Genomic DNA, 56,464 nt, shown 5'->3' with positions numbered 1-56,464 from the left:
CCAGCACCGAGACCAATGCTGACGGCGAGATCAAACGCTCGGAAAACCTGGAGCTCAATGTCGCCGCCGTCGTCACCGAGGTGCTGCCTAACGGCAATCTGATGATCAGGGGCTCGCAGGAGGTCCGCGTCAATTACGAGCTTCGGGTGCTGACCATCGCCGGCATGGTTCGTCCGTCCGACATCGGCGCGGAAAACACCATCCCCTACGAGCGCATCGCCGAGGCGCGCATTTCCTATGGCGGCCGTGGCCGTGTGAGCGAGGTCCAGCAGCCGGCCTATGGCCAGCAGATCCTCGACCAGGTTCTTCCCTTCTAGGACCGGGAGAGCGCTGCCGTGGCAAATGTCGAGCAAGTCCAGCCGAAAAAGGGACCTTCCCTGGCGATCCAGCTCGCCATGCTGTTGGCCATGACCGGCGCGGCCGTCGGCATGGGTTGGCTCTCCGGCGGCTATCTCAAGCAGGGCGAAACGCCGGCACCGGTGCCGGCGGCGCCGGAAAACGCCGGCGCCGCGGAAAAACCCGCCGAAGGCGGCAAGGCGGGCGCCGGGCCGACGCTGGTTCAGCTGGCGCCGATCACCACCAATCTCGCCTCGCCGTCGGAAGTCTGGATCCGGCTGGAGGCATCGCTGCTCTACGATGCTCCGCAGTCGCAGGAAGTGACCGAGCAGATCCACCAGGACCTGCTCGCCTATGTGCGCACGCTCAAGCTGCATCAGATCGAAGGCGCCAGCGGCTACCAGCATCTCAAGGCCGATCTCGAGGAGCGCGCGGCGCTGCGCAGCGGCGGCCACGCCAAACAGGTTCTCGTCAGGACGATGCTGCTCGAATGAGAAAGCTCCTCATAGCCACGGCGGTCATCGTCGTCACCACGTCCGTCGCCGCGGCCCAGCAGCTCGATCTCGGCGGCATCGGCAAGGCCGACGGCACGACCGTCGGCTATCTGATCCAGATGTTCGGCCTGCTCACCGTGCTTTCGGTGGCCCCGGGCCTTTTGATCATGGTGACGAGCTTCACCCGCTTCGTCATAGCTTTCTCGATCCTGCGCGCCGGCATCGGCCTGCAATCGACGCCGGCCAACCTGATCCTGATCTCGCTGTCGCTGTTCATGACCTTCTATGTCATGGCGCCGACCTTCGATCAGGCCTGGAACACCGGCGTCAAACCGCTGATGGACAACCAGATCACGCAGGGCGAGGCGTTCGAGAAGATTTCCGGCCCGTTCCGCGACTTCATGCTGCACAATGTGCGCGACAAGGATTTCGACCTCTTCGCCGACCTCGCCCGGGAGCGCGGCCAGACCGTCTCGCGCGAGACCGTCGACCTGCGTATCCTGGTGCCGGCCTTCATGATCTCGGAGATCCGCCGCGGCTTCGAGATCGGCTTCCTCATCGTCCTGCCCTTCCTCGTCATCGACCTGATCGTCGCCACCGTCACCATGGCCATGGGCATGATGATGCTGCCGCCGACGGTGGTATCGCTGCCGTTCAAGATCCTGTTCTTCGTGCTGATAGACGGCTGGAACCTTCTGGTCGGCAGCCTAGTGCGATCCTTCACCTGATCGCCCGCCGGACCGCGCGAGCGTTCCGCGCCAAGCCTCGACGGCTTGAGCAAACTGCGCGCAAATCTTCCAACATTATTTTCGATTAACCGTCCGATTTAGGTCTTTGGTAGCAACTTGCCGCCATAGTCGCCTGCAGATGGCGGGTGACCCAATCGAGCGGTCATTGGCATGATGCCGCACCGTCATACCGGACATACCGGTATGTCAAAAAAATCCGTGTAAAAATAAGGTACGAGTACCATGGCCAGTATTATGACCAATGCCTCGGCGCTGACCGCGCTGCAGAGCTTGAACGCCACCCAGAAGAACCTCGACACCACCCAGGCCCGCATCTCGACGGGTTATCGCGTCTCGCAGGCTTCCGACAACGCCGCTTACTGGTCGATCGCCACCACGATGCGCTCCGACAACCAGGCCATGTCCACCGTCTCGGACGCGCTCGGCCTCGGCGCCTCGAAGGTCGACACCGCCTACACCGGCATGGACAGCGCGATCACGACCATCAACCAGATCCAGCAGAAGCTGACCGCTTCGTTCGGTCAGACGGATGCTTCGAAGGAAAAGACCCAGGTCGAAATTGCCGCTCTTCAGAATCAGTTGAAGGCCTATGCCGACGGCGCCACCTTCTCGGGCACCAACATGCTGTCGGTCAACAGCGGCGCCACCGCCACGACCGCAGCCGACGTCAAGATCGTTTCGGCTTTCAACCGCAGCTCCACCGGCGCGGTTTCGATCTCCACGATCGACGTCAACGTGGAAAGCATCAAGCTGTATGAAGCCGGCACCGCGGCAACCGTGTCGAAGGGTATCCTCGACGCCAACCGTCTCGGCACCGATGGCAGCGTCGTGACCGCGGCCTCGGCCCCGACGCTCGGCGCTGCTGCGGCGGCCACCGACACCTACACGGTCGCCAGCCTGAAGATCTTCTCCGGCACCACCGCAGCCAGCGACACTCAGATCCAGGCGATGATGAACGTCGTCGATGCCGCGCTCAAGTCCATGACGAACGCGGCCACCAAGCTCGGCGCGGCCAAGAGCTCGATCAACCTGCAGAAGACCTTCACCTCGAGCCTGATGGACTCCATCGATCGCGGCGTCGGCCAGCTCGTCGATGCCGACATGAACAAGGAATCGACCCGCCTCCAGGCGCTGCAGGTTCAGCAGCAGCTCGGCGTCCAGGCGCTGTCGATCGCCAACGGCTCGTCGCAGTCGATCCTGTCGCTCTTCCGCGGCTGATCGCTTTATACTGACCGGACCAAAGCGTCGGGCCGCGCCAAAAGCGCGGCCCGATTTGCGTTTGCTCAAGGCTCGCGCAACCCTCGTTCCCTAACCTCTCGGAAGCCTACTTTTAACATGCCATTAACCATATCGCGGTAGGTATGGTTAACCAATCACTTAGGTTGTCGAATCGGCCCGACCGGCACGATTCGCAACCGATGGACAGGCCCAACCCGGCCTGTATGGCATGCCGGCTTTTGAGAAGGAGCGAGTTTCTTGGCGAGCATCATGACGAACGCTGCGGCGTTGACTGCACTTCAAAGCCTCAACGCCACCAACAAATCGCTCGAGCAGACGCAGGCCCGGATTTCGACCGGCTATCGGGTTTCCGAGGCCGCCGACAATGCCGCCTACTGGTCGATCGCCACCACCATGCGCTCCGACAATCAAGCACTCTCCACGGTGCAGGACGCGCTCGGCCTCGGCGCCTCGAAAGTCGATACAGCCTATACCGGCATGAACAACGTCCTTTCGACGATCGGCCAACTCAAGACCAAGCTTCTGTCGGCCGTCGGCCAGTCGGATGCAAACAAGGCCAAGACGCAGACCGAAATCACCACGCTTCAAGCGCAGATGAAATCCTTCGCCGATGCCGCCACCTTCTCCGGCTCGAATTACCTTTCGGTGACGTCAACCCAGGTCGCCGCCGCCAATGACGGCGTCCAGCCCGACGCCCAGATCGTCTCCTCGTTCAACCGCTCCTCGTCCGGCGCCATCTCGCTCGGCACCATCGACATCAATGTCGAGAGCACCAAGCTGTTCGATTCCGGCCTCGCAACGGCCGTCAAGAACCAGGGCATTCTCGATCGCAAGACTTCGATCTACTCCACCGCAGCGGACCAGTCGGCATATGATGCCGCCTACGCGGCCTCGATCGCCGGCGGCGCCACCGACATCGCCGCCAACACCGCGGGCCAAGGAGCTGTGACGGGCACGCCCGTCAAGATCGACAACGTTTCCGCCTTCAATCTCGACATCACGGCGGCGGGCGTGACCGACGACATCATCACGCAGATGGTCACCAAGATCGACAACGTCATGAGTCAGCTTACCGACGCCGCCACCGTGCTCGGCGCCGCCAAGAGCTCGATCGACCTGCAGAAGACGTTCACGCAGAGCCTGATGGACTCCATCGACCGCGGCGTCGGCCAGCTCGTCGATGCCGACATGAACAAGGAATCGACCCGCCTTCAGGCCCTGCAGGTGCAGCAGCAACTCGGCATCCAGTCGCTGTCGATCGCCAACAGCTCCTCGCAGTCGATCCTGTCGCTGTTCAAGAACGGCTAAACGACAGAAACATTCCGACCAGCGAAAGGCCGCGCCTCGGGCGCGGCCTTTTTCGTTTTTCGATAAGAGGCCGGGTCGACGCTTTGCTGGACCTTCGGCGGCACGCCTATCATCCTCGCACAAGCTTCGCGGTCTAGTCTTCCGGCGGACAGTCATGCTGGGAGCGGTTGAATCGTGCCGGAACAGATCCAGAGCATCATCGCGAATTTGAAGAGCTTCGGCGTGAGGCGTCTGGCGCTCATGGGCGGCATCGCGGCCCTGGTCATGGCAATCATCGGCATCGCGTCGGTCTATCTCAACCGTCCTGCCTATGAGACGCTCTATGTCGGCCTCGAGCGTTCCGACGTCAACCAGATCGGACTGGTGCTGGCCGACGCTGGCATCGGCTTCGATGTCGGCTCCGACGGCACATCCGTGATGGTGCCGGCCGGCACCACCGCGCAGGCGCGCATGCTGCTTGCCGAGAAAGGCCTGCCGACCAGCGCCAATGCCGGCTACGAGCTGTTCGACAATGTCGGCTCGCTCGGCCTCACCTCCTTCATGCAGCAGATCACCCGCGTGCGCGCGCTGGAAGGCGAGATCGCGCGCACCATCCAGTCGATTTCCGGCGTCAAGGCGGCTCGAGTCCACATAGTCATGTCCGAGCGCGCCAATTTCCGCCGCGACGAGCAGCAGCCCTCCGCCTCGGTGGTCATCCGCTATGCCGGGAGCGATGCCGAGAAGAGCGCCATGTCGATCCGCCACCTCGTCGCCGCTGCCGTTCCCGGCCTGTCGGCCGACAAGGTCACCGTGCTCGATTCCAACGGCAACCTTTTGGCGGCCGGCGACGACCCGTCCAACACGAGCGCCGCGCGCACGCTGGGCGTCGAGCAGACGGTCGAGGCGCAGATCGGCGACAACATCCGTCGCGCGCTCACCCCTTATCTCGGCCCGGACAATTTCCGCGCCAGCGTCAAGGCCGACGTCAACACCGACACGCGCCAGACCGAGGAGACGATCTTCGATCCGAACTCGCGCGTCGAGCGTTCGGTGCAGTCGGTGAAAACCAACGAGGCCAGCAACCAGAAGCAGGCTTCGACCCCGACCAGCGTCGAGCAGAACCTGCCCGAGACGCAGACCACCAGCACCGAGGGCCCGCAATCCACCTCGCAGAACGACCGCAAGGAAGAGATCACGAATTACGAGATCAATTCCAAGAAGATCGCCACCGTCTCCAACGGCTACACGGTCAACAAGATGTCGATCGCGGTCGTGGTCAACCAGGATCGCCTGAAGACCATCCTCGGCAAGGACGCCACGCCGGAACAGATCGCCAAGCGCGTCGCCGACATCCAGAAGATGGTCGCCTCGGCGACCGGCTTCGACGACAAGCGCGGCGACATCATCGATGTCTCGGCGGTCGAATTCATCAATGGCCTCGACGGCGAGCCGATCGATCAGCCTGGCGTCCTCGCCTCGATCGGCACCTACACCGGCACGCTGATCAATGCCGGTGCCTTCATCGTCGTCGTCTTCCTGGTGGCGTTCTTCGGCCTCAAGCCGATGGCCGCCGCGCTGACGGCGTCGGCGAGGCCCGCGGCAATTGCCGGCCCGAGCTTCGACGACGTGCAGCGTTCCTTGCCGACGCCCGATGCGCCGGTCGCCGCGATCACCGCCGAGACCCCGGCCGGCGCCCTGCCCGGCGCGCGCGCCGGTGCAACCCCGCTCGATGACCTGCGCCAGAAAATCCGGCCGGCGCCGCAGGACCGGCTTGCCCGCATGGTCGACCTCAACGAGGAGCGCACCGCGCAGATTCTGCGCAAATGGGCAGCCGTCCCGGAAGCCGTGGGTTAGGCCATGGTCTCGGCAGCCCTCTTCGATCTCCTGCCCGACTTTGGCTCGCGCACGCCGCGCGCCAATCAGGCGCCGACCGCGCGCGACGCCGAGCATCTGCCGGCCGCGCCCGAGCCGCAGGCCGACATCGGCGCGCTGATCGCCGAGGCCGTGGCCGACGCGGAGGCAGCGCTCGCGGCGCGCCTCGCGCTCGCCCATCAGGCAGCGCTCGACGCCGAGCGCCAGGCCAGCGACCAGGCCGCGCAAACATTCCTTGAAAGCTTCGGCGGCGATCTCGGCACCGCTGTCGCCACGCGCATCGAGGCCATGGAGCAGCGCGTTGCCGAGCTTGCCGGCGCAACCGTCGCCCGTATCGTCGGCGGCCTTCTCAGCGACGACCTGCAGGAGCGTTCGCTCGCCGCCCTTTCCCGCGCCATCAGTGCGGCGGTCGCCGACGGCGAGGCCGTGCGCATCGCTGTCCGCGGACCGCTGTCACTGTTCGAGCCGCTGCAGGCGGCGCTCGGATCCCGCGCCGCCAATCTCGACTTCAGCGAGGCGCCGGGCTTCGACCTGACCGTCACCATCGACGAGACCGTGTTCGAGACGCGTATCGCCGAGTGGTCGGCGTCCTTGTCGGAGGTCCTGTCATGAGCGCCGTCGATCATGCCGACACCCGGCACGAGATCATCATCGTCAAGCGCAATCACGACGGTCATGACGAGGGTCACCATGGTGGCGTGTGGAAGATCGCCTTCGCCGACTTCATGACGGCGATGATGTGCTTCTTCCTCGTCATGTGGCTGATCAACGCCGCCAACGAGCAGACCAAGGCAGCCGTCGCCAGCTATTTCAATCCGGTCGAGCTGATCGATCGCAACTCCAGCCGCAAGGGCCTGGAAGATTTGGGCGACGGCCCGAGCAAGGTCGGATTGACCGCGGACAACCCGCAGCAGGGCGCGACCAAGGCGGGCGATGACGGCAAGGGCGGCGCCGGTTCCTCCGAACGCCGCCAGACCAAGGACGGGGCGCAGGATGCCCAGCTCTCCGACGAAAAGCTGTTCGCCGATCCCTACGCGGTGCTGGCGGAGATCGCCGCCGACACAGGCGTGATGCAGAACGTCAGCGCCAAGGGCGAAGGCGGTGCCCAGGCGGCCGGTCCGGCAACCGGCGCATCCGGCGGCGAATCCTATCGCGATCCGTTCGCGCCGGATTTCTGGTCGCAGCAAGTGGCGGCGCCTGGCGCCGAGGCCACCGCCGAACGCGCCAGGATCGAAGGCGACCCGATCAAGCCCGGCGAGAAGGTCGCCACGATCGCGGTGCCGAAGGTGAAGGTCGTTCCGGCCGTTCCGGCCGCTCCTGCGCTGGCGGCCGCGCCGCTGGAGCCGCTGGCAACCCCGCGAAAGACCGACGCCAAGAGCGGGCCAAAGGCCGCGCAAGCCGGGGCCGAGACGCTGTCGGGCGAAGCAGACAAGACCGAGAAAGCCCAAGGCGGGAAAGCTGAAGTCGACAAGCGCGAGGCTGCAACGGTCGACACCAAGGCCGAAACCGCGAAGGCGGAAAAGACTGAACCCGAGCAAGCCGCCGACAAAGGCGACAAGGCGCCGAGCAAAGCCGCTCTTCAGGAAGCGGCGGATATCAAGAAGGAACTCGCCAAGGCATTCCTGCCGGGTGAAAAGCTCGCCGACGGCGTCTCGGTCGAGGCCACCGACAAGGGCGTCGTCATTTCGATCACCGACCAGCTCGATTTCGGCATGTTCGAGATCGGCTCGGCCATGCCGCGCCGCGAGCTGGTGCTGGCGATGGAAAAGATCGGCCGCATCGTCAACGAGAAGAAGGGCACCATCACCATCAGCGGCCACACGGACGCGCGGCCGTTTCGCAGCGACACTTACGACAACTGGCGGCTGTCCACCGCGCGCGCCCATTCGGCCTACTACATGCTGGTGCGCGGGGGCGTCGACGAAAGCCGCATCACCGAGGTCGCGGGCTTCGCCGACCGGCAGCCAAAGATCGCCTCCGATCCGATGGCTGCCGCGAACCGGCGCATCGAAATCCTGATGGCGGCCGGCGGATGAGAGCCAGGACCGTCATCGGCCATGCGATGGAGCGCTTCGCCCGTTCAGAGAAACGGCGAGCCGCTCCACCTCCTTGCCTTGGCGCAATTCCAAACGGAAGACCGCCTCACGCTTTTCCTGGGATGGCGCTGGCGCTGGCGCTGTTCGTCGCCGGGCCGTCATCGGCGGCCTTCGCTCAGGACGCCCTGCAACCCTATCAGCTGGTGCGTTCGCTGCAGCTGATCCAGGATCGCATTGCCGGCGGCGATCATGCTGCGCTGCCGATGCAGGCAAAACTCCTCGAAATGATCGACGCCCGGATGCGCAATGCCGATGCCGAGGATTTCAAGGAGCCGAAGAACTTCCGCGCTTTGCTCGTCTACGGCATGAGCGGCGGCAACCCGGTGACGGTCGCGGCGGCGGCTTCGCGCGCGGCAACCGACGCGCAAAGCCTGGCCATCGCCAAAGGCGTCGTCGCCTATCTGAGCGGCCGGCCGGCCGAGGCGATCGAAATGCTGAAGCCGATCGATCCGATGGGCGTACCCGCCGACCTCGGCGCCTTCCTGGCGCTGGTCAAGGGCTCGCTGCTTGCGACGGATGACCCTGCGGCAGCGCTGAACCTGCTCGACGAGGCGCGCCTGCTCAGCCCCGGCACGCTGGTCGAGGAGGCAGCGCTTCGCCGCTCCGTGGGTATCGCGGCCGCGCGGGGCGATGCCGCCCGTTTCGCGCTGGCTTCGACCCAGTACGTCGCGTCCTACCTCTATTCGCCTTACGCCAGCCAGTTCGCCGATGCCTTTGTTTCCGGCGTCATCACGCTGCACATGGCGATCAGCCAGGACAAGATCGCCGACATCACCTCGATGATGGATCCCGAGCGCGAGACAGTGATCTACCTTCGCATCGCGCGCCGTGCCGCGATCGACGGGATGACGGAGCTCTCGGCTTTCGCCTCGGCGAAGGCCGAGCTGGGCCGCAACGGCAACGGCAACCGGGACGACCCGCGCACTCAGCTCTATTCGAGCCTTTCCACCATGACATCGGCCAGTGTCGATGAAGTGCGCGCCAAGCTCGGCAAGATCGATCGCGGCAAGCTTTCGCAAAGCGACCGCGACCTGCTCGACGCCGCGCAGGCCGTGGCGGGCGAAGTGATGGCGCCGGTCAAAGCGCCCGCAAGTGCCGAAGCCGCACCGACAATCGTTGCAAGAGGCGACGGAGGGAAATCCGCGACCGAGGCCTCAGCCGACCCGGCCAATGCGGACTTGCCTCCCGTGGAAGGAGCGATGCCCGACCAGCCACCGGTCGCGGTGAGCGATCCGTCGGTCGCGCCGAGCGACCAGGCGAAAGACGCGCCGCCCGCCGCTTCGCCGCCCCCTGTCCCGCGGCCGGCGCAAGCATCGGCTGAAATCCCGGCGGCCGCTCCGGCTCCGACCGGCGCCGCGCCGGTGGTACAGGCATCCGCGCCGGCGACGCCCATTGCACAAGACCCGATCGATGCGGCGGTCACCAGCACGCGGCATCAGCTCGACCAGATCGACCAACTCCTCGGAGCAGCCCCAAAATGACCAGCGTCAACCAGACCTTGCCGGGCTTTGCTTCGACACAGTCCCAGCCCCGGCAGCACACTGCCGGCGGCAAGGATGGGGATCAGAATTTCGGCAAGATGGTGCATGGGACCGAGAGCCCACAGGACAAGCACGCGACCGGACCGGTGATGCCGGACGCGCATCCGGCAAGGCGCTTGCCGACCAATGTCGGCAAGCAGGAGCCGGACCAGGACCCGCAGGGGAAAACCGGTGCGCAGAAGGCGACGGGAAAGTCCGCGAAGACCAACGGGCAATCCTTATCCGCGAAGCAGACCACGGATAAGGATACCGCGGCGCAATCCGACGATTCCACACCGCTGCAGGACCGCTTGCCGTTGCTGATAGCGCTAGGCGACATGAAGCATTTCGCGCAATCGTCGGGCGCGGGCGGCGCTGACGGTGAAGAAGCCGCCGGCGACCACGGATCGCTGGAACTGCGGCTGCGCGCCGGCAAGCGCGCGGCGGTCGGCAGTTCCGCCGAGCCGCTGTCGCGATCCACCCGTTCGACGACAGCGGACGATTCCGGGCCCGATTTTGGGCAGAAGCCGGTGAAGGCGCAAATGGCTCTCGATATGCCGGGCCGGCGTGATGCCGATGCCTTGCCGGTGCAAGGGGATGAGCCGGCGGCCGACACCCCGTTGCCGCCGCAAGGCTGGCAGCCGGCTTCCGCATCCAAGGCTTCGCTGCAATCGCAGTCGGCCGCGCAGCAGGCTCCGGGCAAGCCGTCTGCTTCCGCCGGACGCATGGAGGTCGTCAGCCAGCAGAGCTTCCCGGCGCCGGCGCAAAACCCGATCGGCCAGACGGCATCGGCGCTGGTTGAAGGGCTTGCCTCCGACAATGGCGTCCAGCAAGCCTTTGCAAGCGCCTCGACGGGCTCCCAGACGACCAATTCTGTTGCCGTTCCGACACACGTGCTGAAGATCGAGCTGCACCCTTCGGAGCTCGGATCGGTTGTCGCCAGCCTGCGGCTCTCGGGCGAGCGACTTTCGATTGAGATGAAGCCCGAGACACACGAGGCATACCGCCGTCTCACCGCCGACAGCGACGCCGTCGTCAAGTCGATGCGCAGCCTCGGCTTCGACGTCGACAAGGTCACCATCCTGCAACCCTCGATAGCGGCGCATGCGGCCAGCCGCGCCGACGCGACCAGCGCCATGCCGATGTCGACAGGCCGCGACCAGCCTTCGTTCCAGCCTGGGAACTCGGGCGGCAACGGCGCGGGCGGCGGCCGGCAACCGGGAAGGAACAATGGCGATGGCGCACAGGAATTCGGTCGAGCCGCTTCGCCTCTTCGCGAGCGTGCTGACGACGATATGTATATCTAGTTTCGCTGCCGGCGCGGCCAGCGCCGCAGCCAATCCCTGCGAGCCGGAGATCCTGCGCGCCGCCGATCGCTACGGGGTGCCCGCCGGAATCCTGTACGCCGTCGGCCTGACCGAGACCGGAAAGAAGGGCAGCCTTCAGCCTAATGCCTTGAATATAGAAGGAAAAGCTGTGTTTCCTCGCAGTCGCGGCGAAGCGCTCGCCGCATTCGAGAACGCGCGTCGCGAGGGCAAGACGCTGATCGATCTCGGCTGCATGCAGATCAACCATCGCTATCACGGCGCGCAGTTCCGCAGCGTCGAGGACATGCTCGATCCGCATCGCAATGTCGACTACGCGGCGCGCTTCCTGGTCAGCCTGCATGCCCGGCACATGACCTGGTCGATGGCCGTCGCCCGCTATCATGCCGGCTCCGACAACGACCCGGCGCAGAAGGTTTATGTCTGCCGCGTCATCGCCAACATGGTCGCCACCGGCTTCGGCAAATGGACGCCGAATGCCAGCACTTTTTGCAACCAATAGTTGTTTGGCTTGAGGTCCGGTCGACCTTCGCCAGCCTATCCGCCGGCCCCGATATTCGTCGGTCAGCAGCTGGCGCGAATACACCAGCGCAACCGCTTTTATTACGGCTCCCAAAAAAACTCCCAAGAAAATAGCTACAAGAAATGATGGTTTTTCAGGATTCATCGAGCCGGGTACCCCTTTCCGCACGGGGCAAATGAAATGATTCGGAGGGCGGGCCGATGATCGTGATCGTTGACGAGCGAGAGCTCGTGACAGAGGGCTACTCTTCACTTTTCGACCGCGAGGGGGTGGCCACTGCCGGCTTTGCGCCAGGCGAATTCGGCGAGTGGGTGAGTTCCGCCGCCGATACCGATCTCAGATCCGTCAGGGCCTTTCTCATCGGCGACTGCCGCGAAGGCGCGATATCGCCGCGCCAGATCCGCGACCGCACCGGCGCGCCGGTGATCGCGCTCAGCGAACATCACTCTCTCGAGCACACGCTGCGGCTGTTCGAAAGCGGCGTCGACGATGTCGTCCGCAAGCCGGTGCATATCCGTGAGATTCTCGCCCGCATCACCGCCATCCGCCGCCGCGGCTCCGAAGAGGCCGCCTATACCGAGGTCGGGTCGATGCGGATCTTCATGGACGGCCGCGATCCGGAGATCAACGGCGAGCCGCTGCCGCTGCCGCGCCGCGAGCGGCGCATCCTGGAATATCTGGCCGGCAACCGCGGCCGGCGTGTGACCAAGACCCAGGTCTTCAACGCCATCTACGGCATCTTCGACGAGGAGGTCGAGGAGAACGTGGTGGAGAGTCACATCTCGAAGCTGCGCAAGAAGCTGCGCGAGAAGCTCGGTCACGATCCGATCGATTCCAAGAGGTTCCTCGGCTACCGGCTGGTGTTTTGATGGCCGCCCTGGAGCATGAATCCGAAAAGTGGGAACCGGTTTTCGGACAAAGGTCATGCTCCAACAAAGAGTCAGAGCGTGATGGCGATTCAACGACGCGCCATCGCGGTCTAGGCCCATCGCGCGCCAGCCTCGCGCAAGACACGAGGCATAATTTTATGGCCTCCTACCCGGGCAATGCGGAGATGTATCGATGAGCCTCTACGGAATGATGCGGACCGGCGTTTCCGGTATGAACGCGCAGGCCAACCGCCTCTCCGCGGTGGCCGACAACATCGCCAACTCCGACACCACCGGCTACAAGCGCTCTTCGGCCGAGTTCTCGTCACTGATCATGCCCGGCACCGGCGGCGCCTATAATTCCGGCGGCGTGACCACCACGATCCGCTCGGCCGTCGGCACGCAAGGCGTCATGACCTACACCACCTCGGTGTCCGATCTTGCCGTCAACGGCGACGGCTTCTTCGTCGTCCAGGATGCCGGCGGCACGCCCTACCTCACCCGCGCCGGTTCCTTCGTCCCGGATGCGCAGGGCCGGCTGGTCAATGCCGCGGGCTACCAGCTCATGGCCTACGACTACGCCAATGGCGATCCGGCAGCGACCGCCAACGGCTTCGAGGGCCTCGTGCCGGTGCAGATCTCCGATCAGCAAATGACGGCGACGCCGAGCACCGAGGGCCTGTTCTCTGGCAACCTGCCCGCGGGCGCGACGCCGCCCTCCGGCCCGCTGCCGTCCAGCAACAGCGCGACCGCCGAATACACGTCGAAAACCTCGCTGGTCGCCTATGACAATCTCGGCAACAAGAAGCTGCTCGACGTCTATTTCACCAACACCGGCACCGGAACATGGGAAGTCTCGGTCTTCGATCAGTCGAAGGCGACCCCCGGCACCTCCTTCCCCTATGCCGGCGGCGCGCTGGGGTCGGCCAACCTCACCTTCGACACCACGACAGGCAAGCTCACCGGCGCGACCACGGGCGTCTCCTTCACCGTTCCGGGCGGCCAGACCCTCAACCTCGATCTCTCCAAGCTGACCCAGCTCGGCACCGGCTTCACCGTCGCCGACGCCAAGGTCAACGGCAATGCCCCGAGCTCCATCCAGAAGGTCCAGATCGGCCAGGACGGCGTCATCTACGCTCAGTTCGCGGACGGCTCGACCAAGGCGCTTTACAAGATACCGCTTGCCGACGTTCAGAGCCCCGACAACCTCACCGCGATGCCCGGCAACGTCTATGTGCAGAGCACCGACTCCGGCGCCGTCCACATCGGCTTTGCCAATGAGGGCAAGCTCGGCTCCATCGTCTCCGGGGCACTTGAAAACTCCAACGTCGATATCGCCGAGGAACTGACCAACATGATTGCGGCGCAGCGCAGCTACACCGCCAATTCCAAGGTCTTCCAGACCGGCTCGGACCTGATGGACGTCCTCGTCAACCTGAAGAGATAAACGACGGGCGCCGCCCGTGAAAGATCAGCATGTCGCTTTCCTCCGCACTAAGCATTGCCCAATCGGCGCTCCTGGCCACGTCCAAGCAGACCAGTGTCGTATCGCGCAATGTGGCCGACGCGTCGAACCCTGACTATACCCGCCGCATCGCCGTGGTGACCAGCACGGCGCCGGGCGCCCGGGCGGTGGAAATCCAACGCGCCGCGAACGAGCTCCTGTTCCGCCAGAACCTTTCGGCGCTGTCGGCATGGAGCGGCCAGAGCGCGCTCTACAACGGCATGGATCAGCTCGAACTGTCGGTCAACGGGGTCGACAACGCGTCGTCCCCCTCGACGGCCATCGCCAAGCTGCAGCAGCAGCTGCAGCTCTACGCCACGACGCCATCGAACCAGACCCTCGGCACCAGCGTCGTCGATGCCGCCAAGCAGGTGGTGAATTCCCTCAACAGCGGCACCAAGGCGATCCAGGACTTCCGTACCCAGGCCGACAGCCAGATCGCCACCGCCGTCGACGACCTCAACTCCCTGCTCGGCCAGTTCCAGGATGCCAACAAGGCCGTCATCTCCGGCACGCGATCTGGCACCGACGTGTCCGACGCACTCGATCAGCGCGACGCCCTCCTGAAAAAGATATCGGAATATGTCCCGGTATCGACCTTCACGCGCGGCGACAACGACATGGTCATCACCACCAAGGACGGCACGACGCTGTTCGAGACCGTGCCGCGCTCGGTGACCTTCGCGCCGTCGGCCGGCTATTCGGCCGGCACGCCCGGCAACACAATCTACATCGACAACGTGCCAGTCTCGGCCGGCACCGGCGACAACGCCACCGCCGACGGCAAGCTTGCGGGCCTGCTGAAGCTGCGCGACGGCGTCGCCTCGACCATGCAGAGCCAGCTCGACGAGATCGCGCGCGGCCTTGTCACCGCATTTGCCGAAACCGCGCCACCGCAGCCCGATGCGGCCGGCCTGTTCACATGGTCCGGCGCGCCGGCAATCCCGGCCGCCGGCACCCTGGTCGACGGCCTCGCCGGATCGATCGGCGTCAACGCCGCCTTCGATCCGAGCGCCGGCGGCAATCCCGCGCTGTTGCGCGACGGCGGCGCCAACGGCGTGGCCTATGTCGTCAACACCGGCGGCGCATCCTATTCGGACCTTCTGATCAGCTACGGCAACAAGCTCGATCAGCCGATGGCCTTCGATGCCTCGGCCGGCATCGCCGTCAGCTCCGGCGTCTCCGACTACGCGGCCAATGCCATCGGCTGGTTCGAAGGCGTGCGCCAGCAGGCCTCGACCAATGCCGACAGCAAGCAGGCGCTGGCAGCGCGAACGGCCGAGGCGCTGTCCAACGATACCGGGGTCAATGTCGACCAGGAGATGTCCCTGCTTCTCGATCTCGAGCACACCTATCAAGCCTCGGCGCATATGATGAAGACCGTGAGCGACATGCTGGACGCCCTGATGAACGCGGTAGGATAATTCATGAAAGCGACAGCCGTTTCCTCAGCCGCCATCTCCAACGCCCTGCGTTACCAGCAAGCGAAAATGCAGGCCGACCTTGTGAAGGCGACGACGGAATCCACGACCGGCAAGGTCGCGGATGTCGGTCTGGCGCTGGGCGGGCGCACGACCCAGGCCGTCACCTTCCAGCGCGACCTCGACCGGCTGAACGGCATCGTCGATTCCAACGCGCTCGTCACCGCGCGCCTGACATCGACCCAGGATTCGCTCGGCCAGATCGCCGGTGCCGCGCAGAGCTTCCTGTCGGCGCTGACCAGCGGCGTGTCGGGCGACTCCTCGACCAGCATCCTGCGAACCGCCGGCGCCTCGGCGCTGCAACAGATGACGGGTATCCTCAACACCAGCGTCAACGGCGAATATCTGTTTGCCGGCACCAACACCGACGTCAAGCCGATCGACGACTTCAACGCCACGGGCTCGCCGGCCAAAGCCGCCTTCGATGCCGCCTTTTCAAGCTATTTCGGCTTTGCCCAGACCGACCCGGCGGCGGCCAACATCACCGGCGCGCAGATGGACGACTTCATCACCACCAAGGTCGAGCCGCAATTCCTGGGCGCCGGCTGGCAGGCCAACTGGTCGAGCGCCACCGATGAGCGGATCACCAGCCGCATCTCGCTCAACGAAACCACCCAGACCTCGGTCAGCGCCAACGAACAGGGTATCCGCAAGCTCGCCATGGCGTCCGCCATGGTCAGCAGCCTGCTTACCGGCAGTATCAGCGAGGCCGCCCAGAACGCGGTCGTCAGCCGCGCGCAGGCGCTGGTCGGCGAAGCCATCGGCGGCGTTACCCAGGTGCGGGCCGAAACGGGCCTTGCCCAGCAGCGCGTATCCGACGCCAGCGACCGCATGAAAACCCAGGTCGACCTGTTCGAGAAGCATATCGTCGATCTCGAAGGCGTCGATCCCGCGGAAGCCGCTACCCGGGTCGCCGACCTGACACAGCATATCGAGACCTCCTTCGCCTTGACCGCGCGTCTGCAGCAGCTCAGCCTGCTGAACTATCTGACTTGAACACGTAAACCGGAACGCCAGAGCGCCGACGATGTATCAATTCTCCTACGCCGACATCCAGACCGACTCCGTCGCCGACGCCAAGGACCGGGAGCGGCAACTGCTCACCCGTTCGATCGACATGCTGGCCGCGGCGGCAGCCGTTGGCACCGAGTCGATGGAAGCCGTCGAGGCGCTGCATTTCACCAACCGCATCTGGACCACTTTCGTCGAGGATCTCGGCTCCAGCGACAACGCCCTGCCCAAGGAGTTGCGCGCCAACCTGATCTCGATCGGCCTATGGCTGCTGCGCGAGACGGAAGACATCCGCCAGGGCCGCACCAACAATTTCGAAGGACTGATCGAGGTCTCCCAGATCATCCGAGACGGCATCCAATGACCAACACGCTGAAGATCTCGCTAAAGCCCAACGAGAAGATCTATATCAACGGCGCGGTCATCCGCGTCGACCGCAAGGTCACCATCGAGCTGATGAACGACGTGCAGTTCCTGCTCGAAAGCCACGTCATCCAGGCCGATCAGGCCTCGACGCCGCTCAGGCAGCTTTATTTCATCGTGCAGATCATGCTGATCAACCCGCTCGGCGCCCCCGAGGCGCGCGAGATGTTCCGCCGCTCGCTGCCGATGCTGATCGCAAGCTTCGACAACCAGGACATCTGCAAGGGCCTGAAGCAGATCGACCGGATGGTCGGCGAGGATGAAATCTACGAGGCGCTGAAAGCGATCCGCGCGCTCTATCCGCTCGAGCGCAGGGTGCTCGAAGACAATGACGACATTCCCCAAACGCCGCGCGCACTGGCTGTAGGAGCATAAGATGGCCGTGGACATGACGACAACGATCCCGGTTGGCGCCAACCAGGCCAGCCAGCAGACTTCGAAGACGGCGGTCGACTACCAGTCGTTCCTGAAACTCTTGATCGCCGAGATGAAGAACCAGGATCCGACCAAGCCGATGGATTCCACGCAGTATGTCGCGCAGCTCGCCACCTTCTCCCAGGTCGAGCAGTCGGTGCAGACCAACACCAAGCTCGACCAGATCATGCAGTCCTCGGCATTGTCGCAGGCCGACGCGCTGATCGGCCGCTCGATCACCTCGGCCGACGGCAAGACAACCGGAACGGTGGCTTCGGTGACGCTCTCCAGCAGCGGCCTGATCGCCGTGCTGCAGGATGGCACCCAGGTTCCCGTCGGCGCGGGCATGTCGATCAAGCCGGCCGCATAAGCAGGTCTCCCGAAAGTGGGTCCGGTTTCGGGGCAAAGACATGCTTAAGTCAAAACCTAAAACAGGTCGCGTGAAACCTTCTTCACGCGACCAGCTTTAGCCGGTTCGCATAAGGGTCAGCCATGAACGAGGCCGATGCCCTCGATATCGTCCAGTACGCCGTGTGGACGGTTCTTACCGCTTCCGCTCCCGTGGTGCTGGTGGCGATGGTCGTCGGCATCGGCATCGCGCTCATCCAGGCGCTGACCCAGATTCAGGAAATCACGCTGACCTTCGTGCCGAAGATCGTCGCCATCATGCTCGTGGTGGCGCTGACCGGCCCCTTCATCGGCGGCCAGATCTCGGCCTTCACCAACGTCATCTTCGAGCGCATCGAGCACGGCTTCTGACGCTAGGCAGCGGGGGTCGGGTGGCCTGATCGACATGGCAAGGGGTCAGGAAACGTCGCGCCTGCGTCTCGTCGGCATGGAAATGCTGCTCAGGCTTTACATGAATGGCGAGACAACAGGCGCGTTGACCGAGGCCCTGCATGCCGAGGAGAGAGGCGCGAAATAACCCAAAGTTGGTCCAGACGGCCGAGATGCTTGGCTTAAAGCTTCGCCGACGCATTTTCGCCTTTGCCATCCTGTTGTTGGGTCGCACTCTTTGGCGAGTCGCCCGCCTCCGCGGGCGCGGCGAGCCTCTATAGCGGACGAAGGCGCAACCATGATCGACGACGAGCCGGAAAGCGAACGCGTCTCCGCGCTGGCGCCGTTCCGGCACGGCATCTTTCGCGCCGTCTGGTCGGCCAGCCTGGTGTCGAATTTCGGCGGCCTGATCCAGGGCGTCGGCGCCGCCTGGATGATGACCACGATCGCCACCTCGCCCTACCAGGTGGCGCTGGTCCAGGCCTCGACCACCTTGCCGATCATGCTGTTCGCGCTCGTTGCCGGCGCCATCGCGGACAGCTTCAACCGCCGCAAGGTGATGCTGGTGGCGCAGACCTTCATGCTGGTCGTCTCGGCGCTGCTGACCTTGTTCACCTGGCAAGGCTGGATGACGCCGTGGACGCTGCTTGCCTTCACCTTCCTGATCGACAGCGGCACGGCGTTGAACAGCCCGTCATGGCAGGCATCGGTCGGCGACATGGTGCCGCGCGCCAAGGTGCCGGCGGCGGTCGCGCTCAATTCGCTGGGCTTCAACATCACCCGCAGCGTCGGCCCGGCCATAGGCGGCGTCATCGTCGCTGCCGCGGGTGCGGCGGCCGCCTTCGCCGCCAACGCCGTCAGCTATGTCGGTCTGATCATCGTGCTCGCCCGCTGGAAGCCGGCACTGCCCGAGCAAACCCTGCCGCGCGAGTCGCTTGGCGCGGCAATGGGCGCCGGTCTGCGCTATGTCGCCATGTCGCCCAACATCGCCAAGGTGCTGGTCCGCGGCTCGGCCTTCGGCTTCAGCGCCGGCGCGGTGCTGGCGCTCCTTCCCCTGGTGGCGCGCGACGTCGTCAAGGGCGACGCGCTGACCTACGGCATCATGCTCGGCGCCTTCGGCATCGGCGCGGTCGGCGGCGCGCTGATCAGCGTGCGGCTCAGGCAGCTGCTGTCCAGCGAGACGATGGTGCGCATGGCCTTTAGCGGCTTCGCGCTATGCGCCTTCAACGCCGCCGTCAGCCACAATGCCTGGCAGACATCGGCGGGCCTGCTCATCGGCGGCGCCTGCTGGGTGATCGCGCTCTCGCATTTCAACGTCACGGTGCAGATGTCGACGCCGCGCTGGGTGGTCGGCCGCGTGCTGTCGATCTACCAGACGGCGACCTTCGGCGGCATCGCGCTGGGCAGCTGGATCTGGGGCGTCGTCGCCGACGCGCATGGCGCGGAGACCGCGCTGACCGCTGCGGCGGTCGCGATGCTCGCCGGCGGCGCCATCGGCTTCGTCCTGCCGCTGCCGCGGCAGACGGTGCTCAACCTCGATCCGCTCAACCGCTTCAAGGAGCCGATGCTGGCGCTCGATCTCAAGCCGCGCAGCGGCCCGATCGCCATCATGATCGAGTACATCATCCGCGAGGAGGACGTACCGGAATTCCTGGCGACCATGGCCGAGCGCGGCCGCATCCGCCGCCGTGACGGCGCCCGCAACTGGACTTTGGCCCGCGACCTCGAAAATCCGGCGGTGTGGATCGAGCACTACCACACGCCGACCTGGGTCGAGTATATCCGCCACAACCGACGCGCCACCCACGCCGACGCCGTGGTCGGCGAACGCATCCGCGCGCTGCACAGCGGCGACAACCCGCCGCGCGTGCGCCGCATGATCGAGCGTCCGACCACAGCGGGCACGACGCTTGTCTCGCCGAAGGGGCCGATCGATCACTGACGGCACGTCGTCCGAAGCGTGCTTCAGGCAAACGACATGCGCCGAAGGATCAAGGATCAGCCGACTAGCCCTCGCCGGAAAGATCCCGCCGCGCCTTGTCGAGCTCTTCGGCATAGCGGCGCATCAGATGGCTTTCGGTGAGCAGGCCGAGCACGATGCGCTCGTCGAAATCCTCGACCACCGCCAGTTCTTCGGCCCCGGTGCGCTGGAAGGTCTCGGCGGCGGTCTGGACATTCATCGACGGCACCAGCACCGCGTCCTTGAACTGGGCGAGCGTGCTCACCGGCGTTTCGCCATCGGAGCGATCGCTGTGCAGTTCCGGCACCAGCAGCATGCCGACATATTGGTCGGCCTGCTCGACGGCGATGACGCGCTGTCCGGAGCCGAGCGGCACCTCCTTGCGGAATTCGGAGAGCGTGGTCGAGGCAGGGATGGTGCGGACGTCCTTGCGCATCATCGAGCCAACGGTGAGGCTGCGCATCCAGCCGACGTCATGCGCGCTGCGGATCGTCTCGCCGCGCAGGTGGAAACGCCAGGTCGAGAAGGAGTAGCCGAAGGTCTCGCGCACCAGGATCGCCGACATGATCGAGGCCGCCAGCACCACGCCGGTGAGCGTCAGGTCGCGGGTGGATTCCAGCGCCAGGAATGTCATGGTCAGCGGACCGCCGACGACGCCCACCGCAAGCGAGGTCATGCCGACGACGGCGGCGACCGCCGGGTCGATGCCAGCCGACGGCGCGGTCAGCGCCATGACGCCGGCAAAGACCTTGCCGAGCAAGGCCCCCAGGAACAGCGAAGCGAAGAACAGGCCGCCGCGGAAGCCCGAGCCGAGCGAGATGGCGGAGGCCGCCAGCTTCATCACGAAGACGCTCGCCACCACGGGAAGGGCATAATTCATGGCGAATTCGCGGTGCAGCGCGCCATGGCCGCTGGAGAGTACCTGCGGCGTGACCAGCCCGAGCAAGCCGACTAAGATGCCGCCGATGAACGGCCTGACCGACACGTCGATCGACAATCGCACAAAGAGCCGCTCGACGATGCTCACCAGATGCATGATCGCGATCGAGGCAGCCCCGCCGAGCAACCCCAGCAGCAGGAACGGCACATACTCGCCGGCGGTCAGATTCGGCAGACCTGAGAGTTCCAGCGGGAACGGCACGCCGCCGAACATTTCCGCCGTCAGCGAAGCGGCTATCGCCGCCGCCATCACCGGCGCCACATTGGCGACGGAGTAGATGCCGATGACCAGCTCGAAACCGTAGAAGGCGCCGGTCAGCGGCGCGTCGAAGGCGGCGGCGATCGCGCCGGCCGCGCCGCAGCCGACCAGCATGCGGACATCGTTGCGGCGCAGCCGGAAAGCGCGGGCAAGTCGGGAAGCTACGCCGGAGCCGATCTGCGTATAGCCGGCTTCCAACCCGACCGAGGCGCCGAAGCCGCTTGAGATCATCGTCTGCGCTACGATGATGAAAGTGTCGGTGAGCGACATGCGCCCGCCATAGAGGGCGTTGGCTTCGATCGGGTCGACAGGTGTGCGGAACTTGCGCTTTCTGAGCCAGATGACGGAAAGGCCGAGCAGCAGGCCGCCGATCGCCGGAAACATCGCCTGCACCGGATCGGCGAGCGAGAACATCGCCGAAAGCCTGCCGCCCGGCTGCACGTCGAACAGCAGGTAATGCATGCCTTGCACCAAGGCGCTCATGCCGGTGACCAGCGCGCCGGCGATGATGCCGACCATGCCGGCCATCAGCACGATCACGATGCCGCGCGCCTCGAGCACGGGGATCGAGCTGATCAGCACCGCGCGAAGCCGGCGGGCGTAAACTTGTGGGTCGTTTCTGGCAGGCAACGAAGCGGCTCGCCGGTGTGCGATAAGATAAACAACTGCCGTGCCTGATACGCGCGGCGGCTTTGCGTGGCAATCGCAATGCCGACCGCATGTGGCGCCATTTTGGCGTTGCGCCAATTAGCGTTACGAAAGACTTGTCGCCGCGACCAAGGAGATAGACTTAGTCAGGTACCGGAATGTTCAGCGCGCGGTGCCGAGCAGTCTCGGGAAGCTAAGGTCACGACGGCAACTCCTTCATTCGGCCAGGCGAAAGCCAGCGCGCCAGCCGAGCTCGCCGACGGCCTTGTCGGTCGCGATATGGCGGTTCGGCTCCGCGACATTGAAGGCGCCCTGCGCTCCCCGCTCGACGGCAAGCAGCGCGGCGTAAGCGGCGGCGTCGACATGGACGGCCGGCTCCGCGGCGCTGTCCGCACCGGTACCCGGTCCATAGAGATGGCCGTAGCGCAGCACGATGCCGGTGATCGGCGAGGCGCCGAGCACATGCTTCTCCAGCGCAATGACGCCGCCGACGCTCACGGCGCGGCCGCCTACCGCATCGCTGTCCAGCGGATCTGTCTCGGCATGCGGCTCTGCGCCCGGTGCATAGACCCAGGCGATGCTTTGCGCGATCAGCCGGTTGGCACCGGCCGCCTTCGCCGCCTCGACGAGATTGCGGGTTCCCTCGTCGCGAATGCGAGCGTTGCGTACAGTTGCTTCAGCCATCTTGGAGGGATCGAGCCCGGCCGGCAGGTCTGTGAGCTGGTGGATGACGATCTCAGGCTTCGCCGCCACGACCGCGGCGCGCAGAGCGTTTGCATCAAACACATCGACCACCACCGGATCGGCGCCAAGCGCCCGAAGGTTTTCGGCTTTTGCCTCCTGACGCGTCGTCGCCGTCACCTGATGACCTGCCGCCACCAATTGCGGCACCAGCCGGCGACCGATAGCGCCCGAGGCGCCCGCAAGAAAAATGCGATGGCCCATCGTCTCTCGCTCCTTGCTGCTATAATATCAGAGTACGAACAACATATAAGAGCACTGACATCATGCGCAAGGGGAACCCATCCATTCCGTCCGCCGGTGAAGGCAAGCGCGGCGAGCAAGGCTATCTGGGCTATCTGCTGCGCCAGGCGGCCGGCGCCTATCGTCTGAAGGTGGAAAGGGCTCTTGATGAATTCGGCGTGACGCAGGCGCAGTTCGCGGCCCTCACCATGATCTCGGCCTATCCCGACCTGTCCAATGCCGATCTGGCCCGGCTCGCGGTGCTGACGCCGCAGACGGTGAGCGTGATCGTCGGCAATCTGGAAAAGGCCGGCTCGCTTGTCCGCCGGCCGCATGCCGTCCACGGCCGCATCCAGCATCTCGACCTCTCGGACAGCGGCCGCGCCTTGCTGAAGAAATGCCGCGAGCGGGTTTATAAATTGGAGGGCGAGCTGACCGCCGGCCTCTCCGCCGAGGAGGAACGCGCCGTCCGGCGCTGGCTGGTCGCCGTCGCGACCGCTGAGGCGGCACAGCTGTAGATACCTCGGACGATCAGGTCGGCGCGCCGCCGTCCGTCTGGAAAAGCGTGAGCTTGCGGTCGCCGATGCCAAGCTCGGCCCAGCTCGCGCGCCATTCGGCGATATGCGCCGATTTGAAATGCGCCTCGAGCGCGGCGCGGTCGATCCAGGCCTCCGAGACATGGATGAGCCCGGCATCCAGCACATCCTGCGAGTAGGAATAGTCGAGGCAGCCCGGCTCGGCGCGGCTCGCCAGGATCATGCGTTGCATCGCCGGCTTTGCCTGGTCGAGCCTGTCGGACGGCAAGCGGACCGTGCCGATGATCAGGAGCATGCGATTTCCCCTCCGATAACTGGCTAAAAGCGCCGTAGCCGCTCTCCCACTTTCGCGCAAGCTTGGAGGGTTACGGTCAATGGCCTGCCCTGTGCGTGGCGGCCCTGGATTTGAGGACGACATGGCGATCAGCGAAACACTACCGTCCGGCCTGGCGGTCAAGAACGGCCGCGACATCTTCTTCGCGCTCGGCATCGTCTTCATCCTGGCGGTGCTGTTCCTGCCGATCCCGGCCTTCCTCATCGATATCGGCCTCGCCTTCTCGATCGCGCTTTCGGTGCTGATCCTGATGGTGGCGCTGTGGATCCAGCGGCCGCTCGACTTCTCGTCCTTCCCGACCGTGCTGCTCATCGCCACCATGCTCAGGCTATCGCTCAACATCGCGACCACGCGCATGATCCTGTCGCACGGCAATGAAGGCACGCATGCCGCCGGCTATGTCATCTCGGGCTTCTCGAAGCTGGTGATGTCGAGCGACTTCGTCATCGGCCTCATCGTCTTCATGATCCTGATCGTGGTGAACTTCATCGTCATCACCAAGGGCGCGACCCGTATCGCCGAGGTCGGCGCACGTTTCACGCTCGACGCCATTCCCGGCAAGCAGATGTCGATCGACGCCGACCTTTCCGCCGGCATGATCGATGAGAAGACCGCGCAGCTGCGCCGCCGCGAGCTGGAGGAGGAGAGCTCCTTCTTCGGCTCGATGGACGGCGCCTCGAAATTCGTGCGCGGCGACGCCATCGCCGGCCTGATCATCACCGCCATCAATATCGTTGGCGGCATCGCCATCGGCTATCTACGCCACGGCATGGGCCTTGGCCAGGCGGCCGACGTCTTCATCAAGCTGTCGGTCGGCGACGGCCTCGTCACCCAGATCCCGGCGCTCATCGTCTCGCTCGCCGCGGGCATGCTCGTCTCCAAGGGCGGCACGCGCGGCTCTACCAACCAGGCAGTGTTCGGCCAGCTCGGCGCGCATCCGCGCGCGCTCTACGTCGCGGCCTCGCTGCTGGTCATCCTCGGCCTGATGCCCGGCCTGCCCCTGTTCCCCTTCTTCGCGCTTGCCGGCGGCATGGCCGGCCTCGGCTACATCATCCCGCTGCGCCTGAGCCGCGAGCGCGCCGCCGCCGAAGCCCTGAAGACGCAGGAAAAGGCGAACAAGGTCGAGGAGGAGAAGAACTCGGTCAAGGCCTCGCTGGTCACCGCCGAGATCGAGCTTCTGATCGGCAAGCAGCTTTCGACCAGGCTGATGGTGGCGCACCAGGAACTGGTGTTCCGCATGTCGAAGATGCGCAAGAAATTCGCCCAGCAATATGGCTTCGTGGTGCCGGAGGTGCGCGTCGCCGACGACTTCGCCATCCCGCCGAAGAGCTATCAGATCAAGGTGCACGGCACGGTGGTCGCCGAATACCAGATGCGCGTCGGCGAGATCATGGTGCTGCTCGGCACGCGCGGCGTGCCGGAAATCCCCGGCGAGGAAATCCGCGAGCCGGCCTTCGGCATGCGCGCCTATTCGGTGCTCGAAACCTTCGCCGAGGATCTGAGACGCGAGAACTTCACCTTCGCCGACAATATGTCGGTGCTGCTCACGCATCTCTCCGAGGTTATCCGCAACAACCTGCCGCAGCTTCTGTCCTACAAGGACATGAAGGCGCTCTTGGAGCGGCTCGACCCGGAATACCGCAAGCTCGCCGACGAGATATGCACCTCGCACATCTCCTATCCAGGGCTGCAGGCGGTGCTGAAGCTGCTGCTCGCCGAGCGCGTCTCGATCCGCAACCTGCATTTGATCATCGAGGCGATCGCCGAGATCGCGCCGCATGTGCGCCGCACCGAGCAGATCGTCGAGCACGTGCGCATCCGCATGGCGCAGCAGATCTGCGGCGACCTCTCCGAAGGCGGCACGCTCAAGGTGCTGCGCCTCGGCAACCGCTGGGACCTCGCCTTCCACCAGAGCCTCAAGCGCGATGCCAAGGGCGAGGTGCGCGAGTTCGACATCGATCCGCGCCAGCTCGAGGAATTCGGCCAGGACGCCACCAAGGCGATCCGCAAGCATCTCGAGGCCGGCGAGCGTTTTGTCCTCGTCACCGCGCCCGACGCCCGTCCCTATGTGCGCATGATCATCGAGCGGCTGTTCACGACGCTTCCCGTTCTCAGCCATGTCGAGATCGCCAAGGGCGTCGAGATCAAGGTGCTCGGAACAATCTCGTGAACGCGCTCTCGCAAGGCGTCGTCATCGCCGCCTTCCTCGCCTTCTGCCGTATCGGCGCCTGCTTCATGCTGATGCCCGGCCTGTCCAGCGCCCGCGTGCCGCTGCAGATCCGGCTGTTCGTTTCGCTCGCCGCCACCGGCGGCTTGCTCGCTTTCCTGTGGGACCGCATCTACCCGTTCGTCGATCCCCGCCCGCAGGTCCTGGCGCCGATGATCGTCTCCGAGCTCCTGGTCGGCGGCCTGATCGGCGCCATGACCAGGCTCTACATGGAGGCGCTGCGCTTTATGGGTTCGGCCATCGCCATGCTGATCGGCTATGGCGGCTCGGGCGGACCGGCGATCGAGGAGCCGGAACCGCAGGCGGCGCTTGCCGCCATCATCTCGTTCTCGGCGCTGCTTCTGCTCTTCGTCTTCGACTTCGACCACGAGATCGTCAAGGCGCTCGTCGCCTCCTACACGGTCGCTCCGGTCAACGTCTTCTTCAATCCGCAGGCGGCACTGGTCGACGTCACCGACACGGTGTCGGATGCCTTCTTCCTGGTCATCCGCCTCGGCAGCCCGTTTGTCGCCTATGCCATCCTGGTCAATCTGACGATCGGCTTCGTCAACAAGCTGACACCGCAGATCCCGGTCTATTTCATCTCGCTGCCCTTCGTCATCGCCGGCGGAATGATCATCTTCTATTTCGCCGTCGGCACCTTGCTGTCGCTGTTCGTTGACGGCTTCGTCGATCTCACGCTGGCGAGATAGGCTCTATGACCGCGCGAAAGGACCGCCTGAAGAAACTGGTCAAGGTGCAGGAACAGTTGAAGGCGCTGCACGAGACCCGCCACGCCGGCTTTCTCGCCGCCGCCGTCAGGGCGGAAGCGGAGGCGAAGGAGCTGATCGAGCATTTCGACACCGACAGGTCGCTGGCCGGCCTCTTTCCCGCGCTTTACCACCGGCGCATCACCGACGCGCTCGGCCGACAGCAACAGAACCTCGATAGTGCCCGCCAGGAAGCGGCGCTGATCGCCACCGCGACGGCGCGCACCAACATGGTCGAGCGTGCCTACAAGGAGGTGCGCCGTCGCGACGAGCGCGAGCGATCCGACCGCGAGCGCCTCGATCTGATCATGCAGAAGCGGGCCTCCGACGGCTGATGATCGCAAGCCTGCCACAAGCTTCTTCAGTCATTGTGCAACTAACAAAACCGGCAAAGGGCGGACTTTCTTGGCCATTTCTCCACCCAGCGACATCGTCATGGACGTCGCCCGCGCAGCGGAGCCGGCCGATGTCGAGGCCGCGCGGGCAGCGCTCGCGAGAAGGGCGAATGGCGCCTCGGCACCGTTCGCGCTCGATCCCCCCGCGACGGTCGATGCCGGCTCCATTCTCTCGCGTGCGACGGCGGACAAGGCGGAAGCAGCTAATCCGGCGAAGAAGTTCCAACGCTTCGAGGCGATGGTGCTGACGACCTTCATCCAGAACATGATGCCCAAGGACACCGAGGGCGTTTACGGCAAGGGACTGGCCGGCGACATGTGGAAGTCGCAGCTCGCCGAAAAGGTGGCCGATGTCATGGCCGCGCATGGCGGCATCGGCATCGCCAGATCCATGCTTGCCGACCATTATCTTGACGGCAAGCACAAGGTGCCGGTCGGCCCCGTCGCCGGCGGAGCGCAGAAAACCGAGATCGACCAGCAGACCCGGCTTTCGACCTCGATGATCGAGGAGCTTGAGCGCAAAGCGGCACGGTCGATGACCGGCGACGAGACGATCATAAAAACAGATATCAAGATCTAGGGACCTACATGGCCGACCAAACGGAGCTTTCCAACCTTCCCGCACGCACCAGCGCAATGGAGGCGCCCGCCGCCGCGCGACCCGGCAACCTCGCCGCCATCATCGGCCGCATCGAGGAAGTCGTGGACGAGGAAACCGCCGGCATCCGCAGCGGAACGGCCTATGATCTCAAGGCCTCGAACGCGCGCAAGAGCCGGTATCTCTACGAGCTGAACCGCGCCATGAAGGGCGCCAACGAGATCGAATTCCTCGAGCAGCATCGCGAAGGCCTGCTGCGGCTGCGCCAGAAGCTGGCCAGGAACGAGGCGGCGATCCTTGCCCATCTCAACGCGGTCAACGAAGTCGCCACGCTTTTGAGGAATGCCATCCAGCGCGCCGATACCGACGGCACCTATTCGGCCGGTGAGTTCGGAATGGCGCGAGCCTGATTGAGATGGTCGAGGCGCAAGGACAGACCCGGTGATAAAATTCATCGCCGCCGCGCTGTGGATCTGCGCCGTGACGCTCGGCGCGGTCTTCTATTCCTTCCAGGCGGCGGGCCAGCGCGGCGCGGCCGAGCCGCCGAAGCCGATGCTGGGCGGCCTCGACTATGTCAAGACCGACATGATCTCGGTGCCGCTGCTGCGCGACGGGACGATCGAGGGCTATTTCCTCACCAAGCTCGTCTACACGGTGGAGCCGGACCAGATAAAGAAGCTGTCGATCCCGGCGCAGGCGCTGATGACCGACCAGGTCTATTCCTATCTCTATTCCAACCCGCAGATCGATTTCACCAAGAAGGAATCGATCGATCTCGACGCTTTCCGCAAGTCGATCCGCGACACCATCAACACCCGCGTCGGCGTCGAGCTGGTGCACGAGGTGCTGATCGACCAGGTCAACTTCCTGTCCAAGGACGATATCCGCGACAACGCGCTTCGGCGCCGCAAGAATGCCGGCGACACCGCGGCGGCGATGACCAAGCCTTTCCAGGCGGCGCCGGAGCATTGACTGCCTGGCCGCGTCCGGCGGCGACAGACATGGCCCAGTTCCCTTAAGCGATATGACGCATGGTGACCGCGTTGACGTAAACGTCAACTCGAAGCTATATGCGCCTATGGTCGCGCTGGAGCGCGGCGCGTCTACCTCGCCCAGCGGCCAAGCGCCGGTGCGCGTCAACGCAACCAACGAGGAGAACCGCCATGGGCGTTCAGGAGATTGCCGACAAGATCAAGTGGCGCGTGGCAAGCGCCGGCTTCGAGCATTCGGTCAAGTTCGACACCGGCAGCGACGGCGTCATCGTCATCGACGGTGCGACCGTCTCGACCACCGATGCGCCGGCCGACTGCACCGTCAAGCTGTCGCTCGACGATCTGGATTCGCTGATTGCCGGCGACCTCAATCCGACCATGGCCTTCATGTCCGGCAAGCTGAAGGTCGAGGGCGACATGACCGTCGCCATGGCGCTTAGCCAGTTGCTCGGCTGACCCTTCGCAAAAACAGCAACGCCGCCCGATGGGCGGCGTTGCTGTTTTTGTCGAACCTAAAGCAACTCCAGGAAAAGTGCGTAGCGGTTAGGCTCGGCGCCTTCGCCGTAGCCTTCCGTCCGGAATTGCGTGAAAACAAAGGCTTCAGGCGACGAAGCCCAGCGCCTGTCCCTTGATCTTGCGGCCGGCGGCCCTGATCGTGCCTTTGGCGCCATCCAGCGCGCCGTCCTGCAGTTCCAGCGCCAGAAGCCGGTGCCGCTCATAGGGGCCGGGCATGGCAAGCGCTCCCGTGCGGTCGGCTGAGAAGCCGAACCGCCCGTAATAGGGCGCATCGCCGACGAGCAGGATCGCGCCGTGGCCGAGCCGCGCGGCTTCGGCGAGTGCATGCCGCATCAGCGCCGAGCCGATGCCGCCGCTCTTCAAGCCCGGCTCGACCGCGAGCGGGCCGAGCAGCAGCGCAGCCGGACCGCCCTCGCCCAGCCTCACATCCCACAGCCGCACCGTGCCGACGACCGCGCCCGACGCATCGCGGGCGACAAAGGCCAGGCCTTCCGAGGGCCGGCGGCCGCGCCGCAGCTTCTCGGACGACTTCTTCTTGCGCTTCGGCCCCATGGCGCGGTCGAGCAGCGCTTCGCGCGCCGCGGCGTCGCCCGCGCCTTCGCCAAGGATGACGAAGGCAGGCGCCTGGGCGGCCCCCTCGTCCGGCGCGCCGCGCGAGCCAGCCTGTGCCCGCAGGGCCAGGGAGGGCGCAAACGCATTTTCAGGCGAAGTGGAAACCGGTTCGCCGTAAGAAAATGCGCCAAGAAGCGCTGCCGTCGAGCCGTTCTCCCCCGCGGAGAAAAGCTCAGCCGACGGTCCGGACGAGGGGGCAATTTCAGTGGCCGCGAAGGCCGATTTGGTCAGGTATTCCATGTCCGCGATCCTTCACGAGCGGAGATCTGTCCCACAAGCGAGCCCGGGCGGGCGACAGGCGCCCGCGCCGGTTTGATCTGAGCGGTTTCTTGCGAACTGCTCAGATCACGTAGGATCGGAGAGGTTCGAAGCCGTTGAAGGCGACCGCCGAGTAGGTGGTCGTGTAGGCCCCGGTGCCTTCGATCAGCACCTCGTCGCCGATGGTCAGCGACAAGGGCAGCGGATAAGGCGTCTTCTCGTACATCACGTCGGCCGAATCGCAGGTCGGGCCGGCGAGCACGCAGGGCGCGGTCTCCGAGCCGTCATGACGCGTGACCAGCGGATAGCGGATCGCCTCGTCCATTGTCTCGGCGAGACCGCCGAACTTGCCGATGTCGAGGAACACCCAGCGCACATTGTCGTTGTCGGCCTTCTTCGAGATCAGCACGACTTCCGACTTGATCACGCCGGCATTGCCGACCATGCCGCGTCCCGGCTCGATGATCGTCTCGGGCAGCGCGTTGCCGAAATGCTTGCGCAGGGCCGAGAAGATCGCCTGGCCGTAGGCCTGGGCCGCCGGCACGTCCTTCAGGTAACGGGTCGGGAAACCGCCGCCCATGTTGACCATCTTCAAGACGATGCCTTCCTCGGCGAGCGTCGCGAACACCTTCCTGGCGTCGCCCAGCGCGCGATCCCAGGCCGACAGGTCGGTCTGCTGCGAGCCGACATGGAACGACACGCCATAGGCATCGAGGCCGAGGCCCTTGGCATGGCGCAGCACGTCGACGGCCATCGCCGGCACGCAGCCGAACTTGCGCGACAGCGGCCATTCCGCGCCTTCGCCGTCGGTCAGCACGCGGCAGAACACGCGCGAGCCGGGAGCGACACGTGCGATCTTCTCGACCTCTTCGACGCAGTCCACCGCGTAGAGGCGGATGCCGAGCTGGTAGGCGCGTGCGATGTCACGCTCCTTCTTGATGGTGTTGCCGAAGGAAATGCGGTCCGCCGGCGCGCCGGCATCCATCGCCATCTCGACCTCGGCAACCGATGCGGTGTCGAAGGACGAGCCCATCGCAGCAAGCAGGCGCAGGATTTCCGGCGCCGGGTTTGCTTTCACCGCATAGTAGATCCTGGAATCGGGCAACGCCTTCTCAAAGGCGCGGAAATTGTCGCGCACGACATCGAGGTCGACGACGAGGCAAGGGCCGTTCGGACGTCGGGTGGCGAGGAAATCAAGGATGCGCTGGGTGGCCATGGTCTCTCCATAACGCCTTTCGGCGCGCAATAAGGCTGCGGGACGCGGGCTGTCGGCCTCGCGAACACGCGGTGGACAAAGGCGGGACGTCAAATCCATGGGACCAGCCGGTGGAGACCCCGGAACCATGAAATGCCGTCTCGCGGCGATGAACCTTGGCCTTGCCCGGCCTCGGTTCGCTTTGTCTGCCTTGGCTTGGATGGGAGACCCGTCCGCACTGCCGGCAATGAAGGTGTGCCTCTTTAGTAACCCCGGTCTTTGGACAACCGGAAGAGAACCAGAAAGGCCCGCACCGTCGTTGCTTCAAGGTGTCCTCGGTCTTGTGGTTGGCCACTGACCGACTGGAGGGGTTGGCTCCAGTTACCTTACCGATTGCCCTCACCATTCGAGGATCGGCGGACACCCACAGGCACGTGCGACTTTGGGCAAGCGCGATATAGGAGCGAAGGGTTTCACAATCAATAAAAATCGTAAGCGCAGGTTGTAAAATTTCTGGCATCGAACAATGCTTGCCGCACTGTATCCGGATATCGAACGATGCCAGGAACTCAAGGACCGCTCAACGCCTTCCTCGATCTGCGCCAAATGCCCGTGGCGAATGCGGAATTGGGCCCGCTGGCGGGCCTGCGCCTGGCCGTCAAGGACATCTATGACGTCGCCGGCTACCGCACAGGCTGCGGCAACCCGCAAAAATTCGAGGAGGCGCACGCTGCCTCGAGCACCGCGCAAGCGGTGCAGACGATCCTCGACGCCGGCGCGCGATTTGTCGGCAAGACCCAGACCGACGAGCTGGCCTTCTCGCTGTTCGGCCAGAACGTGCATTTCCCCTACCCGGTCAATTCCGCCGCGCCCGAGCGCGTCACCGGCGGCTCCTCCTCCGGCTCGGCGGCCGCGGTTGCCGGCGGGCTGGCGAACATCGCCACCGGCTCCGACACCGGCGGCTCGATCCGCGCGCCGGCGAGCTTCTGCGGCCTGATCGGACTGCGCACCAGCCATGGCCGCATCCCGCTCGACGGCGCGATGAAGCTGGCATCGAGCTTCGACACTTTCGGCTGGTTCGCCGACGACATCGAGACTTATGAGACGGTCGGCAAGCTTTTGCTCGGCCGCGACCCGCACCAGCACCCGCTCAACCGGCCGCTGTCGATCCGCTGGCTTGACGCCTTCGTCACGGGTCCGGCCGAAGCCGCCGAATATGCGCGTATGAAGGCGGCGGCCGCGGGCGTGATCGGCCAGCCGGTAGAGACCGAATACGCCTTCGCCTCGTTCCCAGACGAGCTTTACTGGTGCTTCCGCCGCCTGCAGGCCTTCGAGGCCTGGCGCGAGCACGGTCCCTGGATTTCGGCCGGCGGCCGGCTCAGCCCGGGTGTCGAGGAGCGTTTCGGCTTCGGCCGCACCATCGACGCCAAGACTGCCGCCACCGAAGCCGCGCGCCGCCTGGCGTTCCGGGCCGAATTCGCGGCGCTGCTCGGCAACAATGGCTTTCTGGTCCTGCCCACCGTTCCCGGCGCGGCGCCGCTCGCTTCAAGCACGCCCGAACAGTTCCAGGCCTATCGCGAAAGGGCGCTGCATCTCCTTTGCCTTTCCGGTCTCTCGGGCTTTCCGCAGATCACCTTGCCGGTCGGTTCTGTCGACGGCGCGCCCTTCGGCCTTTCGCTGCTCGGCCCTTCCGGCAGCGACGTTGCCCTGATACGGCTCGGCCGCAGGATTCTCGACGCGGCAGGAAAGGTCTGACCATGGATACATTGACGCGCATGCGCGCCTTCATCGACGTGGTCGAGGCGGAAGGGTTTTCGGCCGCGGCGCGCAAGATTGGCCGCTCCAAGGCGCTGTTGTCGAAATATGTGCGCGAGCTGGAGGACGAGCTCGGCGCGCTGCTGCTCAACCGCACCACGCGCCAGTTCTCGCTGACCGAAGCCGGCCACACCTATTATCAGCGCGCCTCCGAGATCGTGCGCGAGGTCGACAGCCTTGCCGAGGCTGTGCGCCAGTCTTCCGGCGACGTTCGCGGCAGGATCAAGCTGTCGGCCGCCCGCACCTTCGCCGATGCGCCGATCGGCCAATCGCTGGTCGACTTCGCCAGGCAGCACCCCGACATCGTGCTCGACATCCATCTCGACGACCGCTTCGTCGACCTTGTCGAGGAAGGTTTCGACCTTGCCGTGCGCATCTCGCGGCTGGAGAACTCCTCGCTGATCGCCAGGCGGCTGGCGCCGTTCTCAGTCAGGCTTTGCGCGTCGCCGGAGCTGATCGCCAGGCACGGCAAGCCGACACGGCCGCAGGATCTGGCCAACATGCCCTGCATCGTCGACACCAACGGCCGCTCGCTGGCCAACTGGCGCTTCAAGGGCGAAGGCGATGACTCCATCAGCGTCGCCGTTTCGGGCCCGATCGAGGTCAACAGCCCGATCGTGGCAAGAGCGGCCGCGCTCTCCGGCCTGGGCTTCGCCATGCTGCCGGATTTCGTCGCCGCCCCCGACGTCGCGTCCGGCAAACTGGTCACAGCGCTCGACGATCGTCTCCTGGCGGGCACCGGCATCTTCGCCGTCTATCCGCACCGGCGCTATCTGCCGGCCAAGGTGAGGGTCCTCGTCGACTTCCTGGTGCAGTGGTTCAAGACGCGCGACGCAGCGTGATAACCCGCGTCCCAATTTCGCCCCCTTTATGTTAACTCTCGGGTATCACTCCCGAAGTCGATGGAATCGCGGCCCGGAATGCATCTGAAACGGCAAGCAACCATGCTGGCTTCGGTCCTCGCGGCCACATTCGCCTCGGTCGAGCAGGCCGAAGTGCACCCGCATGTCTTCGCCGAGGCTCGCCTCGACGTCATCCTCAGCCAGGATCACCAAAGTGTGACGGCGCTGCGCCACCTTTGGCGCTTCGATGACCTTTTTTCGAGTACGGTGATGATGGAGTTCGACAAGAACTCCGATCTGAAACTTGACGACAAAGAGCTCAAGGAAGTGGCCGACACCGTCCATTCCTCGCTGGCCGAGTTCAACTATTTCCAGCTCGTCACCCAGGACGGCAAGGACGTGCCGATGGTGCCGCCGCCGCATCTGATGGCGAACTTCGACAACGACCAGCTGATCATCCTGTTCGAGTCGCAGCCGAAGGCCCCGATCAAGCTCGCCGGCAAAGTCGACATCGGCGTCTACGATCCGACCTTCTATACGGCGATCGACTTCACCGACGACGCCAACCTTGCCGTCGAAGGCCTGCCATCGACCTGCACCAAAAAGGTCATCCGGCCCGATCCTGACGAGGCGATCAAGGAAAACCAGAAGACCCTGACGGAGGCGTTCTTCAACGATCCGACAGGCACCAACATGAGCAAGATTTTCGCCACCAAGCTCGAGTTGAACTGCCCGCCGGAAGGATGATTTGGTGATGAGACCGTCGCTGCGCGCAAGCAGGTTCTGCAAAAGTGTCTCACGGTTTTGCGATCGGAACCTGCAACAAACAAGGGAATCCAAGCGGATATTCGTGGGGCATCCCACGAATATCCGCTTAGCGCTCGGCCTCTTGGCCGCCACCCTGGTGATCGCCCATATGCCTGTCGTCGCGCACGCGCAAAGCTCGCTCGGCATCGGCACCAACGACGGCATGGCGCCGACCACCACCGGCCCGTTCGCCCATATCCTAATGTGGATCAATCTCAGGCAGCAGGAGTTCTACCATTCGCTGGCGGCGGCCATGAAGGCGATGCGCCAGGACGGCAGCAAGCTTTGGCTGCTGATCGGCTTGTCCTTCGCCTATGGCATCTTCCACGCCGCCGGTCCCGGCCACGGCAAGGCGGTGATCTCGTCCTATATGGTCGCCAACGAAGTGGCGCTGAAGCGCGGCATCATGCTCTCCTTCGTCTCGGCGATGCTGCAGGGGCTGACGGCGGTGGTCGTCATGATGCTTGCCTATTTCGTGCTGCGCGGCACCGCAATCTCGATGACCGACGCGGCCTGGTTCCTCGAAATCTCGAGCTACGTGCTGGTGACGCTGTTCGGCGCCTGGCTTTTGTGGCGCAAGCTCGGGCCGTCGATCCTGCGCCTGTTCGGCAGGACGCCTGCCTACAGCCTGTCAGCCGCTCATGCCGGCCATTCGCATGGCGGGCATGCGGACCACTCGCATGCTCATGCGCATTCCCATTCCAGCCATTCTCATGCGCATTCGCACGCCGCTCATGCGCATGCACTGCACGTGCATGACGATCATGATCATTCGCACGATCACGCCGACCACGACCACCACGACCATGGCCCAGGCGAAGTCTGTGACGCCTGCGGTCATTCGCATGCGCCGGACCCGGCGATGCTTTCGGGCGACCGCTTTGACTGGCGCACGGCCTGGTCGGCGGTGGCCGCCGTCGGCATCCGCCCCTGCTCCGGCGCGCTGATCGTGCTGAGCTTCGCGCTGCTCAACGGCCTGTGGGTCGGCGGACTGCTGTCGGTGCTGGCGATGTCGATCGGCACCGCGATCACCGTCTCGGCGCTGGCGACGATAGCGGTGCTGGCGAAGAACTGGGCCGTCTATTTCGCCGGCGACGGACGCCTCGGCAACCGCATCCATTCGATCGTCGAGATCGGCGGCGCGGCCTTCATCTTCCTGGTCGGCCTGCTGCTGTTGTCGGCCAGCCTGTCTGGCGGCGTCTGATTTAAGGCCGGCTCGCCAAGGTGCGTTGAGATTCAGGTCAGGCCGAGCCGAAAATGGTGGCTTCCGAGAACCGGAGCGGAGCGTACTTAAGTACGTGAGCACCGGAAGCGCAGGAGGCTGCCATTTGCAGGCCGGCCTCACCTGAATATCAATGCACCTTTCCGCCCAGCTCGTCCTCGATATGCGCGCGGATAATTTCGTCGAAACTGCTTTCGGCGGCGAAGCCGAGTTCCCTCGCCCGCCTGGCCTCGAACCGCGTCGGCCAGCCTTTGACAATCGACCAGACGGTCTCGTCGGGCTGCTCGCGGATCCGCTTCGCGACCTCGGCGCCGGCGATGCGCTCCAGCGCCTCGATCTGCTCGCCGACTGTGACGGCGACGCCCGGCATTGTGAGGTTGCGGCGCGGACCAACCCCGTCGCCGTCGATCTCGGCTGCATGGATGAGGAAATTCACCGCCGAACGCGGGCTGGCATGAGTATGCAGCACCGATCGCGGCACCGGCAGGATCGCCTCCTGGCCGGCGAGCGGCTCGCGGATGATGCCTGAGAAGAAGCTCGACGCCGCCTTGTTCGGCTTGCCGGGGCGGACGCAGATCGTCGGCAGCCGGATGCCGATGCCGTCGAAGAAACCGCGCCGCGTATAGTCGGCAAGCAGCGCTTCGCTCATCTGCTTCTGCGTGCCGTAGGAGGTGAGCGGCGTCGGATGGAATTCGTCAGGGATGACATCCGGAAACGGCGCGCCGAACACGGCGATCGACGAGGTGAAGACGAGGCGCGGCGCGAACGCCGCCAGCCGCACGGCGTCGAACAGGGCGCGCGTGCCGTCGAGATTGACGCGGTAGCCGAGGTCGAAATTAGCCTCCGCCTCGCCCGAGACGATGCCCGCCAGATGGAAGATCACATCCGGGCGCGGAGCCACGAGAGCGGACATGGCGCCGGGCGCGGAAAGATCGCCGGTGTGGATCGAAACATCGACGCCGGCGATCTCCGGCGCCGGCGGCGCCGCGATGTCATGCAGGTCGAGCGCCGTGATCTTGCGCCCGCGCAAGGCGCCGTCCTTGGCCAGCCGTGCGATAAGCTTGCGGCCCACCATGCCGGCGGCGCCCGTGATCAGAATTCTCATCCTCAGAGACCTTTCTTGCGCTGGCTGCGTCCGCGCAGCCACAGGACGACGAACAACGCCACCATGAAGATGACGGCAATAACGGCTGCCAACACCATCGATACCTTGCCCGCGGCCAGCATGATGACCGGCAGGAAATAGGCTGCGAGGCCGAACAGGAGCAGTATCACGGCCGCGGCGGTCGCCGCGTTGCGGGTGTCACGATCCATCAGCTGGCGGTCTTCGGTTCGAGGCTGTTCGGGTTCATCATCACGCCGCGATCAGTGATAGTGCCGGCGATCGCGCGGCGCATCATGCGCATGGTCGTGATCATGATGGTGGTCGTGCTCGTCATGGCTGTCCGCGCATTGGCCGAATTCGGGTTCGACAGTGGCATGCTCGATGCCATGCTCGGCCGCAAGCCGTTTCTTGATGGCGCTCACCGCGGCATGCGCATCGACGCCGTCGTTCAGGCAAGCATGCAGCGTCGCCATGTTGCTGGTCCCGTCGAGCGACCAGACATGCATATGGTGCACCTCGCGCACGCCCTTGACCGCGCCTTCGATGTCCTTGGCGATCAGGTCGCGATCGAGGCTGGCCGGCACGCCTTCGAGCAGGACGTGGGCCGCCTGGCGCATCAGCGACCATGCCGTCGACAGAATGAGCAGCGACACCAGCACCGACAGGATCGGATCGATGGGCGTCCAGCCGGTTGCCAGGATGATGAGCGCTGCCGCGATTGCCGCGGCCGAGCCAAGCAGGTCGCCCAGCACATGCAGGATGGCGCCGCGCATGTTGAGGCTTTCCCGATCGCCGCCATGCAGCACGAAGAAGGAAGCGATGTTGACCAGCAGGCCTGCCACCGCCACCACCAGCATCGGCCCGCCGAGCACCGGCGCCGGGTTCATCAGCCGCCCCCAGGCCTCGTAGACGATCCAGAGCGCAATGACGAAGATGGCGATGCCATTGGTATAGGCGACCAGCGTCTTCACCCGGGCGAAGCCATAGGTGAGGCGGCCGGTGGCCGGACGGCCTGTCAGGTGAAAGGCATACCAGGCAAGGCCGAGCGCGATGGCGTCGGCCAGCATGTGCCCGGCATCGGCGACCAGCGCCAGCGATCCGGTCAGCCAGCCGCCCAGCGCCTCGGCGACCATGAAGCCCGCGGTCAGGCAGGTCGCGATCAGCACCCGCTTCTTGTCGGTCGAGCCATGCACATGGCCGGAACCGGCCAAGCCGTGATCGTGCGAGCCATGGTCATGCGCCATCGCTGAACTCCTGTCACGCGCCGAAATCAGCGCGGAAATCCTCGAGCCGCCGCTTCTGGCCGCCTGCTCCGTCGAAATTCGCCGGATCGAGCCAGCCCTCATAGGCGTTGCGCAAGGCCGGCCATTCCTTGTCGATGATCGAATACCACGCCGTGTCGCGGTTTTCACCCTTGACCACAAGGTGTTGTCGGAAGATGCCTTCGAACCTGAAGCCGAAGCGCTCGGCGGCGCGCTTCGATGGCTCGTTGCGGTTGTTGCACTTCCACTCGTAACGGCGGTAGCCGAGATCGTCGAAGAGGTATTTCGCAAACAGGAACTGCGCCTCGGTCGCGGCCGGCTTGCGCGAGATCAGCGGACCCCAATAGATGTTGCCGATTTCGCCGACGCCGTTATTGGCGTCGATGCGCATCAGCGTCTGACGCCCGGCGATCTTGCCGGTCGCTCTGTCGATGACGGTGAAGAACAGCGGGTCCTCGCTCGCTTCGGCCTTGTCCAGCCAGGGCTGGAAGGCCGCGCGGGTCTCCGGCGGATAGTCCGGCAGCCAGGCGAAACGTCCGCCGGCGTCGGGCACCGACGACGCTTGGTAAAGACCATCGCCATGCCTTGCCGCGCTCAGCGGCTCGAGCCTGACCGTGCGTCCCTCGATCGGCTTTCGTTCCGGCCGCGGGCGCGGCTGCCAATTCTTCAGATCTTCCGACACGACCACTCCAATCCGTTTGACTTTTGCTGGCGGACGGTCACAAAAACGCTCGCTCACAGAAAGAACCACAGGGACGGGAAAAATGCTCCACACGATCGCGGCCTTCGACCGTCTCGGCGAGGAAAATGCCTTCGCGGTGCTGGCGAGGGCTACCGCGCTTGCCCATCAGGGTCGCGATATCGTCAATCTCGGCATCGGCCAGCCCGACTTCAAGACGCCGCAGCACATCGTCGAGGCGGCGATCAAGGCGCTGCGCGACGGCCACCATGGCTACACGCCGGCAAACGGCCTCTTGGCCACCCGCGAGGCGGTTGTGCGCCGGACGCTGACCACAACCGGCGTCGAGGTGTCGCCCGAGAACGTGATGATCCTGCCCGGCGGCAAGCCGACCATGTTCGCCGCGATCCTGATGTTCGGCGAGACCGGCACCGAGATCCTCTATCCCGATCCCGGCTTTCCGATCTACCGCTCGATGATCGAGTTCACCGGCGCGACGCCGGTGCCGGTGCCGATCCGCGAGGAAAACGGCTTTGCCTTCTCGGCCGACGAGACGCTGGCGCTGATCACGCCCAGGACCAGGCTGCTGATCCTCAACTCGCCCGCCAATCCGACCGGCGGCGTCACCCCGCGGGCCGAGATCGAGAAGCTGGTCAAGGGCCTGGAGAAGCACCCTGAGGTCGCGATCATGTCCGACGAGATCTACGACGTCATGACCTATGATGGCGAGACCCACTGCTCGCTACTCAACTTCCCCGAGATCCGCGACCGGCTGATCGTGCTCAACGGCTGGTCGAAGACCTGGGCGATGACCGGCTGGCGCATGGGCTGGTCGATCTGGCCGAACGGCGACAAGGGTGCGCATCTCTACGACAAGGTTCGCAAGCTGGCGGTGAACTGCTGGTCCTGCGTCAACGCGCCGAGCCAGTATGCCGGCATCGCCGCGATCGACGGCCCGCAGGACGACGTCGAAAAGATGATGCGCGCCTTCGACAACCGCAGGAAGATCGTGGTCGAAGGGCTGAACGCGCTGCCGGGCATTTCCTGCATCACGCCGAAGGGCGCCTTCTATGCCTTCCCCAATGTCTCGAAGACCGGCTGGAAGGCCAAGAAGCTTGCCTCGGCGCTACTCGAGGATGCCGGCGTGGCGCTCATCGGCGGCCCCGATTTCGGCGTGCTCGGCGAAGGCTATATCCGGCTTTCCTACGCCAATTCCGAGGAGAACATCCTGCGCGCGCTGGAGCGGATCGAGGCGTTTTTGGCAAAGTGAGCTCGGTTCCCTCGGTCGGCGATGTTCCCCTCTGGTGAGTGGCTCGCCCCGAGCCACCATTATTGCATCCTTGCGGCCGGCCGGAGTCCGCCGGCATGGTCTTTGCAAACATCGTCACCGCATGATGACCGGGCGCAGGCAGGTGTTTGATCCAGCGCAAGGTGCCGGACTGCCCCACGTCGTAGGATTACGCATGCAACGTCAGGACAGACCCCATGCGCAAAGGCTTGATGAAATCGGCGGCCGCAATCAGCGGCGTCTTGGCCCTTGTCCCCGGGGCCGCGTGTGCACAGGCATTGGATGCCGACAGATATGCCTATGGTCCTGGGATGATGTGGTGGGGCGGAGGTTGGGCGATGATTTTCGGTCCGTTGTTCATGATCCTCTTTTTCGTCGTCCTTGTGGGTGCCGTCACCCGCTGGCAGTGGGGGCCGGGCGCGGTGCCACCTCATCAGACGTCGCCGGGTCGCACGCCTCTCGACATTCTCAAGGAGCGCTTTGCGCGCGGCGAGATCGACAAGAACGAGTTCGAGGAACGCCGCCGAGTGCTCGGCGACTAAAGCAATTCCAGGAAAAGTGCGAGCGGTTAGGCTCGGCGCCGCCGACTCACCCGCGCCCGACAAACGGCATCTTCGTCGCCATCACCGTCATGAACAACACATTGGCGTCGAGCGGCAGGCTGGCCATGTGCAGCACCGCGTCGGCGACGCGCTGCACATCCATCACCGCTTCGGCGGCGATCGAGCCATTGGCCTGCGGCACGCCCACCGTCATCGGCTGCGCCATCTCGGTCAGCGCATTGCCGATGTCGATCTGGCCGCAGGCGATGTCGAAGGGCCGGCCGTCAAGCGCCAGCGTCTTGGTGAGCCCGGTGATCGCGTGCTTGGTCGCCGTATAGGGCGCTGAGCCCGGGCGCGGCGTATAGGCAGACACCGAGCCGTTGTTGATGATGCGGCCGCCCATCGGCTTCTGCCGGCGCATGGCGCCGAAGGCTGCGCGAGCACACAGGAACGATCCCGTCAGGTTGACGCCGACGACGTCGTTCCAGACCTCGACCGGGATCTCGTCAATCAGTGTCGACTTGTAGCCCATGCCGGCATTGTTGAAGAGCAGGTCGACGCGGCCGAAGCCTTCGAGCACGGTCTCGAACATGTCGTCGACTTCCTCGGCCTTGCTGATGTCGCAGGCGATGGCCAATGCCTTGGCCTGCGTCTTGCCCGCATCAGCGATCGCCTCTTCCAGCAGCGTCTTGCGGCGGCCGCAGAACACCGTGTTCCAGCCTGCCTTGAGCAGCGCCGTCGCGACGCTCTTGCCGATGCCGGTGCCGGCGCCGGTAACGATGGCGGTCTTCTTTGCAATGGCTGTCATCGCCGTCCTCCGGTCATGGATGGAAGACGTGGCATCGCAAATGGCAGGGATGATGGCAAGCCGCTGCTGGCAATAAAGAAAGGCCAACAAAAAGGGCGGCCATTGGCGACCGCCCCGATCTGAACCGCGCTTGGGAGGAGGAAAAGCCGGTCCGACTGATTAGAATGATGCGCTTGCTGGGTTAACGGAAGATTAACGACCGGCGAGGCGTCCCCGAGGGACGTTTACCAAGCCGAATCACCACGGTGAATTGGGCGCCGTTCCCGCCGGCACCTTGGCCGCCGAAACCGTCGCCTCGACATGATCGACCAGGGCGTCCGGCAGGCCGAGGCGGCCGGCGAGCAGGTCGAGATAACCGCGCTCGGTGCGCGTGTCGGGATCGATGGTAAGCCGCGAGGCGGTGTAGAGTTCGAGCTTCTGCGCATCGGTCTTGGCGCCGGCGACCAGCGTGTCGAGATCGAGCGGGCTTTCGAGCTCGGCAAGCAGGAACTTTTCCGCTTCGGCGCCGATGCCCGCGAGCTTCAGCTTGTCGGCGATCTTCTTGCGCTCGTCATCGTCGACATGGCCGTCGGCCTTCGCCGCCGAGATCATCGCCCTGACCAGCGTCAGCGTGAACTCGGCCTCGCCCTGCGGCGCCTGCGAGGGGTGGAAGGCCGTGTCGGCCGGCGGTGGTAACAGTTCCGGCTGGCCGGCTGCTGGTGCCGGCGCCGGCTCCTTGCCGGCCTTGTAGTTCTGATAAGCCTTGTAGGCGAGGCCTCCGATCGCAGCCAGGCCGCCGAGCTTGACGGCCGCGCCCGTCACCTGCCGGCCAGTGCCGGTGCCGAGCAGCACGGCTGCCAGCGCGCCGGCGGCGAGCGGATTGTCCTTTGCCATCTGCACCGCCTGCCCCGCCTTGTCGCGGACAGTCGAGCCGGTCCCGGGGATTTGCGAGCCGAGAAGGTCGTCGAGCAGCTTCTTGGGATCGAGCATCAATGCCTCCAGAATGGGCCCGGCCGAACGCGCCCGGGCAGGGTTTCGGACCGGCAAGAGGTAGGCCCCGTGCATCGACATTACAATGACGGGGGCAGCTTTTCGCTCGCAGAGCTGGCCGCTCTAATTGCCGATATGGCGCTTGCCGCCGCGCGCTTGCGCCAGCTCGACCTGGCGGTGGCGTTCGGCATAGCGCTCACGATCCTCGTCGGAGCGCGCTTCAAAGCAATGCGGGCATGAGACGCCGATTGCGTATTTCGGCGACAGCCGGTCCTCGACCGTCAGCGGATGCCGGCAGGCCCGGCAGAGCTCCGCCTCCCCCTCAACCAGACCATGCGAGACGGAGACCCGCTCGTCGAACACGAAACATTCGCCTTGCCAGAGGCTCTCTTCGGCCGGCACGTCCTCCAGATATTTCAGGATGCCGCCCTTGAGATGGAAGACGTCTTTGAGGCCGAGCGACTTCACATAAGCTGTCGCCTTCTCGCAGCGAATGCCGCCGGTGCAGAACATCGCCACTTTGCGGCCTTCGAGCTCTCCACGATGCTGCTCGACCCAGGCGGGGAACTCGCGGAAGCTGGTGGTCTTGGGATCGACCGCGCCCTGGAAAGTGCCGAGCGAGACTTCGTAGGCGTTGCGCGTGTCGATAACGAGCGTGTCGGGGTGGGAAATCAGCGCGTTCCAGTCGGCCGGCGCGACGTAGGTGCCGGCGCTCGCTGCCGGATCGACGTCCTCGACGCCCATGGTGACGATCTCGCGCTTCAGCCGCACCTTCATGCGGTGGAACGGCATTTCGGCGGCGGCGCTGTATTTGATTTCGAGACCGGTAAGGCCTTCGATGGCTTGCAGATGGTCGATCAGCGCGGCAATCGCGTCCTCGTTGCCGGCAACGGTGCCGTTGATGCCTTCATGCGCCAGAAGCAGCGTGCCCTTGATGCCGCGGCCGCAGCAGAAGGCGGCAAGCGGCGCGCGAAGGGCCTCGTATCCGCCGAGCCGCGCGAATTTATAGAGCGCGGCGACGCGGACTGGCTGAATTTCCATGGCTGTTGTCATGGTCATGCCATAGAGCAATTCCAGGAAAAGTGCGAAGCGGTTTTCCGTCCGGAATTGCGTGAAACAAAAAGATAGAGCGGTTTGCCGTTTCGATGAAACGGCGATCCGCTCTAGACCGTGCTGAAAGCGGTTTCAAGGCGAAGGAGGCTCAAAGGCCGGCGGCGATCCGTTGCGCGGCATCGCGACACGCCTGCCTTCGTGGACTTGGCATATCCCTTCTGCTAATCGGTTTAAAATGATCGAGATGGAGACCAGCAAATGACCAGCAAGACCGAAAAGCTCCTGTCGCTTCTCAACGGTCAACCGGTCATCCCGGTGCTGAAGATCGCCAATGTCGCGGACGCGGTGCCGCTCGCCCGTGCCTTGTCGCGCGGTGGCCTTCCGGCGATCGAGATCACGCTGCGGACCGCCGATGCGCTGGAAGCGATCCGCCGTGTGGCCGCCGAGGTCGAGGAAGCCTTGGTCGGCGCCGGCACCATTCTAGACGCGAAGCAGTTCGACGAAGCAGCCCGCGCTGGTTCGAAATTCATCGTCAGCCCCGGCATCACCGGCCAGCTTCTCGACGCGGCCAAGGACAGCCCCGTGCCGCTGCTGCCCGGCGCCATCACGCCCGGCGAGATCATGGCCGCGCGCGAAGCAGGCCTGCGCTTTCTGAAATTCTTCCCGGCCGAGCAGTCCGGCGGCATCGCTTCGCTGAAGGCTTTCGCCTCGCCTCTGGCGGACGTGAAATTCTGCCCGACCGGCGGCATCACCGCCAGGAATGCCGCCGACTATCTGAGCCTGCCCAACGTCATCTGCGTCGGCGGCTCGTGGGTCGCGCCCGACGATCTCATCAGGGCCGGCAAGTGGGACGAGATCGAAGCACTCGCACGCGAGGCGAGCAAGCTCGCCAATTAATCCGCCGGATCACCAGGGCAACGGGCCGTTCTCGTCGAAATAGCCGCCCGTCGGTCCGCCGGCCTCCAGCGTCGCCAGCCGCACGATGATCTCGGCCGCCTGCTGGACAGTGCGGTGCCCCCTGCCCCCGTTCAGGTCTGTCGCAGTGTAACCGGGAGCAGCGGCGTTGACCGCTATGCCGCGCGGCGAAAGTTCCCTGGCGAAGGCCACCGTGATGGCATTGAGCGCCGTCTTCGAGCTGCCATAACTCATGAGATTGGGCGACTGGCTGTCGCCGGACGCCCGCGCGATCGAGCCCATATAGCTGCTGACCATGACGACCCGGGCTGCGGGCGTTGCCAGGAGCAGCGGCAGAAACGCCTGCGTGACCCGAACCGGGCCGAAGACGTTGACGTCATAGGTGGCTTTCATGTCATCGACACTCTCGCGGCTCGGCGGCCGCTCATAGCGGCCGTCCGGGCCGAGCGCCTCGACATAGCCGGGTGCAATGCCTGCATTGTTGACCAGCACCTCCAAGGCAGGCGCCCGCGCCGCGACTGTCTTGACCGCGGCCGCCACGCTATCGTTGCTGGTAACGTCGAGTTCGAGCCACTCGACGTCGAACCCTTCGCCGCGCAGCGCCTGCGCCACTGCCTCGCCGCGCTCGGCGTCGCGAGCACCGAGCCAAACCTTGAATCCCATGGCGGCCAGCCGACGGGCGGTCTCAAGCCCGATACCTTTGTTGGCGCCAGTCACCAGCGCGTTCTTTTGCGTCGTCATTCCAGGTCTCCTTCTTGGCGACTTAGACAATGGCATCAACCGACCTGCTTCGCGCGCCGGATCCTCGCGTCCTCTTGCCTAATCCTCTCAGGTGCGCGTCTTCGCGTCACCAGGTGCCGCGTCACATGGTTGCGCGGCCTGCATGGATCGCACATGCTGCAACGATGAACGAAGCGCTGCACGAATTGATCGTGATCGCCGGCCGCCATGCGCGCGGACGGCGGACGAAGACCGCTATCCCGCGCGTAACGATCGGCCGCAGCGAAGTCCCGACGCCGCCGATGCCCGAACTCTGTCAGCCGACCACGCTCTTTGTCCTGCAGGGAACCAAAACGGTCCTGATCGGCGACCGCACGCTTGCTTACGGCGCCGGCAGCTATTTCGTCTACGCGGTCGAGACACCCGCCACCAGCCAGCTGCTCGAGGCGAGCGTCGCGCAGCCTTATATGGCCGTCGCATTGTCACTCAATACCGAGCTGATCGCAGGCCTGCTCATCGACCACAAGCCAGCGATCGACGGCGATAGTTTCGTGACCAATCAAGTCGACGACTTGCTGCTCGACGCGTGGCGCCGGATGCTGCGGCTGCTCGACACGCCGGCCGAGATTCCTGTTCTGGCGCCGATGCTCGAACGCGAGATCGCGTTCCGGCTTTTGCAAGGCCCGCAGGGCGAAAAGCTGCGCCAGCTCGCGCGCGCCGACGGCCGCCTTTCGCAAATCCGCCGCGCCACCGCCTGGATCCGGGCGCATTACAACGAGCCTATCGATGTGACGCAACTGGCCGAGCTGTCACATATGAGCAATGCCGCCTTTCATCGCCATTTCAAGGCGGCGACGGCGATGAGCCCGATCCAGTATCAGAAGCAGCTTCGTCTATTGGAGGCGCGCCATCTGCTGATCGCCCGACCGGGCAGCGCGGCGCATGTCGCCTTCACCGTCGGATACGAAAGCGCCTCCCAGTTCAGCCGCGAATATGCGCGTCAGTTTGGATTGCCGCCCGCGCGCGACGCCGCGCGACTTCTGGCCAAGGGCGAAGCGGCTGCGCTGGAAGTCGACTGAGCATAAAAACCCGGCCGGGTTGCACCGACCGGGATTAGTTTTGCTACGCAACTATCTGCAGATGGCGTGACCAACGCGGGCGGCGACGTGAAAAGGCACCGAGATTCGCAACAAGGTTCGGTGCCAGAAATTGCGGCAACCGGGAATGGATGAGCGCTCAGCTCTTTCATCCGACCGGAGAGCACACTATCCGATACCGCTGCTCGTTGGCGGTTAGTAGCTTACTTCGATAAACTAGACCCCGCTTTCGGATCGGAGATACTCCGGGGTGCGGTCAACGGAGGCATTTTGGCATTTAGCCAGCCGCGCTCAATCAACGTCCGATACGCCAGCTTGATCTCTTCGGATGCGAATTGGCGTTTCCGCTCGCTCCATCCATATACCGCATCGCGCACTTCCCTGAAGTTACTTGCTCCCTCGCGTTGCGAAACCCAATAGACCGTTGCCAGAAGTTCCATCCCATAAGGCGTTTCAAAACCATCGATCAGCCTGGCAACACGATCAAATCGCTGCTTGGTCGCAGATTCACCGAGCACCACGCGCTCAGCTTCTTCATAGGCGCCTGGTATGATGCTCAGCGCTTTCCTAGGATCGTCGCCTCCATCACCATACCCGGCAATTAGATGGCCTTCCATTTCGTGCAAGACGTGCCGGAGGTTCTCCGCATAGGGCCCATAAGGTGCCTTGCGGAACACTAGGCGGAGGGGCTGTCCAGTTTCCTGCATGAAGAACAAAAGCTTATGAGCCTCAAGCAGCGTTACGAAGGGATCCATAAGTCCGTTTAGATATCGCTGTAGGAGAACTACTAACGCGGCCCGTCCTTCCGTCATCTTGGGAACCGGGCGGTTGCGAGCTAACGCTGCGGAATCAGGGGCACCCGCCGGCTCGTAGATAATCGCCTGGACGTCAGGTAGTTGGGCAACTGCTTCCACGATCAGCGGGCGAACATCAGACCAACGCAGGCCACCTAATCCAGAGCCAAGTGGCGGGATTGCGACCGACCTAATCTTAAGGGAGCGCAAGACATCGACGAAATCGATTAAGCCGCTTTTGATGTCTTCGATGCGGCTTTTCCCTCTCCAGTGGCGTTTCGTCGGGAAGTTGATAACGAAACGCGGAGATAGACGTCCAGTCTCGAAAACGAACATTCGGCCGGGTCTAACAAGTCCACGGTTACACGCGGCTTCGTAGGCCTTAAAGTTGTCCGGGTAGGCATTTTTGAACTGAAGGGCGATGCCGCGGCCCATCACCCCCACGCAATTGACGGTGTTCACCAATGCGTCGACGTCTGCGTCGAGGATATTGCCGGTGCGGAATTCGACCATTCTCCCCTCCTCAGTAGTACCAGTTCGTCTCTATAGCTACTGTTGGCTTGTGCGCAGCTTGTGCGATCGCATTCGTCACAGCGTTGAATGTGGCCAGATTCTGTACTCCAATTCGATCCACCAAATGCCAGGGAAATTTCTTATACACTAGGAATTCCGCCTGTTTGGCGTCCCTGACCTCAGGTTCCTGCCAATATTTGGCACCAATGTGACTCCAATCGAGCTGACTGAGCTTGCTGGGGTCATTCCAAAAACTGGAATAGACCGCCCCGGCATTGGACCCGCTGAAAGCCCAGCTACGTTTGGCCCTGTCCAACGCCGCTATGACTTTGTTCAAGTCACACTGGAGATGGACAATCGGCCCCTGGCCGCCCTTGTAAGTTAGCTCAGGGTTGTTGGCCTTGTGGATGACGTAGAGCATCACTGACCGTGGGCAAAAATAAAAGGGCACGAAATCGCCGACCGTAGCGTTCGAATAGCACTTGACGGGAAGTTCCAGACGCCTGGCCTTTATGGACCCCATGCCGATCGTAGTGCCAGGCAACTTGAGCTTAATGATCTCAGAATCGCTCAGAAGCCCACCGCTTTTGGTGATCGACGCTAACCGATCGACGTTCACGATGTGATAGATTTTTGGGTTTGTAGGAGGTTTCGCCATCGGCGCTTTATCACTGAGCGGGTCGAACTCTTCGTGAAATTGTGAATCCCGATAGTCGCAGGAACGCGCGCGAAATCAACTAAGCACGCAGGCGCTCTAAGTTTGGTGCGCATTCCCGCCATCGCGTCTCCTGTTCGCAACGGAGGCGTTATCAGCTAATTACTGGACAGCCCGACGACGCGCGTATGCTAAGTGATTGAAATTTATGGTTCCCGCTCATAGACTCGAACCACGATTCACGCCTTCAAAAGGGCGCTGTCCTACCATCAGACGAAGCGGGAAGACAAAAGCCGCACTGGCGGGTCAACGCGGCTTTTCGGCGGCCACGCTGGCTCGCCTATTTCGTCTGGAAGCGCGCGACCGAGAGGAACTTCACCGCGTTGCCCGTGAACCGGCTTGCGTCCGGCACTCCGCCATCCGCCTGGAAGCCGGCCGTATACACTTCGCTCGGCGGCGTATGCACGATGTTGTAGGCATAGCGCGGCGCTGTCGTCGGGTCGGATACCGCGGCAATGTTGACGCCGCTGCCTAACGCCCAGCGCGCGGCTTGCGGCGGCGTCGCCACCACCATGGCCTTGGGCCCGGGCTTCAGATCGTGGGCAGACGCCCTGGCTTCCTTGGCCGTCGTCTTCACGCCGGCGCCAATCGCCTGCGCCGGATCGGCCCCGGCCGGGAGCGCGGCAATGGCCTGGCGCGGCGAGGCCGCATCGACGCCCGACGGATCGTTGAACGCGGAGCGCGGCTCCGGCTCGGTCAGCGACGCAAGCTGGTATTCGGCGCCGCCGACGCCATCGGCCCCGACGGTGGCATTGGCCTGTTCGAGAACGGCTTTGATCTCGTCCTGCTTGCCGGGCTGCGGCCGCGCGGTCGGCAGCACGGAGAACGCGTCGGTCGCGCTCTTGTCCTGCGAAGCGGTTTCGGCCAGCGCCAGAAGCACGTTCTTGTCCTTCGGCGCCAGTTCGGCCGGCATCGAGCGGTCGGGACGCCAGGTCGGCAGCGGGATGTTGTTGACCGCTACCTGCGCCGGGTCGGCGCTCGCGGCCTCGGCGGCACTGGCCGTGCCGAACGGAACCTTGCCGGGCACGGGCGCCTGCGCCGTCGAAACCGCCTGCTCCGTCGTCGCCGAGGCATCCGCCATGGCGAACGGCACGTTCTGCGGCGTCTGCTGGCCGACATCGATCTTCGGACGCGGCGCGAAGTCGGGCAGCGGGATTTCCTTGGGCGGCAGGGCAGCGATGATCGTCTCCGGCGTATCCTGCTGCGGCTGCTGCTGCTCGTCGGCGCTGTCATCCGCGATCTGCGGGATGCTGGCGCGCTTGGCATCCTTCGGCGCGACGATCGCGATGCCCGGAGGATTGCTGTCGCGTGCCGTGGCGGCGCTCGCGACCTGAACCTGCTTCACGGCTTTCCGCTGCGGCGCCGGGACACTTTCGTCGGCGGCGTCGTCGGCCTCGTCGGCACCGCCGCCGAACAAGGCCGCGAGCAGGCCGCCGGAGCGCTTGGTCGAGCCGCCGGCGCTGGCCAGTTCGATGTTCGGGGTGCCGGCTCCCTTGCGGGCCTGGTACGCTGCCACCGCTTGCTCATAGCCGGGCAGCGGGCGTCCGTCGCTCGGCACATGCAGCGTCTTGCCGTTGGGGAACAGGCTGACCAATTCCTGGCGGCTGATGCCCGGCCAATGGCGCACGTTGCCGACATCCATATGCACGAAGGGCGAACCGGAAGTCGGGTAATAGCCAACGCCGCCGCCCTGCATCTTAAGGCCGATGTTGCGCAGTTTCTTCAACGGCACGCCGGGGATGTAGAAATCCATCGCCTTGCCCAGCATGTGCTGGCTCTTCTCGGCGACGCCGCGGCTGCGCGAGCGCAACAGCGCGTTGGTCGACGGCGAGCGATAGCCGCAGACGACCTGGATATAGTCGGTCGCGCCGCTTTCGCGATAGGCTTCCCAGACGAGGTCGAGCAGCCGCGGGTCCATTTTGGTCGGCTCGTTGCGGCGCCAGTCGCGCAGGATGATGTTGATCTTGCGCAGGCCTTCGGGATCGTAGCGGCCATTGCGCTTGTAGACGATCTCGGCCTTCTCGTGGGTGTGCAGGTGATAAAGCTTGAGCGTACGAACCTCGGCCCGGGCGCCTGATGTCGCCGCGGACAGAAAACCGACGGCCAAAATCACGAACGTCAGCCACCTCGGCCAGACGCTCATGTGAAAATGCCGCCCGTTTTTATGTCGTTCGACTTCGTTCAAATCAAATGGCCTTGCAGGCTGCCGTTTGTCCCCGGATTTGACCAAACGGATGCGTCGTTTTCACATCCGAATATCGATCCTAATGGTTAATCATCGTTTATTGAAGCCGAAATGCGGTAACACCGTGGCGATATCCCGTCAAAAATGATGCACCGCATTTCGTGGTAAACCGCTGGTTTATATCAACAATCCGGCGTCGCCCAGAACACGATCTGTTACCGTTAGCGTTAATGCGTGATCCTCGGCAACGCCAACCGCTGAAAACCACGCGTTTTCAGGTCAAAAGCGACAATTTGACTCGGATTTTAGGCAGGCAAGCTGGTTCGAGCCTTGCCTGTCACGAGGCAAGCCGGTCGACGCGACCAGCTTCGGGATCAATGCCATATTCCTTCAACTTGCGGTAGAGCGTCGAGCGGCCGATGCCCAACCGGCGGGCGACTTCGCTCATCTGGCCATTGTAATGGTCGATCGCAAGCTTGATCATCTCGAGTTCGACGTCGGCCAGCGCCCGCACATTGCCGCGCTCATCGAGCGCACGGAGCGTTCCGAAACGCGGCTGCGGCCTGGCTGACGCCTCGCCGTCGGACAAGGCAGGCCCCATCATGTCGGCGACCTCATCCCCATGCAGGGTCGCATCCGCAACCGTATCGGTGATGATGGCGGACCCCGGTTCCGCCTCGAGATTGACCGTTCCTTCCACCTGCGCCCGGATCTGCGGGAATTCCTCCTCTGTCAGCACGTCGCCCTCGGCAAGCACCGACGCCCTGAAGACCGCATTCTCCAGCTGGCGGATGTTGCCCGGCCAGTCATAGGCCTGGAGCATCGCAAGCGCCGTGGCAGATATGCCGGCAAGGCGGCGGCGCGGATCGGTCGGAGCGACCTTTTCCATGAAATGCCGGACCAGGTAGGGAATGTCGTCGCGGCGGTCGCGCAGCGGCGGCACGAAGATCGGGTAGACGTTCAGCCGGTAGAACAGGTCCTCGCGGAACTTGCCGTCCTTGACCTGCTGCAGAAGGTTGCGATGCGTGGCCGAGATCAGCCTTATATCGACCTTGACGGTCGAGCGGCCGCCGACAGGATCGACCTCGCCTTCCTGCACGGCGCGCAAAAGCTTGACCTGAACGTCGAGCGGCAGGTCGCCGATCTCGTCGAGGAACAGCGTGCCCGAATGCGCCTCGACGAATTTGCCGGTGTGCTTTTCGGAGGCGCCGGTGAACGAGCCCTTCTCATGACCGAACAGGATCGATTCGACGAGATTGTCGGGGATAGCGCCGCAATTGACCGTGACGAAGGGCTTTGAGCGGCGGTCGCCGCTGCCCTGGATGGCGCGCGCCACCAGTTCCTTGCCGACGCCGGATTCGCCTTCGATCAGGATCGGGATGTTGGAGGCCGCCGCCTTCTGCCCGAGGCGTATCACACGGTCCATTGCCGGGCTGCGCGTGATCATGTCCTTGAAGGTGAGATGCCCGCCGCCGCGCCGCCGCGACACGCGCTTCATCTCGTCCTCGACGGCTTCTACCTTGAGCGCGTTGGAGATCGCGGTCTGCAGCCTGTCGGGCGACGCCGGCTTGACGACGAAGTCGAAGGCGCCGTGCCGCATCGCCGAGACGACGGTTTCGATGCCGCCCTGGGCGGTCTGCACGATGACGGGAATGTTGATGGCGCGCTCGCGCATCGCCTTCAGCACGCCGATGCCGTCGAGGCCGGGCATGACGAGGTCGAGAATGACGACGGAGACCTCGCGCGCGTTTGCCCCGTCGAGCACGTCGAGGCCGGCGGCGCCGCTGTCCGTGACGATCGCGGTGTGGCCGAACTTGGTCAACGCGGCCTCGACCAGCCTGCGCTGTACCGGATCGTCATCGACTATGAGTATGGAACCTGTCATGACTGTTTGAGTTGTCCGCCCGAGAAAATCCCATGGATCATCTTGGCACAGGGTTCTAAATAAGGTTTCAAAAAACCCGGTGAACGAATTCCTTAGGATTTGACCGGCTTCTCCTTTCCCTTTGATTCTGGCCCTTGGCTCAAAGAAGGTATTGTCGATGCGCATGATGTTTGGTCGGCGGCTTGCGGCCCCAGCGTCCGGCCAGGGCGCGGCGGAGCTTGGCGACCTGCCGGAGTGGAATCTCGCCGATCTCTATTCGGGCATGGAAGCGCCCGAGTTGAAGCGCGACATCGCCAAGGCGGCCAGCGACGCCATCGCCTTCGAAGCCCGCTGGAAGGGCACTTTGGCCACCGAGGCCGGGCGCGGCGGCGCCGGCCGGCTCGGCGAGGCGCTGAAAACCTATGAGGCGCTCGAGGAACTGATCGGCCGCATCGTCTCCTATGCCGGCCTCGTCTATGCCGGCAACACCGCCGATCCGCAGCGCGCCAAGCTCTATGGCGACGTCCAGGAAAAGATGACGGACGCCAGCGCCCATCTCCTGTTCTTCGCGCTCGAGCTGAACCTGATCGACGATGCGGCGATCGAGAACGCCTTGGCCGCCGACAAGGCCTTCGGCCACTACCGGCCTTGGGTGCTCGACCTCAGGAAGGACAAGCCCTACCAGCTCGAGGATCGCGTCGAGCAGTTGTTCCACGAAAAGTCGGTCACCGGGCGCGGCGCCTGGAACCGCCTGTTCGACGAGACGATGACCGACCTGCGTTTCGACGTCGATGGCGAGGAGCTGACGCTCGAGCCGGCGCTGAACCGACTGCAGGATGCCAATGGCGAGGTACGCCGCCGTGCCTCCGAGGCGCTCGCGGCGACCTTCCGCAAGAACCTGCGCACCTTCACCCTCATCACCAACACCTTAGCCAAGGACAAGGAAATCTCCGATCGCTGGCGCGGCTTCCAGGACATTGCCGACTCGCGCCACCTCGCCAACCGCGTCGAGCGCGACGTTGTCGACGCGCTGGCCGCGGCCGTGCGCGAGGCCTATCCGCGGCTGTCGCACCGCTACTACGCGATGAAGGCGCGCTGGCTCGGCATGGAAGTGATGAACCACTGGGACCGCAACGCGCCGTTGCCGGAGACGCCGCAGGCGGTGATCCGCTGGGACGACGCAAGGGACACGGTGCTTTCCGCCTACCAGCGCTTCTCGCCCGACATGGCCGAAATCGCCCGCGGCTTTTTTGATCGCAGATGGATCGACGCGCCGGTGCGGCCGGGCAAATCGCCCGGCGCGTTCGCGCATCCGACGGTGCCGTCGGCCCATCCTTATGTGCTGCTGAATTATATGGGCAAGCCGCGCGATGTGATGACGCTGGCGCATGAGCTCGGCCATGGCGTGCACCAGGTGCTGGCCGCGGGCCAGGGCGCGCTGATGGCCTCGACGCCGCTGACGCTGGCCGAGACCGCCTCCGTCTTCGGCGAGATGCTGACTTTCCGTTCGCTGCTCGAGCAGACCGCCGACCGCCGCGAGCGCAAGGCCATGCTCGCCCAGAAGGTCGAGGACATGATCAACACGGTCGTGCGCCAGATCGCCTTCTACGAGTTCGAGCGCAAGGTGCATGCCGAGCGCAAGAACGGCGAGCTGACCTCGGACAGGCTCGGCGAATTCTGGCTGGAGGTGCAGGCCGAGAGCCTGGGGCCGGCGATCAAGCTGCGCGAGGGCTACGAGGTCTTCTGGACCTACATCCCGCACTTCATCCACTCCCCTTTCTACGTCTATGCGTATGCCTTCGGCGATTGCCTGGTGAATTCGCTATACGCCGTCTACCAGAATGCCGAGCGCGGATTTCAGGAGAAGTATTTCGAGATGCTGCGCGCCGGCGGCACGAAGCATCATTCCGAGCTTCTGGCGCCCTTCGGCCTCGACGCCACCGATCCCGCTTTCTGGCAGATCGGCCTTGGCGTGATCGGTTCGCTGATCGACGAATTGGAGACGCTCGACAATTGACGACAGCAACGGCGCAGGGATCGACCGTAATAGTTTAGCCGGAACGCATATTAGCAGGATCTATTCTTACCCTAAATAGCTGTTCTTGAATAACTCTCCGGCGCATTTTTCAACTAGCTTTCGACAAGCCATATGATAGCGTCCGGCCTCAAGCTCAGCCGGACGCATCGCGCAGGCCAGAGATGGCTGGCCGCGCCGCCACGGCGAATGCGATGACGGCCGTCGGCTTCGGACAAGGCCAACGCCGATGGCTCGATTGAAGCCGGCGATTGCGCCGATCACGGAACCTTTGACGATCCCTGGCGTGAGCTCGCCTTTCCGGGCCTCGGCCGACAGATCGAACTGGAGAGGGAAATGAGCACTTTCTTTTACATGCTCCTGGCGTTCGTTGTGGGTGTCCTGGTCGGCTGGTTCATCTGGGGCCGTCTGCGCGGCGAGCTCGACAGCCTGCGTGGCGATCTCGACCGCACGCGAGGCGAGCGCGACAGGCTGCGCGCCGATAGCGATCGGTTGAAGGGCGAGCTCGACGCCAGCGGCCGTGCCCGCGCCGATCTCGAAAGCCGGCTGCGCGATACGCCTTCCGCCAAGGCCGGCGCCGACAAGGCCGCCACGCCGGCGCCGGCGGCGCTGATGTCGACGACGTCGGCGACGGCAAAGGCCAGGCCCACAAAGCCCGCCGCTGCAAAGAAGCCGGCCGCAATGAAGACTGCAGCGGCACCGAAGCCGGCGGCCAAGGCCGCCGCGCCGAAGAAGGCGGCAGCGCCCGCGGCAAAGAAAGCGGCAGCGCCGCAGGCCAAGTCCGGCAAGGCAGACAATCTGCGCCGCCTCATCGGCATCGGTCAGGGCGTCACCACCTACGCCCAGATCGCCGCCTGGACCGCCGCCGACGTCAAACGCATCGAGGAGGTGCTCAATTTCGACGGCCGCATCGCGCGCGAAAAATGGATCGAGCAGGCTAAGCTTCTCGCCGCCGGCGATGAAGCGGAGTTTGCCCGGCAGTTCCCAACAGCTGGAACCGCAAATAACACCTGAACATCGAGCCGGCATGGCAAACGCCGTCGATTGGCCAGAGACACCCGCCAATTCGTCATCCTATGGCGTAGCGAGGAGCGAAGCGACGCAGCGCAGACCATAGGATCCTGTCCGTGAAGTCGGGGCGTCGCCACGCTGCAGAATTCTGCTCCGCAGCACCCTACGATTAAAATCACGGAATGGATCCTCGGGTCTGCGCGTCCGCTTCGCTTCCGCTCCGCCCGTGGATGACGAAGTTCGAGGTTTCGCCAATCCTGCAAAATCCGTTACAGAAAAGCTTCGGCGCCAACGGGACGCCTTTGCGCCGCCCGACGCCGCTCTCTCGATTGCGCCTCGGCGAGCCCCCATATAGAGCGGTCGACGGCGCTTTTGTCCGCATCCGAGGCTCATGTCCCTGCCCGCAGCCATTTTCCGCAACGACGCAATCGCTCGTCAGCTGGTCTTCGATCGGCCGGATAAGATCATCGTCGCGCACAAGGCTGAAGAGTTCGGGCCTGCGCTTGAAAGGGCCCAGGCCGCCTCCGACTCCGGTAAATGGCTGGCGGGCTATCTTTCCTACGAAGCCGGTTACCTGCTCGAGCCGAAACTGGTGCCGCTGCTGCCCGAAGGCCGCCGCGCGCCGTTGGTCTGTCTTGGCGTCTTCGATGCGCCGGACGAGCAGGAGATCCCGCAGTCACGGGCGTCAGCAAGCAACGGCCCGATCTTCGATGCCCGCGCAGCCTGGTCCGCCGACGACTATGCAAACCGCTTCGCGCGCCTCCACAACCACATCCGCAAGGGCGATTGCTACCAGGGGAACCTCACCTTCCCGGTCCGTGCGCAGTGGTCCGGCGATCCGCTTGCGGCCTTCGACGCGCTGACGAAACGCCAGCCGGTGAAATATGGCGCACTGGTCTCGCTCGGCGATCCGATCGTCCTGTCGCGCTCGCCAGAACTGTTCTTCGAGATCGATGCCGACGGCATGATCGAGACGCATCCGATGAAGGGCACCGCGCCGCGCGGCGCGACCAAGGCCGAAGACGCCCGGCTGAAGGCCTTCCTGCGCAACGACGAGAAGAACCAGGCCGAGAACCGGATGATCGTCGACCTTTTGCGCAACGACATCTCGCTGATCAGCGA

57 protein-coding genes and 1 tRNA gene (1 of these 58 cut by a window edge) are annotated in these 56,464 nt (G+C 64.4%); 40 read left to right on the top strand and 18 right to left on the bottom strand.

Going from position 1 to position 56,464, the window contains the following annotated elements:
- From flgH to FJ980_RS10645, 21 genes are all read left to right on the top strand, one after another.
- Positions 1-317, top strand: partial view of a flagellar basal body L-ring protein FlgH gene (flgH, locus tag FJ980_RS10740; protein ID WP_140542866.1) — the 3' portion only. The gene continues 388 nt to the left of window position 1, outside the view; the window shows 317 of its 705 coding nt (coding positions 389-705); its start codon lies off the left edge, out of view; the stop codon is at positions 315-317.
- A gap of 18 nt (positions 318-335) precedes the next feature.
- Positions 336-830 (top strand): flagellar basal body-associated FliL family protein, encoded by a 495-nt coding sequence (locus tag FJ980_RS10735; RefSeq protein ID WP_140542865.1) that lies wholly within the window; start codon positions 336-338, stop codon positions 828-830.
- Positions 827-1,558 (top strand): flagellar type III secretion system pore protein FliP, encoded by a 732-nt coding sequence (fliP, locus tag FJ980_RS10730; RefSeq protein WP_140542864.1) that lies wholly within the window; start codon positions 827-829, stop codon positions 1,556-1,558. Before FJ980_RS10735 ends, fliP begins: the two co-directional genes overlap by 4 nt.
- Before the next feature lie 243 nt (positions 1,559-1,801).
- The gene (locus tag FJ980_RS10725; RefSeq protein ID WP_140542863.1) at positions 1,802-2,797 is read left to right on the top strand and encodes a flagellin; all 996 of its coding nucleotides are present in this window, start codon (positions 1,802-1,804) and stop codon (positions 2,795-2,797) included.
- Positions 2,798-3,055: 258 nt separating this feature from the next.
- Positions 3,056-4,126, top strand: a complete 1,071-nt coding sequence (locus FJ980_RS10720; RefSeq protein WP_140542862.1) for a flagellin — start codon at positions 3,056-3,058, stop codon at positions 4,124-4,126.
- Positions 4,127-4,300: 174 nt separating this feature from the next.
- Complete coding sequence (gene fliF / locus FJ980_RS10715) at positions 4,301-5,959, top strand: flagellar basal-body MS-ring/collar protein FliF (protein ID WP_140542861.1); 1,659 nt, start codon at positions 4,301-4,303, stop codon at positions 5,957-5,959.
- A 3-nt stretch (positions 5,960-5,962) separates the two neighbouring features.
- On the top strand, positions 5,963-6,589 hold the full coding sequence (locus tag FJ980_RS10710; RefSeq protein WP_140542860.1) for a hypothetical protein: 627 nt from the start codon (positions 5,963-5,965) through the stop codon (positions 6,587-6,589).
- Positions 6,586-8,013 carry a MotB family protein gene (locus FJ980_RS10705; protein ID WP_140542859.1) on the top strand — a complete coding sequence of 476 codons (1,428 nt, stop codon included), beginning with the start codon at positions 6,586-6,588 and terminating at the stop codon, positions 8,011-8,013. The genes FJ980_RS10710 and FJ980_RS10705 overlap by 4 nt, the downstream gene beginning before the upstream one ends.
- A gap of 122 nt (positions 8,014-8,135) precedes the next feature.
- On the top strand, positions 8,136-9,554 hold the full coding sequence (locus tag FJ980_RS10700; protein WP_140542858.1) for a chemotaxis protein MotC: 1,419 nt from the start codon (positions 8,136-8,138) through the stop codon (positions 9,552-9,554).
- Complete coding sequence (locus FJ980_RS10695) at positions 9,551-10,900, top strand: flagellar hook-length control protein FliK (protein ID WP_140542857.1); 1,350 nt, start codon at positions 9,551-9,553, stop codon at positions 10,898-10,900. The genes FJ980_RS10700 and FJ980_RS10695 overlap by 4 nt, the downstream gene beginning before the upstream one ends.
- Positions 10,830-11,420: a transglycosylase SLT domain-containing protein gene (locus tag FJ980_RS10690; RefSeq protein WP_140542856.1), complete on the top strand. Its 591-nt coding sequence runs from the start codon at positions 10,830-10,832 to the stop codon at positions 11,418-11,420. Before FJ980_RS10695 ends, FJ980_RS10690 begins: the two co-directional genes overlap by 71 nt.
- A 221-nt stretch (positions 11,421-11,641) precedes the next feature.
- Positions 11,642-12,310: a response regulator transcription factor gene (locus FJ980_RS10685; protein WP_095766367.1), complete on the top strand. Its 669-nt coding sequence runs from the start codon at positions 11,642-11,644 to the stop codon at positions 12,308-12,310.
- Positions 12,311-12,503: 193 nt separating this feature from the next.
- Positions 12,504-13,757, top strand: a complete 1,254-nt coding sequence (locus FJ980_RS10680; RefSeq protein WP_140542855.1) for a flagellar hook protein FlgE — start codon at positions 12,504-12,506, stop codon at positions 13,755-13,757.
- Positions 13,758-13,786: 29 nt separating this feature from the next.
- Positions 13,787-15,238 (top strand): flagellar hook-associated protein FlgK, encoded by a 1,452-nt coding sequence (gene flgK / locus FJ980_RS10675; protein WP_140542854.1) that lies wholly within the window; start codon positions 13,787-13,789, stop codon positions 15,236-15,238.
- 3 nt (positions 15,239-15,241) lie between these two features.
- Positions 15,242-16,291, top strand: a complete 1,050-nt coding sequence (locus FJ980_RS10670) for a flagellar hook-associated family protein (RefSeq protein WP_140542853.1) — start codon at positions 15,242-15,244, stop codon at positions 16,289-16,291.
- Positions 16,292-16,322: 31 nt separating this feature from the next.
- Positions 16,323-16,670 carry a flagellar biosynthesis regulator FlaF gene (flaF, locus tag FJ980_RS10665; RefSeq protein ID WP_040989989.1) on the top strand — a complete coding sequence of 116 codons (348 nt, stop codon included), beginning with the start codon at positions 16,323-16,325 and terminating at the stop codon, positions 16,668-16,670.
- A complete protein-coding gene (gene flbT / locus FJ980_RS10660) occupies positions 16,667-17,104 on the top strand; it encodes a flagellar biosynthesis repressor FlbT (protein ID WP_140542852.1) in 438 nt (145 codons plus the stop codon). The genes flaF and flbT overlap by 4 nt, the downstream gene beginning before the upstream one ends.
- Position 17,105: 1 nt before the next feature.
- A complete protein-coding gene (flgD, locus tag FJ980_RS10655; protein WP_140542851.1) occupies positions 17,106-17,513 on the top strand; it encodes a flagellar hook assembly protein FlgD in 408 nt (135 codons plus the stop codon).
- A 122-nt stretch (positions 17,514-17,635) separates the two neighbouring features.
- Positions 17,636-17,902, top strand: coding sequence for a flagellar biosynthesis protein FliQ (fliQ, locus tag FJ980_RS10650; protein WP_095766361.1), 267 nt, complete (start codon positions 17,636-17,638; stop codon positions 17,900-17,902).
- 34 nt (positions 17,903-17,936) lie between these two features.
- A complete protein-coding gene (locus FJ980_RS35820; RefSeq protein ID WP_281406328.1) occupies positions 17,937-18,068 on the top strand; it encodes a hypothetical protein in 132 nt (43 codons plus the stop codon).
- A gap of 150 nt (positions 18,069-18,218) precedes the next feature.
- Positions 18,219-19,862: an MFS transporter gene (locus tag FJ980_RS10645; protein WP_140542850.1), complete on the top strand. Its 1,644-nt coding sequence runs from the start codon at positions 18,219-18,221 to the stop codon at positions 19,860-19,862.
- A 64-nt stretch (positions 19,863-19,926) separates the two neighbouring features.
- On the opposite strand, the gene FJ980_RS10640 is transcribed toward FJ980_RS10645, so the two are convergent.
- Together FJ980_RS10640 and FJ980_RS10635 are read right to left on the bottom strand one after the other, a co-directional pair.
- On the bottom strand, positions 19,927-21,708 hold the full coding sequence (locus tag FJ980_RS10640; protein ID WP_140542849.1) for a chloride channel protein: 1,782 nt from the start codon (positions 21,706-21,708) through the stop codon (positions 19,927-19,929).
- Between the two features lie 234 nt (positions 21,709-21,942).
- Positions 21,943-22,671, bottom strand: a complete 729-nt coding sequence (locus FJ980_RS10635; RefSeq protein ID WP_140542848.1) for an NAD(P)-dependent oxidoreductase — start codon at positions 22,669-22,671, stop codon at positions 21,943-21,945.
- A gap of 62 nt (positions 22,672-22,733) precedes the next feature.
- Between FJ980_RS10635 and FJ980_RS10630 the strand changes: the two genes are divergently transcribed.
- Positions 22,734-23,207 (top strand): MarR family transcriptional regulator, encoded by a 474-nt coding sequence (locus tag FJ980_RS10630; RefSeq protein WP_140542847.1) that lies wholly within the window; start codon positions 22,734-22,736, stop codon positions 23,205-23,207.
- 13 nt (positions 23,208-23,220) lie between these two features.
- On the opposite strand, the gene FJ980_RS10625 is transcribed toward FJ980_RS10630, so the two are convergent.
- A complete protein-coding gene (locus tag FJ980_RS10625) occupies positions 23,221-23,520 on the bottom strand; it encodes a putative quinol monooxygenase (RefSeq protein WP_140542846.1) in 300 nt (99 codons plus the stop codon).
- Between the two features lie 121 nt (positions 23,521-23,641).
- Here FJ980_RS10625 and flhA point away from each other — a divergent pair, with 121 nt between their 5' ends.
- The 7 genes from flhA to FJ980_RS10590 all read left to right on the top strand — a co-directional run bounded on the left by flhA (position 23,642) and on the right by FJ980_RS10590 (position 28,976).
- Positions 23,642-25,729, top strand: coding sequence for a flagellar biosynthesis protein FlhA (gene flhA / locus FJ980_RS10620; RefSeq protein ID WP_095766356.1), 2,088 nt, complete (start codon positions 23,642-23,644; stop codon positions 25,727-25,729).
- A complete protein-coding gene (gene fliR, locus FJ980_RS10615; RefSeq protein WP_140542845.1) occupies positions 25,726-26,478 on the top strand; it encodes a flagellar biosynthetic protein FliR in 753 nt (250 codons plus the stop codon). The genes flhA and fliR overlap by 4 nt, the downstream gene beginning before the upstream one ends.
- A gap of 5 nt (positions 26,479-26,483) precedes the next feature.
- Positions 26,484-26,870 (top strand): hypothetical protein, encoded by a 387-nt coding sequence (locus FJ980_RS10610; protein WP_140542844.1) that lies wholly within the window; start codon positions 26,484-26,486, stop codon positions 26,868-26,870.
- A 70-nt stretch (positions 26,871-26,940) separates the two neighbouring features.
- Positions 26,941-27,510 carry a rod-binding protein gene (locus FJ980_RS10605; protein ID WP_246676385.1) on the top strand — a complete coding sequence of 190 codons (570 nt, stop codon included), beginning with the start codon at positions 26,941-26,943 and terminating at the stop codon, positions 27,508-27,510.
- Between the two features lie 8 nt (positions 27,511-27,518).
- On the top strand, positions 27,519-27,938 hold the full coding sequence (locus FJ980_RS10600; protein WP_140542843.1) for a hypothetical protein: 420 nt from the start codon (positions 27,519-27,521) through the stop codon (positions 27,936-27,938).
- A 31-nt stretch (positions 27,939-27,969) separates the two neighbouring features.
- The gene (locus tag FJ980_RS10595; RefSeq protein WP_095766351.1) at positions 27,970-28,500 is read left to right on the top strand and encodes a hypothetical protein; all 531 of its coding nucleotides are present in this window, start codon (positions 27,970-27,972) and stop codon (positions 28,498-28,500) included.
- Between the two features lie 191 nt (positions 28,501-28,691).
- Complete coding sequence (locus FJ980_RS10590) at positions 28,692-28,976, top strand: SCP2 sterol-binding domain-containing protein (RefSeq protein WP_140542842.1); 285 nt, start codon at positions 28,692-28,694, stop codon at positions 28,974-28,976.
- 144 nt (positions 28,977-29,120) lie between these two features.
- Here the strand turns inward: FJ980_RS10590 and FJ980_RS10585 are convergent, their stop codons facing one another.
- Both FJ980_RS10585 and odc2 read right to left on the bottom strand, forming a co-directional pair.
- Positions 29,121-29,645: an N-acetyltransferase gene (locus FJ980_RS10585; RefSeq protein WP_246676388.1), complete on the bottom strand. Its 525-nt coding sequence runs from the start codon at positions 29,643-29,645 to the stop codon at positions 29,121-29,123.
- A gap of 343 nt (positions 29,646-29,988) precedes the next feature.
- A complete protein-coding gene (gene odc2, locus FJ980_RS10580; RefSeq protein ID WP_140542841.1) occupies positions 29,989-31,122 on the bottom strand; it encodes an ornithine/lysine decarboxylase in 1,134 nt (377 codons plus the stop codon).
- 537 nt (positions 31,123-31,659) lie between these two features.
- Between odc2 and FJ980_RS10575 the strand changes: the two genes are divergently transcribed.
- The 4 genes from FJ980_RS10575 (at position 31,660) to FJ980_RS10560 (ending at position 35,769) form a co-directional block, all read left to right on the top strand.
- Positions 31,660-32,856, top strand: coding sequence for an amidase (locus FJ980_RS10575; RefSeq protein ID WP_140542840.1), 1,197 nt, complete (start codon positions 31,660-31,662; stop codon positions 32,854-32,856).
- Positions 32,857-32,858: 2 nt separating this feature from the next.
- Positions 32,859-33,758: a LysR family transcriptional regulator gene (locus FJ980_RS10570; protein ID WP_140542839.1), complete on the top strand. Its 900-nt coding sequence runs from the start codon at positions 32,859-32,861 to the stop codon at positions 33,756-33,758.
- A gap of 78 nt (positions 33,759-33,836) precedes the next feature.
- The gene (locus FJ980_RS10565) at positions 33,837-34,505 is read left to right on the top strand and encodes a DUF1007 family protein (protein WP_140542838.1); all 669 of its coding nucleotides are present in this window, start codon (positions 33,837-33,839) and stop codon (positions 34,503-34,505) included.
- Between the two features lie 169 nt (positions 34,506-34,674).
- Positions 34,675-35,769, top strand: coding sequence for a nickel/cobalt transporter (locus FJ980_RS10560; protein WP_246676387.1), 1,095 nt, complete (start codon positions 34,675-34,677; stop codon positions 35,767-35,769).
- A gap of 148 nt (positions 35,770-35,917) precedes the next feature.
- Here the strand turns inward: FJ980_RS10560 and denD are convergent, their stop codons facing one another.
- The 4 genes from denD to FJ980_RS10540 are packed head-to-tail and all read right to left on the bottom strand — an operon-like array spanning position 35,918 to position 38,836.
- Entirely contained in the window at positions 35,918-36,892 is a 975-nt protein-coding gene (gene denD, locus FJ980_RS10555) for a D-erythronate dehydrogenase (RefSeq protein WP_140542836.1), read from the bottom strand.
- Between the two features lie 2 nt (positions 36,893-36,894).
- Positions 36,895-37,101 (bottom strand): hypothetical protein, encoded by a 207-nt coding sequence (locus FJ980_RS10550; RefSeq protein ID WP_140542835.1) that lies wholly within the window; start codon positions 37,099-37,101, stop codon positions 36,895-36,897.
- 51 nt (positions 37,102-37,152) lie between these two features.
- A complete protein-coding gene (locus FJ980_RS10545; RefSeq protein ID WP_140542834.1) occupies positions 37,153-38,136 on the bottom strand; it encodes a cation diffusion facilitator family transporter in 984 nt (327 codons plus the stop codon).
- A 13-nt stretch (positions 38,137-38,149) separates the two neighbouring features.
- Entirely contained in the window at positions 38,150-38,836 is a 687-nt protein-coding gene (locus FJ980_RS10540; protein ID WP_140542833.1) for a GNAT family protein, read from the bottom strand.
- 82 nt (positions 38,837-38,918) lie between these two features.
- Between FJ980_RS10540 and FJ980_RS10535 the strand changes: the two genes are divergently transcribed.
- Together FJ980_RS10535 and FJ980_RS10530 are read left to right on the top strand one after the other, a co-directional pair.
- Positions 38,919-40,103: a pyridoxal phosphate-dependent aminotransferase gene (locus tag FJ980_RS10535; RefSeq protein ID WP_140542832.1), complete on the top strand. Its 1,185-nt coding sequence runs from the start codon at positions 38,919-38,921 to the stop codon at positions 40,101-40,103.
- Positions 40,104-40,318: 215 nt separating this feature from the next.
- Positions 40,319-40,663, top strand: coding sequence for an SHOCT domain-containing protein (locus FJ980_RS10530; RefSeq protein WP_210243737.1), 345 nt, complete (start codon positions 40,319-40,321; stop codon positions 40,661-40,663).
- Positions 40,664-40,709: 46 nt separating this feature from the next.
- Here FJ980_RS10530 and FJ980_RS10525 read toward each other — a convergent pair whose 3' ends face one another.
- From FJ980_RS10525 to FJ980_RS10515, 3 genes are all read right to left on the bottom strand, one after another.
- Positions 40,710-41,471, bottom strand: a complete 762-nt coding sequence (locus tag FJ980_RS10525) for an SDR family oxidoreductase (protein WP_140542831.1) — start codon at positions 41,469-41,471, stop codon at positions 40,710-40,712.
- A gap of 237 nt (positions 41,472-41,708) precedes the next feature.
- Positions 41,709-42,440: a tellurite resistance TerB family protein gene (locus tag FJ980_RS10520; protein WP_140542830.1), complete on the bottom strand. Its 732-nt coding sequence runs from the start codon at positions 42,438-42,440 to the stop codon at positions 41,709-41,711.
- A 123-nt stretch (positions 42,441-42,563) separates the two neighbouring features.
- The gene (locus FJ980_RS10515; protein WP_181181168.1) at positions 42,564-43,493 is read right to left on the bottom strand and encodes a rhodanese-related sulfurtransferase; all 930 of its coding nucleotides are present in this window, start codon (positions 43,491-43,493) and stop codon (positions 42,564-42,566) included.
- A 258-nt stretch (positions 43,494-43,751) separates the two neighbouring features.
- On the opposite strand from FJ980_RS10515, the gene FJ980_RS10510 reads away from it, so the two are divergent.
- Positions 43,752-44,390 carry a 2-dehydro-3-deoxy-phosphogluconate aldolase gene (locus FJ980_RS10510; RefSeq protein WP_140542829.1) on the top strand — a complete coding sequence of 213 codons (639 nt, stop codon included), beginning with the start codon at positions 43,752-43,754 and terminating at the stop codon, positions 44,388-44,390.
- Positions 44,391-44,399: 9 nt separating this feature from the next.
- On the opposite strand, the gene FJ980_RS10505 is transcribed toward FJ980_RS10510, so the two are convergent.
- A complete protein-coding gene (locus FJ980_RS10505) occupies positions 44,400-45,149 on the bottom strand; it encodes an SDR family oxidoreductase (protein ID WP_140542828.1) in 750 nt (249 codons plus the stop codon).
- Positions 45,150-45,313: 164 nt separating this feature from the next.
- Here FJ980_RS10505 and FJ980_RS10500 point away from each other — a divergent pair, with 164 nt between their 5' ends.
- The gene (locus FJ980_RS10500; RefSeq protein ID WP_140542827.1) at positions 45,314-46,207 is read left to right on the top strand and encodes an AraC family transcriptional regulator; all 894 of its coding nucleotides are present in this window, start codon (positions 45,314-45,316) and stop codon (positions 46,205-46,207) included.
- A 221-nt stretch (positions 46,208-46,428) separates the two neighbouring features.
- On the opposite strand, the gene FJ980_RS10495 is transcribed toward FJ980_RS10500, so the two are convergent.
- The 5 genes from FJ980_RS10495 to FJ980_RS10475 form a co-directional block, all read right to left on the bottom strand.
- Positions 46,429-47,532 carry a macro domain-containing protein gene (locus FJ980_RS10495; RefSeq protein ID WP_140542826.1) on the bottom strand — a complete coding sequence of 368 codons (1,104 nt, stop codon included), beginning with the start codon at positions 47,530-47,532 and terminating at the stop codon, positions 46,429-46,431.
- Positions 47,533-47,542: 10 nt separating this feature from the next.
- Positions 47,543-48,190, bottom strand: a complete 648-nt coding sequence (locus tag FJ980_RS10490) for a DUF4433 domain-containing protein (protein ID WP_140542825.1) — start codon at positions 48,188-48,190, stop codon at positions 47,543-47,545.
- Positions 48,191-48,396: 206 nt separating this feature from the next.
- Positions 48,397-48,471: transfer RNA gene (locus FJ980_RS10485), tRNA-Lys, on the bottom strand.
- 56 nt (positions 48,472-48,527) lie between these two features.
- Positions 48,528-50,390, bottom strand: a complete 1,863-nt coding sequence (locus FJ980_RS10480; RefSeq protein ID WP_140542824.1) for a DUF882 domain-containing protein — start codon at positions 50,388-50,390, stop codon at positions 48,528-48,530.
- A 379-nt stretch (positions 50,391-50,769) separates the two neighbouring features.
- On the bottom strand, positions 50,770-52,317 hold the full coding sequence (locus tag FJ980_RS10475; RefSeq protein WP_140542823.1) for a sigma-54 dependent transcriptional regulator: 1,548 nt from the start codon (positions 52,315-52,317) through the stop codon (positions 50,770-50,772).
- 157 nt (positions 52,318-52,474) lie between these two features.
- Here FJ980_RS10475 and FJ980_RS10470 point away from each other — a divergent pair, with 157 nt between their 5' ends.
- From FJ980_RS10470 to FJ980_RS10460, 3 genes are all read left to right on the top strand, one after another.
- On the top strand, positions 52,475-54,313 hold the full coding sequence (locus FJ980_RS10470) for a M3 family oligoendopeptidase (protein ID WP_181181167.1): 1,839 nt from the start codon (positions 52,475-52,477) through the stop codon (positions 54,311-54,313).
- Between the two features lie 354 nt (positions 54,314-54,667).
- Positions 54,668-55,345 carry a proton-conducting membrane transporter gene (locus tag FJ980_RS10465; RefSeq protein ID WP_140542822.1) on the top strand — a complete coding sequence of 226 codons (678 nt, stop codon included), beginning with the start codon at positions 54,668-54,670 and terminating at the stop codon, positions 55,343-55,345.
- A gap of 388 nt (positions 55,346-55,733) precedes the next feature.
- Positions 55,734-56,464 (top strand): chorismate-binding protein (locus FJ980_RS10460; RefSeq protein WP_181181166.1); only part of this gene is annotated, 731 nt, incomplete at its 3' end.

The organism is Mesorhizobium sp. B1-1-5 (assembly GCF_006443065.1).
Taxonomy (GTDB): domain Bacteria; phylum Pseudomonadota; class Alphaproteobacteria; order Rhizobiales; family Rhizobiaceae; genus Mesorhizobium.
The sequence above is the reverse complement of the archived record's forward strand: the minus strand, read 5'-3'. Positions and strand labels throughout refer to the sequence as shown.

Coding starts and splice junctions, on each gene's coding strand:
- fliP (WP_140542864.1), top strand. CDS start 827: ATGAGAAAGCTCCTCATAGCCACGGCGGTCATCGTCGTCACCACGTCC.
- FJ980_RS10725 (WP_140542863.1), top strand. CDS start 1,802: ATGGCCAGTATTATGACCAATGCCTCGGCGCTGACCGCGCTGCAGAGC.
- FJ980_RS10710 (WP_140542860.1), top strand. CDS start 5,963: ATGGTCTCGGCAGCCCTCTTCGATCTCCTGCCCGACTTTGGCTCGCGC.
- FJ980_RS10705 (WP_140542859.1), top strand. CDS start 6,586: ATGAGCGCCGTCGATCATGCCGACACCCGGCACGAGATCATCATCGTC.
- FJ980_RS10700 (WP_140542858.1), top strand. CDS start 8,136: ATGGCGCTGGCGCTGGCGCTGTTCGTCGCCGGGCCGTCATCGGCGGCC.
- FJ980_RS10695 (WP_140542857.1), top strand. CDS start 9,551: ATGACCAGCGTCAACCAGACCTTGCCGGGCTTTGCTTCGACACAGTCC.
- FJ980_RS10690 (WP_140542856.1), top strand. CDS start 10,830: ATGGCGCACAGGAATTCGGTCGAGCCGCTTCGCCTCTTCGCGAGCGTG.
- FJ980_RS10685 (WP_095766367.1), top strand. CDS start 11,642: ATGATCGTGATCGTTGACGAGCGAGAGCTCGTGACAGAGGGCTACTCT.
- FJ980_RS10680 (WP_140542855.1), top strand. CDS start 12,504: ATGAGCCTCTACGGAATGATGCGGACCGGCGTTTCCGGTATGAACGCG.
- flgK (WP_140542854.1), top strand. CDS start 13,787: ATGTCGCTTTCCTCCGCACTAAGCATTGCCCAATCGGCGCTCCTGGCC.
- FJ980_RS10670 (WP_140542853.1), top strand. CDS start 15,242: ATGAAAGCGACAGCCGTTTCCTCAGCCGCCATCTCCAACGCCCTGCGT.
- flaF (WP_040989989.1), top strand. CDS start 16,323: ATGTATCAATTCTCCTACGCCGACATCCAGACCGACTCCGTCGCCGAC.
- flbT (WP_140542852.1), top strand. CDS start 16,667: ATGACCAACACGCTGAAGATCTCGCTAAAGCCCAACGAGAAGATCTAT.
- flgD (WP_140542851.1), top strand. CDS start 17,106: ATGGCCGTGGACATGACGACAACGATCCCGGTTGGCGCCAACCAGGCC.
- fliQ (WP_095766361.1), top strand. CDS start 17,636: ATGAACGAGGCCGATGCCCTCGATATCGTCCAGTACGCCGTGTGGACG.
- FJ980_RS35820 (WP_281406328.1), top strand. CDS start 17,937: ATGGCAAGGGGTCAGGAAACGTCGCGCCTGCGTCTCGTCGGCATGGAA.
- FJ980_RS10645 (WP_140542850.1), top strand. CDS start 18,219: ATGATCGACGACGAGCCGGAAAGCGAACGCGTCTCCGCGCTGGCGCCG.
- FJ980_RS10635 (WP_140542848.1), bottom strand. CDS start 22,671: ATGGGCCATCGCATTTTTCTTGCGGGCGCCTCGGGCGCTATCGGTCGC.
- FJ980_RS10630 (WP_140542847.1), top strand. CDS start 22,734: ATGCGCAAGGGGAACCCATCCATTCCGTCCGCCGGTGAAGGCAAGCGC.
- FJ980_RS10625 (WP_140542846.1), bottom strand. CDS start 23,520: ATGCTCCTGATCATCGGCACGGTCCGCTTGCCGTCCGACAGGCTCGAC.
- flhA (WP_095766356.1), top strand. CDS start 23,642: ATGGCGATCAGCGAAACACTACCGTCCGGCCTGGCGGTCAAGAACGGC.
- FJ980_RS10610 (WP_140542844.1), top strand. CDS start 26,484: ATGACCGCGCGAAAGGACCGCCTGAAGAAACTGGTCAAGGTGCAGGAA.
- FJ980_RS10600 (WP_140542843.1), top strand. CDS start 27,519: ATGGCCGACCAAACGGAGCTTTCCAACCTTCCCGCACGCACCAGCGCA.
- FJ980_RS10590 (WP_140542842.1), top strand. CDS start 28,692: ATGGGCGTTCAGGAGATTGCCGACAAGATCAAGTGGCGCGTGGCAAGC.
- odc2 (WP_140542841.1), bottom strand. CDS start 31,122: ATGGCCACCCAGCGCATCCTTGATTTCCTCGCCACCCGACGTCCGAAC.
- FJ980_RS10575 (WP_140542840.1), top strand. CDS start 31,660: ATGCCAGGAACTCAAGGACCGCTCAACGCCTTCCTCGATCTGCGCCAA.
- FJ980_RS10570 (WP_140542839.1), top strand. CDS start 32,859: ATGGATACATTGACGCGCATGCGCGCCTTCATCGACGTGGTCGAGGCG.
- FJ980_RS10565 (WP_140542838.1), top strand. CDS start 33,837: ATGCATCTGAAACGGCAAGCAACCATGCTGGCTTCGGTCCTCGCGGCC.
- FJ980_RS10560 (WP_246676387.1), top strand. CDS start 34,675: ATGCCTGTCGTCGCGCACGCGCAAAGCTCGCTCGGCATCGGCACCAAC.
- denD (WP_140542836.1), bottom strand. CDS start 36,892: ATGAGAATTCTGATCACGGGCGCCGCCGGCATGGTGGGCCGCAAGCTT.
- FJ980_RS10550 (WP_140542835.1), bottom strand. CDS start 37,101: ATGGATCGTGACACCCGCAACGCGGCGACCGCCGCGGCCGTGATACTG.
- FJ980_RS10545 (WP_140542834.1), bottom strand. CDS start 38,136: ATGGCGCATGACCATGGCTCGCACGATCACGGCTTGGCCGGTTCCGGC.
- FJ980_RS10535 (WP_140542832.1), top strand. CDS start 38,919: ATGCTCCACACGATCGCGGCCTTCGACCGTCTCGGCGAGGAAAATGCC.
- FJ980_RS10530 (WP_210243737.1), top strand. CDS start 40,319: ATGCGCAAAGGCTTGATGAAATCGGCGGCCGCAATCAGCGGCGTCTTG.
- FJ980_RS10525 (WP_140542831.1), bottom strand. CDS start 41,471: ATGACAGCCATTGCAAAGAAGACCGCCATCGTTACCGGCGCCGGCACC.
- FJ980_RS10520 (WP_140542830.1), bottom strand. CDS start 42,440: ATGCTCGATCCCAAGAAGCTGCTCGACGACCTTCTCGGCTCGCAAATC.
- FJ980_RS10515 (WP_181181168.1), bottom strand. CDS start 43,493: ATGACAACAGCCATGGAAATTCAGCCAGTCCGCGTCGCCGCGCTCTAT.
- FJ980_RS10510 (WP_140542829.1), top strand. CDS start 43,752: ATGACCAGCAAGACCGAAAAGCTCCTGTCGCTTCTCAACGGTCAACCG.
- FJ980_RS10505 (WP_140542828.1), bottom strand. CDS start 45,149: ATGACGACGCAAAAGAACGCGCTGGTGACTGGCGCCAACAAAGGTATC.
- FJ980_RS10500 (WP_140542827.1), top strand. CDS start 45,314: ATGAACGAAGCGCTGCACGAATTGATCGTGATCGCCGGCCGCCATGCG.
- FJ980_RS10495 (WP_140542826.1), bottom strand. CDS start 47,532: ATGGTCGAATTCCGCACCGGCAATATCCTCGACGCAGACGTCGACGCA.
- FJ980_RS10490 (WP_140542825.1), bottom strand. CDS start 48,190: ATGGCGAAACCTCCTACAAACCCAAAAATCTATCACATCGTGAACGTC.
- FJ980_RS10480 (WP_140542824.1), bottom strand. CDS start 50,390: ATGAGCGTCTGGCCGAGGTGGCTGACGTTCGTGATTTTGGCCGTCGGT.
- FJ980_RS10475 (WP_140542823.1), bottom strand. CDS start 52,317: ATGACAGGTTCCATACTCATAGTCGATGACGATCCGGTACAGCGCAGG.
- FJ980_RS10470 (WP_181181167.1), top strand. CDS start 52,475: ATGCGCATGATGTTTGGTCGGCGGCTTGCGGCCCCAGCGTCCGGCCAG.
- FJ980_RS10465 (WP_140542822.1), top strand. CDS start 54,668: ATGAGCACTTTCTTTTACATGCTCCTGGCGTTCGTTGTGGGTGTCCTG.